At 63.4% G+C, this 56191-nt stretch carries 53 protein-coding genes, 1 tRNA gene and 1 other RNA gene (1 of these 55 cut by a window edge); 22 read left to right on the forward strand and 33 right to left on the reverse strand.

Annotation, left to right across the window (positions count from 1 at the left end):
• Positions 1-191: 191 nt before the first annotated feature.
• The 4 genes from ASD12_RS09535 to ASD12_RS09550 form a co-directional block, all read right to left on the reverse strand.
• The gene (locus tag ASD12_RS09535) at positions 192-1466 is read right to left on the reverse strand and encodes a cysteine desulfurase-like protein (protein WP_056584683.1); all 1275 of its coding nucleotides are present in this window, start codon (positions 1464-1466) and stop codon (positions 192-194) included.
• Positions 1467-1512: 46 nt separating this feature from the next.
• Entirely contained in the window at positions 1513-2187 is a 675-nt protein-coding gene (locus ASD12_RS09540) for an amino acid ABC transporter permease (protein WP_056584686.1), read from the reverse strand.
• A gap of 152 nt (positions 2188-2339) precedes the next feature.
• A complete protein-coding gene (locus tag ASD12_RS09545) occupies positions 2340-3137 on the reverse strand; it encodes an ABC transporter substrate-binding protein (protein WP_056584689.1) in 798 nt (265 codons plus the stop codon).
• Between the two features lie 73 nt (positions 3138-3210).
• Positions 3211-4410 carry a pyridoxal phosphate-dependent aminotransferase gene (locus tag ASD12_RS09550; RefSeq protein ID WP_056584691.1) on the reverse strand — a complete coding sequence of 400 codons (1200 nt, stop codon included), beginning with the start codon at positions 4408-4410 and terminating at the stop codon, positions 3211-3213.
• Positions 4411-4442: 32 nt separating this feature from the next.
• On the opposite strand from ASD12_RS09550, the gene ASD12_RS34040 reads away from it, so the two are divergent.
• Entirely contained in the window at positions 4443-4589 is a 147-nt protein-coding gene (locus tag ASD12_RS34040; RefSeq protein WP_156398562.1) for a hypothetical protein, read from the forward strand.
• Between the two features lie 11 nt (positions 4590-4600).
• On the opposite strand, the gene ASD12_RS09555 is transcribed toward ASD12_RS34040, so the two are convergent.
• Positions 4601-5362, reverse strand: a complete 762-nt coding sequence (locus ASD12_RS09555) for an HpcH/HpaI aldolase/citrate lyase family protein (RefSeq protein ID WP_056584937.1) — start codon at positions 5360-5362, stop codon at positions 4601-4603.
• A 122-nt stretch (positions 5363-5484) separates the two neighbouring features.
• Between ASD12_RS09555 and ASD12_RS09560 the strand changes: the two genes are divergently transcribed.
• Positions 5485-6576 (forward strand): LLM class flavin-dependent oxidoreductase, encoded by a 1092-nt coding sequence (locus ASD12_RS09560; protein WP_056584694.1) that lies wholly within the window; start codon positions 5485-5487, stop codon positions 6574-6576.
• 24 nt (positions 6577-6600) lie between these two features.
• Here ASD12_RS09560 and ASD12_RS09565 read toward each other — a convergent pair whose 3' ends face one another.
• The 13 genes from ASD12_RS09565 to ASD12_RS09625 all read right to left on the reverse strand — a co-directional run bounded on the left by ASD12_RS09565 (position 6601) and on the right by ASD12_RS09625 (position 20352).
• Positions 6601-6996 carry a RidA family protein gene (locus ASD12_RS09565; protein WP_056584697.1) on the reverse strand — a complete coding sequence of 132 codons (396 nt, stop codon included), beginning with the start codon at positions 6994-6996 and terminating at the stop codon, positions 6601-6603.
• Positions 6997-7059: 63 nt separating this feature from the next.
• Entirely contained in the window at positions 7060-8208 is a 1149-nt protein-coding gene (locus ASD12_RS09570) for an acyl-CoA dehydrogenase family protein (protein ID WP_056584700.1), read from the reverse strand.
• Positions 8208-9020 carry an enoyl-CoA hydratase family protein gene (locus ASD12_RS09575; RefSeq protein WP_056584703.1) on the reverse strand — a complete coding sequence of 271 codons (813 nt, stop codon included), beginning with the start codon at positions 9018-9020 and terminating at the stop codon, positions 8208-8210. The genes ASD12_RS09570 and ASD12_RS09575 overlap by 1 nt, the downstream gene beginning before the upstream one ends.
• Positions 9017-9487: a MarR family transcriptional regulator gene (locus ASD12_RS09580; RefSeq protein ID WP_056584706.1), complete on the reverse strand. Its 471-nt coding sequence runs from the start codon at positions 9485-9487 to the stop codon at positions 9017-9019. Before ASD12_RS09580 ends, ASD12_RS09575 begins: the two co-directional genes overlap by 4 nt.
• Positions 9481-10254, reverse strand: a complete 774-nt coding sequence (locus ASD12_RS09585; RefSeq protein WP_056584710.1) for an SDR family NAD(P)-dependent oxidoreductase — start codon at positions 10252-10254, stop codon at positions 9481-9483. Before ASD12_RS09585 ends, ASD12_RS09580 begins: the two co-directional genes overlap by 7 nt.
• On the reverse strand, positions 10251-12545 hold the full coding sequence (locus tag ASD12_RS09590; protein WP_056584713.1) for a bifunctional salicylyl-CoA 5-hydroxylase/oxidoreductase: 2295 nt from the start codon (positions 12543-12545) through the stop codon (positions 10251-10253). The genes ASD12_RS09585 and ASD12_RS09590 overlap by 4 nt, the downstream gene beginning before the upstream one ends.
• A gap of 143 nt (positions 12546-12688) precedes the next feature.
• On the reverse strand, positions 12689-13288 hold the full coding sequence (locus ASD12_RS09595; RefSeq protein ID WP_056584716.1) for a VOC family protein: 600 nt from the start codon (positions 13286-13288) through the stop codon (positions 12689-12691).
• A gap of 80 nt (positions 13289-13368) precedes the next feature.
• Entirely contained in the window at positions 13369-14205 is an 837-nt protein-coding gene (locus tag ASD12_RS09600) for an ATP-binding cassette domain-containing protein (RefSeq protein WP_056584718.1), read from the reverse strand.
• Complete coding sequence (locus ASD12_RS09605) at positions 14198-15079, reverse strand: ABC transporter ATP-binding protein (protein ID WP_056584721.1); 882 nt, start codon at positions 15077-15079, stop codon at positions 14198-14200. Before ASD12_RS09605 ends, ASD12_RS09600 begins: the two co-directional genes overlap by 8 nt.
• Complete coding sequence (locus ASD12_RS09610) at positions 15076-15924, reverse strand: ABC transporter permease (RefSeq protein ID WP_056584724.1); 849 nt, start codon at positions 15922-15924, stop codon at positions 15076-15078. Before ASD12_RS09610 ends, ASD12_RS09605 begins: the two co-directional genes overlap by 4 nt.
• Positions 15917-16924, reverse strand: a complete 1008-nt coding sequence (locus tag ASD12_RS09615; RefSeq protein ID WP_056584727.1) for an ABC transporter permease — start codon at positions 16922-16924, stop codon at positions 15917-15919. The genes ASD12_RS09610 and ASD12_RS09615 overlap by 8 nt, the downstream gene beginning before the upstream one ends.
• Before the next feature lie 213 nt (positions 16925-17137).
• Entirely contained in the window at positions 17138-18667 is a 1530-nt protein-coding gene (locus tag ASD12_RS09620) for an ABC transporter substrate-binding protein (RefSeq protein WP_056584730.1), read from the reverse strand.
• Between the two features lie 110 nt (positions 18668-18777).
• Complete coding sequence (locus tag ASD12_RS09625; protein ID WP_056584733.1) at positions 18778-20352, reverse strand: NAD(P)/FAD-dependent oxidoreductase; 1575 nt, start codon at positions 20350-20352, stop codon at positions 18778-18780.
• A gap of 119 nt (positions 20353-20471) precedes the next feature.
• Here ASD12_RS09625 and ASD12_RS09630 point away from each other — a divergent pair, with 119 nt between their 5' ends.
• The 5 genes from ASD12_RS09630 to ASD12_RS09650 are packed head-to-tail and all read left to right on the forward strand — an operon-like array spanning position 20472 to position 27119.
• Positions 20472-21263 (forward strand): cyclase family protein, encoded by a 792-nt coding sequence (locus tag ASD12_RS09630; protein WP_056584939.1) that lies wholly within the window; start codon positions 20472-20474, stop codon positions 21261-21263.
• Between the two features lie 16 nt (positions 21264-21279).
• Positions 21280-22851 carry an NAD(P)/FAD-dependent oxidoreductase gene (locus tag ASD12_RS09635; RefSeq protein WP_056584736.1) on the forward strand — a complete coding sequence of 524 codons (1572 nt, stop codon included), beginning with the start codon at positions 21280-21282 and terminating at the stop codon, positions 22849-22851.
• Entirely contained in the window at positions 22851-23333 is a 483-nt protein-coding gene (locus ASD12_RS09640) for a MarR family transcriptional regulator (RefSeq protein WP_056584739.1), read from the forward strand. Before ASD12_RS09635 ends, ASD12_RS09640 begins: the two co-directional genes overlap by 1 nt.
• Positions 23334-23392: 59 nt before the next feature.
• The gene (locus ASD12_RS09645; protein ID WP_056584742.1) at positions 23393-25546 is read left to right on the forward strand and encodes an indolepyruvate ferredoxin oxidoreductase subunit alpha; all 2154 of its coding nucleotides are present in this window, start codon (positions 23393-23395) and stop codon (positions 25544-25546) included.
• Entirely contained in the window at positions 25539-27119 is a 1581-nt protein-coding gene (locus tag ASD12_RS09650) for an indolepyruvate oxidoreductase subunit beta family protein (protein ID WP_056584745.1), read from the forward strand. Before ASD12_RS09645 ends, ASD12_RS09650 begins: the two co-directional genes overlap by 8 nt.
• Before the next feature lie 124 nt (positions 27120-27243).
• Here the strand turns inward: ASD12_RS09650 and ASD12_RS09655 are convergent, their stop codons facing one another.
• The gene (locus ASD12_RS09655) at positions 27244-27432 is read right to left on the reverse strand and encodes a DUF2158 domain-containing protein (protein ID WP_056584748.1); all 189 of its coding nucleotides are present in this window, start codon (positions 27430-27432) and stop codon (positions 27244-27246) included.
• Between the two features lie 371 nt (positions 27433-27803).
• On the opposite strand from ASD12_RS09655, the gene ASD12_RS09660 reads away from it, so the two are divergent.
• The gene (locus tag ASD12_RS09660) at positions 27804-28409 is read left to right on the forward strand and encodes an alpha-ketoglutarate-dependent dioxygenase AlkB (RefSeq protein ID WP_056584751.1); all 606 of its coding nucleotides are present in this window, start codon (positions 27804-27806) and stop codon (positions 28407-28409) included.
• A gap of 43 nt (positions 28410-28452) precedes the next feature.
• Here the strand turns inward: ASD12_RS09660 and ASD12_RS09665 are convergent, their stop codons facing one another.
• Positions 28453-29523, reverse strand: coding sequence for a YihY/virulence factor BrkB family protein (locus ASD12_RS09665; RefSeq protein ID WP_056584755.1), 1071 nt, complete (start codon positions 29521-29523; stop codon positions 28453-28455).
• Between the two features lie 326 nt (positions 29524-29849).
• On the opposite strand from ASD12_RS09665, the gene ASD12_RS09670 reads away from it, so the two are divergent.
• Complete coding sequence (locus tag ASD12_RS09670) at positions 29850-30230, forward strand: DUF768 domain-containing protein (RefSeq protein ID WP_056584759.1); 381 nt, start codon at positions 29850-29852, stop codon at positions 30228-30230.
• Positions 30231-30236: 6 nt separating this feature from the next.
• On the opposite strand, the gene ASD12_RS09675 is transcribed toward ASD12_RS09670, so the two are convergent.
• Positions 30237-30312: transfer RNA gene (locus ASD12_RS09675), tRNA-Thr, on the reverse strand.
• Positions 30313-30643: 331 nt separating this feature from the next.
• Between ASD12_RS09675 and ASD12_RS09680 the strand changes: the two genes are divergently transcribed.
• Positions 30644-31777: a hypothetical protein gene (locus ASD12_RS09680; protein ID WP_056584762.1), complete on the forward strand. Its 1134-nt coding sequence runs from the start codon at positions 30644-30646 to the stop codon at positions 31775-31777.
• Positions 31778-31792: 15 nt separating this feature from the next.
• Here ASD12_RS09680 and ASD12_RS09685 read toward each other — a convergent pair whose 3' ends face one another.
• Both ASD12_RS09685 and ASD12_RS09690 read right to left on the reverse strand, forming a co-directional pair.
• Positions 31793-33394 carry a cisplatin damage response ATP-dependent DNA ligase gene (locus tag ASD12_RS09685; protein WP_056584764.1) on the reverse strand — a complete coding sequence of 534 codons (1602 nt, stop codon included), beginning with the start codon at positions 33392-33394 and terminating at the stop codon, positions 31793-31795.
• 4 nt (positions 33395-33398) lie between these two features.
• On the reverse strand, positions 33399-34406 hold the full coding sequence (locus ASD12_RS09690) for a ligase-associated DNA damage response exonuclease (RefSeq protein ID WP_056584766.1): 1008 nt from the start codon (positions 34404-34406) through the stop codon (positions 33399-33401).
• A gap of 106 nt (positions 34407-34512) precedes the next feature.
• On the opposite strand from ASD12_RS09690, the gene ASD12_RS09695 reads away from it, so the two are divergent.
• Both ASD12_RS09695 and ASD12_RS09700 read left to right on the forward strand, forming a co-directional pair.
• Positions 34513-35430, forward strand: a complete 918-nt coding sequence (locus tag ASD12_RS09695) for a methyltransferase domain-containing protein (RefSeq protein WP_056584769.1) — start codon at positions 34513-34515, stop codon at positions 35428-35430.
• Between the two features lie 103 nt (positions 35431-35533).
• Positions 35534-35896: a hypothetical protein gene (locus tag ASD12_RS09700; RefSeq protein ID WP_056584771.1), complete on the forward strand. Its 363-nt coding sequence runs from the start codon at positions 35534-35536 to the stop codon at positions 35894-35896.
• On the opposite strand, the gene ASD12_RS09705 is transcribed toward ASD12_RS09700, so the two are convergent.
• The 7 genes from ASD12_RS09705 to ASD12_RS09735 all read right to left on the reverse strand — a co-directional run bounded on the left by ASD12_RS09705 (position 35893) and on the right by ASD12_RS09735 (position 45475).
• The gene (locus ASD12_RS09705) at positions 35893-36834 is read right to left on the reverse strand and encodes a glyoxylate/hydroxypyruvate reductase A (protein WP_056584773.1); all 942 of its coding nucleotides are present in this window, start codon (positions 36832-36834) and stop codon (positions 35893-35895) included. The genes ASD12_RS09700 and ASD12_RS09705 overlap by 4 nt on opposite strands.
• 146 nt (positions 36835-36980) lie before the next feature.
• Positions 36981-38612, reverse strand: a complete 1632-nt coding sequence (locus tag ASD12_RS09710) for an ABC transporter ATP-binding protein (RefSeq protein ID WP_056584776.1) — start codon at positions 38610-38612, stop codon at positions 36981-36983.
• Positions 38609-39754, reverse strand: a complete 1146-nt coding sequence (locus ASD12_RS09715; RefSeq protein ID WP_056584777.1) for an ABC transporter permease — start codon at positions 39752-39754, stop codon at positions 38609-38611. The genes ASD12_RS09710 and ASD12_RS09715 overlap by 4 nt, the downstream gene beginning before the upstream one ends.
• On the reverse strand, positions 39754-40851 hold the full coding sequence (locus tag ASD12_RS09720; protein WP_056584780.1) for a microcin C ABC transporter permease YejB: 1098 nt from the start codon (positions 40849-40851) through the stop codon (positions 39754-39756). Before ASD12_RS09720 ends, ASD12_RS09715 begins: the two co-directional genes overlap by 1 nt.
• Before the next feature lie 30 nt (positions 40852-40881).
• On the reverse strand, positions 40882-42750 hold the full coding sequence (locus ASD12_RS09725) for an extracellular solute-binding protein (protein ID WP_056584781.1): 1869 nt from the start codon (positions 42748-42750) through the stop codon (positions 40882-40884).
• Positions 42750-44627 carry an extracellular solute-binding protein gene (locus tag ASD12_RS09730; protein ID WP_056584783.1) on the reverse strand — a complete coding sequence of 626 codons (1878 nt, stop codon included), beginning with the start codon at positions 44625-44627 and terminating at the stop codon, positions 42750-42752. Before ASD12_RS09730 ends, ASD12_RS09725 begins: the two co-directional genes overlap by 1 nt.
• Positions 44628-44782: 155 nt before the next feature.
• On the reverse strand, positions 44783-45475 hold the full coding sequence (locus ASD12_RS09735) for a cytochrome c family protein (protein ID WP_056584785.1): 693 nt from the start codon (positions 45473-45475) through the stop codon (positions 44783-44785).
• Between the two features lie 192 nt (positions 45476-45667).
• Here ASD12_RS09735 and ASD12_RS09740 point away from each other — a divergent pair, with 192 nt between their 5' ends.
• Positions 45668-46396 (forward strand): 3-deoxy-manno-octulosonate cytidylyltransferase, encoded by a 729-nt coding sequence (locus ASD12_RS09740; protein WP_056584787.1) that lies wholly within the window; start codon positions 45668-45670, stop codon positions 46394-46396.
• A gap of 44 nt (positions 46397-46440) precedes the next feature.
• Positions 46441-47304 carry a prephenate dehydratase gene (locus ASD12_RS09745; protein WP_056584789.1) on the forward strand — a complete coding sequence of 288 codons (864 nt, stop codon included), beginning with the start codon at positions 46441-46443 and terminating at the stop codon, positions 47302-47304.
• A gap of 1 nt (position 47305) precedes the next feature.
• Here the strand turns inward: ASD12_RS09745 and ASD12_RS09750 are convergent, their stop codons facing one another.
• From ASD12_RS09750 to ASD12_RS09760, 3 genes are read right to left on the reverse strand one after another with little or no spacing between them, the layout of a single operon-like run.
• Complete coding sequence (locus tag ASD12_RS09750; RefSeq protein ID WP_056584791.1) at positions 47306-47608, reverse strand: Dabb family protein; 303 nt, start codon at positions 47606-47608, stop codon at positions 47306-47308.
• A gap of 37 nt (positions 47609-47645) precedes the next feature.
• Complete coding sequence (nudC, locus tag ASD12_RS09755; protein ID WP_056584798.1) at positions 47646-48590, reverse strand: NAD(+) diphosphatase; 945 nt, start codon at positions 48588-48590, stop codon at positions 47646-47648.
• Between the two features lie 41 nt (positions 48591-48631).
• Complete coding sequence (locus tag ASD12_RS09760) at positions 48632-49051, reverse strand: HIT family protein (RefSeq protein WP_056584800.1); 420 nt, start codon at positions 49049-49051, stop codon at positions 48632-48634.
• Positions 49052-49223: 172 nt separating this feature from the next.
• On the opposite strand from ASD12_RS09760, the gene ffs reads away from it, so the two are divergent.
• The 8 genes from ffs to ASD12_RS09795 all read left to right on the forward strand — a co-directional run.
• An RNA gene (gene ffs, locus ASD12_RS32965) (signal recognition particle sRNA small type) lies at positions 49224-49320 on the forward strand.
• Between the two features lie 105 nt (positions 49321-49425).
• Positions 49426-51228 carry a DNA polymerase III subunit gamma/tau gene (locus ASD12_RS09765; protein ID WP_056584801.1) on the forward strand — a complete coding sequence of 601 codons (1803 nt, stop codon included), beginning with the start codon at positions 49426-49428 and terminating at the stop codon, positions 51226-51228.
• A gap of 30 nt (positions 51229-51258) precedes the next feature.
• Positions 51259-51582 (forward strand): YbaB/EbfC family nucleoid-associated protein, encoded by a 324-nt coding sequence (locus ASD12_RS09770; RefSeq protein ID WP_056584804.1) that lies wholly within the window; start codon positions 51259-51261, stop codon positions 51580-51582.
• Between the two features lie 12 nt (positions 51583-51594).
• A complete protein-coding gene (locus tag ASD12_RS09775; RefSeq protein ID WP_056584806.1) occupies positions 51595-52002 on the forward strand; it encodes a hypothetical protein in 408 nt (135 codons plus the stop codon).
• Positions 52003-52257: 255 nt separating this feature from the next.
• Positions 52258-53190: a cell wall hydrolase gene (locus ASD12_RS09780; protein ID WP_056584808.1), complete on the forward strand. Its 933-nt coding sequence runs from the start codon at positions 52258-52260 to the stop codon at positions 53188-53190.
• A gap of 97 nt (positions 53191-53287) precedes the next feature.
• Positions 53288-53893 carry a recombination mediator RecR gene (recR, locus tag ASD12_RS09785; RefSeq protein WP_027039603.1) on the forward strand — a complete coding sequence of 202 codons (606 nt, stop codon included), beginning with the start codon at positions 53288-53290 and terminating at the stop codon, positions 53891-53893.
• Between the two features lie 82 nt (positions 53894-53975).
• Positions 53976-55169: a lytic murein transglycosylase gene (locus ASD12_RS09790; protein ID WP_156398563.1), complete on the forward strand. Its 1194-nt coding sequence runs from the start codon at positions 53976-53978 to the stop codon at positions 55167-55169.
• A 254-nt stretch (positions 55170-55423) separates the two neighbouring features.
• A protein-coding gene (locus ASD12_RS09795; RefSeq protein ID WP_056584813.1) for an ABC transporter substrate-binding protein crosses the window boundary here: on the forward strand, positions 55424-56191 show its beginning. 876 nt of this gene lie beyond the right edge of the window; the window shows 768 of its 1644 coding nt (coding positions 1-768); the start codon lies at positions 55424-55426; its stop codon lies beyond the right edge, outside the window.

Raw genomic sequence — 56191 nt, forward strand, 5'->3', positions numbered from 1 at the left:
TGGCGATTCACATCGACCACGTTCTCACATCCCGACAGGAGCAGCCGCCCTCAGTTAGGCTCGACCGAGACCCCAATCACCCCATCTGTTGAAAAACTGCTTTGTTCACAGAACGTATCGGAATCAAACCCGGCACGGATCAGAGTCAAAACGGGTATCTCTGAGTTCTTCAACAACCTGCTAGACGCCGATCACGACAGCTTGGCGATGATGGTGCGCAGCGCCGCGCCGAAACGATGGACTTCCTCGATCGTGTTGTAGTGGACCAGCGAGGCGCGGATGGCGCCGCTGTCCATCGAGAGGTTGAGACGCTTCATCAGCCGCGGCGCGTACATGTGGCCGTCGCGGATGCCGATCTGCATCTCGGCCATTTCCTCGACGATACGCTGCGGCGGCAGTGTGCCGATGTTGAAGCAGAAGGTCGGCACGCGCTCATTGATGCGCGCCTCGTCGGCAACGCCATAGATGGTCGCGCCGCAGTCCTTGAGCACGGCGAGCATCTCGCGCGCCAGTACCAGCTCATAATCGCGGATAGCACCCATGCCGGCAACGATATTGTCGCGCCGCGAGCGGTTGTTGGAGGGCGCCAGATTGCGGCCGATCAATTCGAGATACTGCACGGCGGCATCCATGCCGGTGACGTTCTCGTAGATGAAGGTGCCGGCCTCGACCTTGTAGGGCGGCTCGTCGGGGATGAAATCCTCGCGGAAGGTCGGCAGCCGCTTCAGCGTTTCGAAGCGGCCCCACAGGAAGCCCATATGCGGCGAGAAATTCTTGTAGCCGGAGCAGACGAGATAGTCGCAGTCCCAGGCCTGGACGTCGATCAGCCCGTGCGGTCCGTAATGCACGCAATCGAGGAACACTTCGGCGCCGGCCGCGTGCGCGATACCAGCCACGGAAGCGACATCGACGATCGAGCCGATCGAATGCGCGGTGACCGTGCAGGCAACGAGACGGGTGCGGTCGGAAACCAGCGGGCGCAGATCGTCGACATGCAGATTGCCGTCCTCGCGCATGCGCCACCATTTGAACTTGGCGCCGGCGGACTCCAGCGCCAGCCATGTCGCGATGTTGGCGTCGTGGTCCATGTCGGTGATGACGATCTCGTCGCGTTCCCCGAGCATCTGTCCGATGCCGAGGCTGACCAGGCGAATGAACGAGGTGGCGTTCATGCCGAAGCATATTTCGGCCGGGCTATAGGCGTTGATGAGCAGCGCTACGCTTGTCCGAGCGTCGGCGACCGACTGGTCGACGGTGACGCTGCGCCCATAGCGGCCGCCACGCTGCACATTGTGCGAAACCAGATGGTTGGTCACCGCGTCGAGCACGCTCTGCGGGATCTGCGCGCCGGCCGCATTGTCCAAAAAGATGAAGTCGCCAGCCCGCTGCAAGGCTGGAAACATGGAGCGGATGGTGTCGACGGGGAAAGCGGTGGCGTCCGCATTGTCGGTCTGATGCTTGTTCACGGGTAGTCTCCTGCGAAGTGCTTGGCGGGGGGATCAGTTGGCGAGGTCAGCGCTTCTTTTCGGTCTTGAAGCGGTCTTCAAGCAGGCTGACGAGGCGGACCATCGGCCAGAGGAAGATGAGATAGACAAGGGCCGCGCCGATCAGCGGCGAGGGGTTGGCGTAGAGCGACTGCGCGTTGGTCGCTTCCTTCAAGAGTTCCGGCAGCGCCACGGTGGAGGCGAGCGAGGTGTCCTTGAACATCGAGACGCAGTTGCTGGTCATCGGCGGGATGACGACGCGGATCGCCTGCGGCAGCACCACCTTGCGCAAGGTCAAGAGGAACGGCAGGCCAAGCGCCTGCGACGCCTCGAACTGGCCGCGCGGAATGCTCTCGATGCCGGAGCGGAAGACCTCGGCCGAGTAGGCCGACATGATGAAGGCGAAGGCAGTCACGGCGGAGGCCCAGGACGACAGGCGGATGCCGAGGAAGGGCAGCGCGTAGTAGATCAGGATCAGCACGACCAGCACCGGCAGGGCGCGGAAGATGTCGGTGTAGCCGACCGCAAGCCACCGCAGCTGCTTCGGCGCATAGAGCCGCACCAGGCTGATCACCAGGCCGATGGGGATGCCGATGCCGATGCTCAAAATGCCGAGCAGCAGCGTGTTCAGGAAGCCGCGCAGCAGCGCCGGCAGGCTGGACATGATGACATCGGGGTTGAAGAAGGTATCCAGCAGCGACATGGGAGCGTTCCCGAACCCGAGAGCAAGGATGCTCAGGTTAAAACCAATCGACCTCGCCAGTGGCGAGATGGTCTGCGCGGAAGCCGGCGCTGGCGCATGAAATGAATCGTGCCGGCCTGGAAAGCCGGCACGATGTCAGCGCAGCTTTCAGCTCAGGCCTTCGGCAGCGGCATTTCCTTCATGGTCGAAGAGTCGGCGGGTGCGTCGCTGCCGAACCACTTCTTGTGGATGGCGGCCAGCGTGCCGTCCTTCTTCATCGCGCTCAGCGCGTCGTTCAGCTTGCCGAGCAGCGGATGATCCTTGGTCATCATCAGGCCGTACTGTTCGCCGGTCTTGATGCGCTCCTTGACCACCAGATCCTTCATCTTGGTGAAGGAATATTCCATGCCCGGAATGTCGCTGACGGCGGCATCGACGCGGCCGGCGCTGAGGTCGAGCAGCAGGTTCTGCTGCGTGTCATAACCCTTCACGTCGCTGAAGCCGTCGGCTTCCTGATGCGCCTTGACCCAAGTCTCGCCGGTCGAGCCCGACAGCACACCGACGATCTTGCCCTTGAGGTCGGCTTCGGCCTTGATTGGGCTTTCGGTCTTGGTGGCGATGCCCATGTCGGAATCATAGTAGGGCTGGGTGAACGACTGCGACTTCAGCCGCTCCGGCGTGATGGTGATCGACGAGATGGCGACGTCGATGCGCTTTGACGTGGTGGCGGCGAACAGCGCCTGGAAGCCGAGATCGGCGATGTCGGTGGTCATGCCGATGCGCTTTGCCGCTTCGTTGACGATGTCGACTTCGAAACCCTCGAAGGTGCCGCTCTCGTTCTTGAATTCGAAGGGCGGATTGGTCGGATAGGCGCCGACATTCAGCACATCGGCGGCATAGGCCGTGGCGGGGCCGGCCGCGATGCCGATGGCGGCGGCGAGAAGAAGCAATTTGCGACGAGTGAAGCTCATTTGTGTTCCCTCTGTTGTTGATCGGGCGGGTTGCTCCCGCACGGTTTCTTGCCGTCCCGCTTCGGGCAGGGCGTCAATTCATGGCAGCGACCATGCGGTCGAGCGCGGTCGCTATCTGGTCACGTTCACGACAGACGCACATCCGCAGGAAGGCCGTTGCCGAACTCCCGAAGAGATGGCCGGGCGCCAGCCCGACGCGCGCCGTCTCCAGGATTTTGGCGCAGGCAAGACGTGCGTCGCTTTCGCCGTCCATGGCGAAGAAGGCATACATGCCGCCACGCGGTTTCGTCGGCAGAATGACGCCCGGAATCTGCGCCAACCTGTCATAGGCAAGATCGAGGCCGGTCCTGATCCTTTGCCTGATCTCCTCGACCAGCGGTTCGCCCTGGCGGATGGCCGCGACAGCGCCGGCCTGAATCGGAGCTGCCGTGCCGCTGTTGACATATTGCGTCATGGCGCCGAACTGGTCGGCCACCCCTGATGGATGTGTCAGCCAGCCGATCCGCCAGCCGGTCATCGCCCAGGCCTTGGAGAAGCTGTTGACCGACAGCACCCGGTCGCCGTCCTCGGCGATCTGCAGGATGGAGGGAGCAACGTCGCCGTCGAAGTAGAGCCGGCCATAGACCTCGTCGGAGATGATCCAGATGCCGGTGCGCCGGCTGAAATCGAGCAGTGCCTGCATCTCCTCGCGCGATGCGGTCCAGCCGGTCGGGTTGGACGGCGTCGACAGGAAGATCGCCCGCGTGCGTGCATCGCAGGTCGCAAACAGCCGGTCGAGGTCGAGATGCCAGTCGCCCTTGAAATCGAGCGAGAACGGCCGCGGCTCACCGCCGATCAGGTGGATGGCGTTGTGGATGTTGGGCCATTGCGGCGCGACATAGACGACGTTGCTGCCGGTATCGACCAGCAGTTCCAGCGCCAGATACAGTGCCTGCATGCCGCCAGGCGTGACGGTGGTGCGCGCGATCGGGATCGGCCGGCCGTGCACGCGCGTCTGGTACTCCGACAGCGCCTCGTTCAACGGTCCATGGCCGCGCATGTTGGGAACGTAGAAGGTCAGGCCTTCATCGAAGGCTGCCTTGGCGGCGTCGCGGATGAAAGCCGGCGTCACCATGTCGCCTTCGCCGTACCAGAGCGCGATCACATCGCCCAGTTCGCGCGCGCGCACGGCAAGGTTGGCGATGTTTTCTGTGTGCAGATCGCGAATCTGGGCGCGCACGCCGTCGAAAGCATAGCGCGCGCTGGACGATGACTGGGGCAGTACGAACGACAAGGACTGAAACCCCTCCCACCCGGAGCATAACGATGGACTGGCCGGGAAGCCCGTCCGGTACGGCCGTCACCACCGATCCTGGAATGCTTATCCAAAGTGCGGCACTTTTCAAGGTGAAAGTTTTAAGCTTAAAAAGTTTGACCGGCCTGTTGCCGTACCGATACGCCTTTTTGCGCTAGCCGCGCCCGTCTCATGCCAGTTCGTCGCGTGCGGCGGCACAGTTGGCCGCGGCGCCGGCGCCGAGAAACATCGTGTCACTGGCCAGGATGAAGAAGCTGGCGCCGATGGCCGTCCATTGGCCGACCGGCTGCGGGCTGGTGCAAAATATGCCGGCGGCCTTGCCGTGTGCGATCGTCACGCCGACGATCGTGCGGATCGCCGCATTGAGCCTGTCGGCGCCTTTCGGCCCGAGCGCATCGATAGAAATCGAAAGATCGCCGGGGCCGACGAAGATCACATCGATGCCGTCGATGGCCGCGATCGCCCCGATGTTGGCCAGCCCTTCTGATGTCTCGACCTGGATCGCGACGACGATCCTGTCATTGGCGCCGGCAAGATATTCGGGAATGCGATAGCCGTAGCCGGCGGCCCGGCCGGGACCGACGCCGCGCTCGCCTTTTGGCGGATAGCGCGAGGCTTTGACGGCCATCGCGGCCTGGGCGGCGGTCGATATGCGCGGCACCAGCACACCTTGCGCGCCACTGTCCAAGGCCGCCTGGATGGCTTCAGGGGCATGGCCCGGAACGCGCACCATGGCCGGCACGCGATGCACGTCGGCCGCACGCACCATGGTCTCGATCATGTCGCGCGAGATCTGCGCATGTTCCCAGTCGATGCAGAGGAAATCGAGGCCGGACTGCGCCATCACTTCGACCGCGACGGGATGGGGAATGGCGACAAAGGAACCGACGGGGCTCGTCTTGCCGATGCATTTCTGACGGAACTCGCTCATGCCGATCCCCTTTTTCGCCGTGCTGGAATCCATATCCGCAAACCATCGCAAGGCGAAGCTATTTCATGCTTGAAATATTTTTGCGGGGCCGTAGCGTGCGATCTTCGCCGGGAGGTCGCCACATGAACAAACCACACCCCTTGCACGGCCCGAACAGACTGAAGCTCGGCGTCTTTTCGACCAATGCCGACGGCGGGCTTGCCATCACCGACGTGCCGGAACGCTGGACGGCGAGTTGGCAGGACAATCTGACCGCGGCGCAGATCGCCGATCGTGCCGGGCTGGAGTTCTTGTTGCCGATCGCGCGCTGGCGCGGCTTTGGCGGCCGCAACAAGGTGCGCGAATGGTCGTTCGAGACCTTCACCTGGGCGGCGGCACTTGCCATGGCCACCGAGCAGATCGGCCTGTTCATGACCGTGCATGTGCCGCTGGTCCATCCGCTCTACGCCGCCAAGGCGCTGGCGACGGTCGACCATATCAGCCAGGGCCGCGCGGGCTTGAACATCGTTTGCGGCTGGAACCCGAAGGAATTCGGCATGTTCGGCACGCCCCTGGTCGAAAAGGGCTACGACCAGGCGGCGGAATGGATCGAAATTCTCGAAAAGCTCTATACCTCGGCCGAGCCGCTCGACTATGAGGGCACTTATTACCGTCTCAAGGAAGCCGTCAGCCGGCCGGCCAGCCTGCAGGTTCCACGTCCGGTGACCATGAACGCCGCTTTCGGCGGGCCGGGACGAGATTTTGCCGCCGCAAGATGCGATTATCTGTTCACGACCTTTTCCGAAATGTCTGACGCCGGCAAGCACGTCGCCGACATCGGCGAGCGGGCCGACAAGGCGGGCCGCGACGTCGGAGTCTACACCGTGGCGCATGTCGTCTGCCGCCCGACGATGGAGGAGGCGCAGACCTACTATACCCGTTACGCCGTTGATATGGCCGACCATGACGCGGTCGATGCCCATATGGCGGGCAAGAAGGAATTCTCGCAATCGCACGACCCGCATGCCTATGACCGCTATCGGCAACGTTTCGCCGGCGGCGCCGGCACCTACCCGCTGATCGGAACGCCGGAAACGATCGCCGCCGACATGGCCGCCATTGCCGGGCACGGCTATCAGGGCATCGCGCTATCCTTCGTCAATTACACGCAGGAACTGCCCTATTTCTGCGATCACGTGCTGCCGATTTTGAGACAGGCGGGACTGCGCGAATAATTCATTCCTGGGAGAATCAATAGTTTATTCCGGGATGACGGCGGTAGCCTGGATCTCCACCTTGGCGCGGTCCTCGACCAGCGCCACCACCTGCATGGCGGCCATCGCCGGAAAATGCCGGCCGATCACCTCGCGATAGGCCTCGCCGATGCCCCTGAGGTTGGCGAGGTATTCGGCCTTGTCGGTGAAATACCAGGTCATCGAGGTGATGTGCTGCGGCCCCGCACCAGCTTCCGCGAGCACCGCGACGACGTTCTCGAGTGTCTGCCGCACCTGGCCAACAAAATCGTCGGTCTCGAACTGGCATTGCCCGTTCCAGCCGACCTGTCCGCCTACGAAGACGAGCTGCCCGCGTGCCGCGACGCCATTGGCGTAGCCGACAGGTTTTGCCCAGCCTTCCGGCTGCAGAATCGTGTGCATTCAAAACCTCCCGGTATTCAAAAAACCAATTTCCAAAATCGAATGCGCGTCAAATTTCTGCCATCACGCAGCGCCCATCACCTGCCGCGCAATCACCACTTTCTGCACGTCGGAAGCGCCCTCGTAGATGCGCAGCGCGCGGATCTCGCGATACAGGCTTTCGACGATGTGGCCTTTGCGGACACCGTCGCCGCCATGCAGCTGCACGGCCCTGTCGATCACCTCTTGCGCCTTGTCGGTGGCAAACAGCTTGGCCATCGCCGCCTCGCGGGTGACGCGGGGCGCGCCCTTGTCCTTGGTCCAGGCGGCGCGGTAGACCAGCAGGGCCGCCGCATCGACGTCCAGCGCCATGTCGGCGATATGGCCCTGCACCATCTGCAGTTCGCCCATCGGCGCGCCGAACAGTTTGCGCTCGGCCACGCGTTTGATGCTCTCGTCCAATGCACGGCGGGCAAAGCCAAGTGCCGCCGCACCGACCGTCGAGCGGAACACGTCGAGCACCGACATGGCGATGCGGAAGCCGTCGCCGGGCTTGCCGATCAGCGCCGCGGCGGGCAGGCGGACCTTGTCGAACGACAGCCGCGCCAGCGGATGCGGCGCGATCACTTCCAGGCGTTCGGCAATGCCAAGGCCCTTGGCGTCGCCAGGCACGAGGAAGGCGGAGAGCCCCCTGGCGCCCGGCGCCTCGCCGGTGCGGGCAAAGACGACATAGAGGTCCGCGATGCCGCCATTGGAGATCCAGGTTTTCTCACCGGACAGAATGTAGCTGTCGCCGTCGCGAGTCGCCGTCATCTCGGTGTTGGCGACGTCCGATCCCGAGCGCGGTTCCGACAGGGCAAAGGCGGAAATCGCCTTGCCGGCACGTGTCTTCGCAAGCCATTGCTGCTGTTGCGGCGTGCCGAACAGGCTGAGCGCGCCGGTGCCCAGCCCTTGCATGGCGAAGGCGAAATCGGCCAACCCGTCATGGCGGGCAAGCGTCTCGCGCGTGATGCACAAAGTTCGGACGTCGAGTGGCGCCGGATTGTCGGTGTCGAGCGCCGTCGGCTTCAGCCAGCCGTCCCGGCCGAGCTTCGCTACCAGCTCGCGGCAGGCGGCATCGACGTCATGGTGATCGACAGGGAGGTTTTTCGCGCACCATGCGTCCAGGCGTTCGGCCCACTCGCGATGGCGGTCTTCGAAGAACGGCCAGTTGAGGAAACTCTTGTCAGCCATCAATTCCCCTCGAACACCGGCTTTTCCTTGGCCACGAACGCTTTGTAGGCGCGCTCGAAGTCGCGGGTCTGCATGCAGATAGCTTGCGCCTGCGCTTCCGCTTCGATCGCCTGGTCGAGACCCATCGACCATTCCTGGTTGAGCTGTGTCTTGGTGATGCCATGGGCGAAGGTTGGGCCGGAGACGATACGCGCCGCCATGTCGAGTGCGTCGGCCTCCAGCGATGCGGCATCGACCAGCCGGTTGTAGAACCCCCAGCGCTCGCCTTCCGCCGCCGTCATGGTGCGGCCGGTGTAGAGAAGTTCGGCGGCGCGGCCCTGGCCGATGATGCGCGGCAGGATCGCGCAGGCGCCCATGTCGCAGCCGGCGAGGCCGACGCGGGTGAACAGGAATGCGGTCCTCGCTTCCGGCGTGGCGATGCGGATGTCGGAGCTCATCGCAATGATGGCGCCGGCACCGACCGCGACGCCGTCGACCGCCGCAATGATCGGCTTGCCGCAATTCAGCATCGCCTTGACGAAATCGCCGGTCATGCGGGTGAAGGCGAGAAGCTCTTTCATGTCCATCTTGACCAGCGGCCCGATGATGTCGTGGACATCGCCGCCGGAGCAGAAATTGCCGCCATTGGAGAGGAACACCACGGCGTCGACGTCGTCGGCGTAGACAAGGTCGCGGAATGTGTCGCGCAGCTCGGCATAGCTATCGAAGGTCAGCGGGTTCTTTCGCTCCGGCCGGTCGAGCCGGACCTTTGCGATCCTGCCTTCGACCTCCCAGAGGAAATGCTTCGGCTTGCGCCCGGCCATCCCGGTCATTCGCGTCCCTCCCAGTTGCTGCGGAACGAGGTCAGCATGCCGGTCAGCCGGCGCGCGTCGTCCTCGCTGACCTTGCCCAGCAATTCACCGATCCAGCCTTCATGCGCCGAGGCGATGGTGGCGAAGGCCTGCGTGCCTTCCTCGGTCAGCCGCACCATCGATGTGCGGCGGTCGCCATTGCGCCTCGCACGTGCCACCAGCCCTTCCGAGACGAGCCGGTCGACAATGCCCGTGACATTGCCGTTGGACACCAGCAGGAAGCGCGACAGGTCGCTCATCAGCATGCCCTCCGGCACCCGATAAAGGGCTGCCATCACATCGAAGCGCGGCAGCGTCGTATTGAAGTCCTTCTTCAGGCGCTCGCGCAGCTCGGCCTCGATCGTGCGCGAGGCACGCAGCAGCCTGATCCACAGACGCAAGCGGTCCTTGCCGAGTCCCGACGGCGCGGGCAGCGGGCCGGCTACCATGTTTCGCCTCCTGAGATGGAAATCGCCTGTCCGGTGATTGATTGGGCGGCGTCGCCACAGAGCCACAGCACGGCGGCGGCGACCTCCTGCGGCTGGATGAAGCGGCCCTGCGGATTGGTCGAGGCCAGGCTCGACCGCGCCTGCTCGACCGAGCGGCCGGTCTTCTCGATGATGCGCTGGATGGACTCTTCCAGCATTTCGGTCTCGACGAAGCCCGGGCACACGGCGTTGACGGTGACGCCCGATTTCGCGGTTTCGGCCGCCAGCGCCCGCATCAGGCCGACGACGCCATGCTTGGCTGCGACGTAAGGCGCGACATAGGCGTAGCCTTTCAGCCCTGCCGTGGAGGCGACGAACACGATCCGCCCCATCTTGCGCGCGGCCATCCCGGCCAGCGCCGGCTTCACCGTCAGGAAGGCGCCGGTCAAATTGACGTCGAGCGTCCGCTGCCAGTCGGCAAGCGTGGTCTTGTGCGCCGGCGTGCTGCCGGCCATGCCGGCATTGGCAACGACGATGTCGAACGGCCCGCGCGCGGCTTGTGCCCTCTCGTAAAGCGACGCCATCGCCGCCTCATCGGTGACGTCGGCGGCGATGCCGAAGATGCGGTCGTTTTCACCGGCCACCTTGGCGAGTTCCGCTTCCCGGCGGCCGCAGATGGTGACGTCGATGCCGGCACCGGCCAGCGCCAGCGAGATTGCCCGGCCAACGCCGGAACCGCCACCGGTGACGAGCGCGTGCTTGCCGGGGATCATCGTGGCGGCCGTCATACTTTCAGCCCCGCCGCCGCATCCCGCTCTGCCAGCCGGTAGAGCTGGTCGCGTCCCGGCAGATAGGGATCAGGCCATTTGACACCGCGGTCGCCGAGCGTGACCGCCGCATGCAGCGTCCAGTAGGGGTCGGCGAGATGCGGCCGGGCCAGCGCCACAAGATCGGCGCGGCCGGCCATCAGGATCGAGTTGACATGGTCCGGCTCGTAGATGTTGCCGACCGCCATCGTCGCCATGCCGACCTCGTTGCGGATGCGATCGGAAAACGGCGTCTGGAACATGCGGCCGTAGACCGGCTTCCCCAATGCCGAGGTCTGGCCGGCCGAGACGTCGCAAATGTCGACGCCGGCTTCGTGCAGCAGCCGCGCGATCTCGACCGCATCGGCCGGCGTCACGCCTTCGATGCCGACCCAGTCATTGGCCGAAATGCGCATCGAGATCGGCTTCTCCGCCGGCCAGGCGGCGCGCACCGCGCGGAAGATTTCCAGGGGATAGCGCATGCGGTTTTCCAGCGAACCGCCATACGCATCCGTGCGCCGGTTGGTAACCGGTGTGATGAAGGACGACAGGAGATAGCCGTGCGCGGCATGGATCTCGAGCATGTCGAAGCCGCAGCGATCTGCCATCTCAGCCGAGGCGACGAATTCGTCGCGCACTTTGTCCATGTCGGCGCGGTCCATCGCCTTCGGCACCTGATTCTGCGGCGACCACGCGACAGCCGAGGCCGCCATCACAGGCCAGTTGCCCGACACCAACGGCACGTCGGTGCCTTCCCAGCCGAGCCGGGTCGAACCCTTGGCGCCGGAATGGCCGATCTGGGCGCAGATCTTGGCCTCGGTCTCGATGTGGACGAAATCGACCAGCCGCCTCCACGCCACTTCATGTTCGGGCGCATAGAAGCCGGGACAGCCGGGCGTGATGCGCCCTTCCGGGCTGACGCAGGTCATCTCGATATAGATGAGCCCGGCGCCGCCCTTGGCCCGCTCGGCATAATGGGTGAAATGCCAGTCGGTAGGGCAGCCGTCGACGGCCTTGTACTGCGCCATCGGCGACACGACGACGCGGTTTTGCAGCCTCATGTCGCGCAGCTTGAACGGCGCGAACATCGGCGCGCGGCGCAGGCTGTTGCCGCCAGCGCCTGCCTGGCGCTGGAACCATTCTTCGGCGCCGCCCAGCCATTCCGCATCACGCAGCCGCAAATTCTCGTGGCTGATGCGCTGCGAGCGGGTCAAAAGCGAATAGTTGAACTGCACCGGATCGAGGCCAAGGTAGCGCTCGACCTCCTCGAACCATTCTAGCGAATTGCGCGCCGCCGATTGCAGCTTGAGCACCTCGGTGCGGCGTGCATCCTCGTATTTGCGGAACGCGGCGTCGAGGTCCGGCTCGGTTTCGACATACTCGGCCAGAGCCACGGCACTTTCCAGTGCGAGTTTGGTGCCAGAGCCGATCGAGAAATGGGCGGACGCCGCCGCATCGCCCATCAGGGCGAGATTCTTGTAGGACCAGCGCTCGCACAGTACGCGCGGGAAGTTGATCCATGCCGAGCCGCGGATGTGGTTGGCATTGGTCATCAGCGCGTGGCCGCCGAGATGTTTTTCGAAGATCCGCTCACAAACGGCGATCGATTCCTGCTGCGACATCGCACCGAAGCCGAAGGCAGCCCAGGTCTGTTCGCTGCACTCGACGATGAACGTCGCGGTGTCGCTGTCGAACTGGTAGGCGTGCGCCCACACCCAGCCATGCTCGGTCTTCTCGAAGATGAAGGTGAAGGCGTCGTCGAACTTCTGGTTGGTGCCGAGCCAGACGAACTTGCATTTGCGGGTGTCGATGTCGGGCTTGAAGATATCGACGAAAGTGTTGCGCGCCCTGGAGTTCAGGCCGTCGGCCGCGACGACCAGATCATGCGTTTCCATGTACGGTTTGGGATCGGCGATATCAGTCTCGAACATCAGCTTGACGCCGAGTTCTCGGGCGCGGCGCTGCAGCAAGACCAGCAGCCGCTTGCGGCCTATGCCGCAGAAACCGTGTCCGGTCGAAACGGTGCGCACGCCATCATGGATGACGGCGATGTCGTCCCAGTAGGCGAAATGCTTCTTGATCCAGACTGCGCTCACCGGATCGTTTTTCGACAGATTGTCGAGCGTCTCGGCCGACAGCACGACGCCCCAGCCGAACGTGTCGTCGGCGCGGTTGCGCTCGAACACCGTCACGTCGTGCGCGGCATCCCTGAGCTTCATCGAAATGGCAAAGTAGAGGCCGGCTGGTCCACCGCCGAGAACCGCAACCTTCATCTGTGCGATCTCCTCTTCGCTTGCTGTCTCGTGAGTATCGCGCCGGCGGCAAGATATTTCAAGCTTAAAGTTTTATGTCGAAATCATTGTGCGAACATCGGGCGGCGCGCTTGCGTGTCGTCCCGCAAGCGCGCAGCCGGCGGTCACTTTTCCGGATTCTTCGGGCTCCACAAAACGGTCTCGGCGCCCTTCTCATAGGCCATGCCATCGGGATAGCTGATCGCTTCCAGCTGCAGCCCCCACGGCGCCTGGAAATAGAGAATGGTCTGGCCAGCGGCCGGCCCTTCGGAAACCGGCAACGGCCCCATCCGCGTCTTGACGCCCTTGCCGTCGAGATAGGCTTTGGCGGCGGCGACATCGTCGACATAGAAGGCGATATGGAAGCCGCCTATGTCGCTGTTCTTCGGCGTCAGGTCTTTCTGGTCGGGCGCGGTGTATTTGAACAGCTCGATGTTCGACCCATAGCCGCAGCGGACCATGGTGATCTCTTCGATCACCGCCTTCGGATCGACGCCCAGCACGTCCTGCATGAACGTGCCCTTGTCGTCGGCGAACGGGCCGAACGACATCGCCTTCTTGCAGCCGACCACCTCGGTGAAGAAGTCGACCGCCTGCTTCATGTCGGGAACCGTGATGCCGGTGTGATCGTGCCCGCGCATGCCGGGGATCGAGCTGGCGGGGGCCATGCCGGCGCTGCCAAGGACAGCGGCGGCGAGCGTTGCGTTTCGAAGTATCCTCTTCATGTCAGTCCTCCTCCATTGGCGGGACTTGGGTCATTTGCCGGTCGCACGACCGAGGCCCGCTTTTCGGCGTGCGTGTGCATTCATGTCGGGGCTTTGATGGCGGCAGGGATGTCCAGCCAGCCCGCATCGATTTCAGGCAGCGGAATGGCTGCGATGAGGTCGCGCGTGTAGGCCTGCCGCGGGTTGTCGAACAAGGCGTCGGTGGCGCTCGCTTCGACGATCACGCCTTCGCGCATGACAATCACCTGCTTGCACAGCCGCCGGATGACCGACAAATCGTGGCTAATGAAAGCAACGGTCAGGCCCATCTCCGCCGCCAGCTTTTCCAGCAGGGTCAGGATCTGCGCCTGTGTCGACACGTCGAGGCCGGAGACGATCTCGTCGGCCAGCACGAATTTCGGTGACAGCGCCAGCGCGCGCGCGATGCCGACGCGCTGGCGCTGGCCTCCGGACAGTTCGTGGCGGTAGCGGCTGGCGAAGCTCTGCGGCAGGCCGACACGCTGCAGCGCTTCGGCGACGCGGGCTTTCAGGTTGTCGCCAAGGCCGTTCTGCTTCAGCGGTGCGGCGATGATGCTGGCAATGGTGCGGCGCGGGTTGAGCGACGACATCGGATCCTGGAAGATCATCTGCAAATTGCGGCGCAGTGGCCTGAGCTCCGCCTCAGGCAGATGGGTGATATCCAGGCCGTCGAAGCTGATGCTGCCGGCGCTGGGCTCCAAGAGGCGCACCAAAGCGCGGCCGAGCGTCGACTTGCCCGATCCGGATTCGCCGACGATGCCGGTAACCGAACCCCTCGGAAGATCGAAATCCAGGCCTTTGAGGATATCGGCCAGCGGCGCGCGGCCGATCAGCGGCTTGCGCGTCATGTCGGGCAAGGCTACGTTTAGCCCACGCACGGAAAACAGCGGCTCAGCCATGGGGTCGCTTCCAGGCCTGGTCGGCGGCAGCGATCTCTGAAGCAAGTCCGGCTAGCACCGCCTCGTCCACCGGCTTCAGCGAGGCGAAGGGGTCGGTGTAACGCGGCGTCGCGGCCATCAGCGCGCGTGTGTAGGGGTGCTGCGGGGCGGCGAAGAGAGCGGCCGTGTCTGCCTCCTCAACCACCTTGCCGGCATAGAGCACCGACACCTTCTGGCTGATTTTGGCGACGACGCCGAGATCATGAGTGACGAACAGGATCGCCGTGCCGTGTTCGCGCTGCAATTGCACGATCAGCCGCAGGATCTGCTTCTGCACGGTGACGTCGAGCGCCGTCGTCGGCTCGTCGGCGACGATCAGCCGCGGCTCGGCGGCGAAAGCGGCGGCGATCAGCACGCGCTGGCGCATGCCGCCGGACAACTCGTGCGGATAGCTTTTGAGCACGCGTTCGGGGTCGCGGATCTGCACCTCGTCGAGCAACTGGCGAATGCGGGTGTCGGCCTTTTGCCCGTTCCAGCCGAGGATGCGCACCAGCCGGTCGGTCATCTGCGAGCCGATGCGCCGTGACGGGTTGAGGGCGGTTAGCGGATCCTGCGGTATCAGTGCCGTGCGCGCGCCGATCAGCGTACGCCGTGCCTTGGGCGGAAGCTTGCCGAGGTCTTCGCCTTCAAGCCTTATGTCGCCCGCGACAACGCGCACGCTCGACGGCAGGACACCGAGCACCGCCTTGCCGATCATCGTCTTGCCGGCACCGCTCTCGCCGACCAGGGCGCGGACCTCGCCGGGCTGGACGGCAAGCGACACCGAGCGCAGCACGCGCTGGCCGTTCGGCAGCACGGCGCTTAGATCGCTGATGTCCAGACAGATGGCGCTCATCGCAGCACCGGATCGAAGCGCGTCTTCAGCGCCTCGCCGAACTGGCTGAACGACAGCACGGTGAGGATTAGCGTGATCAGCGGAAACACCAGCACCCACCAGGCCTGGTGGATAGACAGCCGGCCCTCGGCGATGATGCCGCCCCAGGTTGGATCGTCGGTCGAGATCGACAGATTGACGAAGGAGAGGATCGCCTCGACGATAACGGCGATGCCCATTTCCAGCGACAGCAGCGCGACGATCGACGGCACGACATTGGGCAGCACTTCGCGCAGCATGATGCCGATGCGGCCATAGCCGGCGATGCGGGCATTCTCGACATAGTCCATGCGTGACTGGCCCATGGTCTCGGCACGGATCACCCGGCAGAAACGCGTCCAGTCGATGATGGCGATGGCGAGGATGACGGAACTGAGACCAGTGCCGAGCACGGCAACCAGAAGGATGGCGAACAGCACCGGCGGAAACGCCATCCAGACATCGACGATGCGCGAGATGATGCGGTCGGCCCAGCCGCCGAAATAGCCAGCGACCAGCCCAAGCGTCGAGCCGACCATGCATGCGGCGATGGCCGCGGCGAAAGCGACGATGAAGGCGATGCGGCCGCCGAAGATCAGCCGGGACAGAAGATCGCGGCCGAGGCTGTCGGTGCCGAGCCAATAGCCGGGCTCGGCACCATTCATCCAGAACGGCGGCAGCCGCTCCAGCATCAGATCCTGCGCCAGCGGGTCTTGCGGCGCGACCAGCGGCGCAAAGATTGCTGCCAGAAGCGCCAGCATCAGCCAGCCGCCGGCCAACCACAAGCGCGGGGAGATACCACGCCTTGGAGTACGGCCCTCATCCATGGCGCAGCCTCGGATTAAGCAGGGCGTACATCATGTCGACGGCGAGGTTGATCAGCACGAACAGCAGCGCGAAGACCAGCACGATGCCCTGGATCAGCGGCAGGTCGCGGTTGATGACGGCATCGATCGCCATATTGCCGAGGCCTTCATAGGAAAACAGCCGTTCGACGATGACCGTGCCACCGATGAGGAAAGTGAACTGCACGCCGACCAGCGTCAGCGTCGGCAGGGCGGCATTCTTGAGCGCCTCGCGCAGGATGACCTGCGTTTCCGAAAACCCCTTCACCCGCGCCAGCACGACATAGTCGAGGTCGAGCACTTCCTTGAGCGACTGTTTCAACAGCTGCGAGATGATCGCCGCCAGGGGCAGCGCCAGCGCCACCGCCGGCATCAGCATGTGCTTCAGGAGATCCCAGGTGAGGTCGAGGCGCAGGCGAAGCAAGCTCTCGAACAGATAGAACTGGGTGACGAAGGGTAGGTCGAGCTGCGGCGACACCCGGCCGGAAATGTCGAAGATCGGCACCAGCACGCCGAACAGAAGGATTAGCACCAGGCCCCATAGGAAATCGGGAATGGAGAGTGCCGCGCCGCTGGCGATGTCGATGCCGGCCTCGACCGCCGTGCCGCGTTCGCGTGCGCCGATGACCGCCGTCGTGCCGCCGAGCGCCACCGCCATGATGAGCGCGACGATGGCGAGTTCCAGCGTCGCCGGCAGCCGGTTAAAGACAAGGCCGAGTACGTCTTGCCGCAGCGAGATCGAGGTGCCGAAATCGCCCCTGGCCACGCCGGACAGCCAGATGAAGAATTGCTGCACGATGGTCTTGTCGAGCCCATAGAGCGCGCGCAGCCGGGCGATGTCGGCATCCGTCGCGCCGGGCGGCAGCATCATGGCGATCGGATCGCCGGGCGCGACGCGGATCACGACAAAGACGACGACGGCCACGCCGAACAGCGTGATCAGCATCGTCAGAAGACGGATCAGGAATCTTTGCAGGAGCATTCTGGCGTAGGCCTAATGCGTTTCAGTGACTGGAACGAACAGCCCCCTCATCCGGCCGCTTCGCGGCCACCTTCTCCCCGAGGGGAGAAGAGGTCGCTGACGGCTGAGCCAGCTCTTCTCCCAGCGGGGAGAAGGTGGCCCGAAGGGCCGGATGAGGGGGCCTGCGCAAATTGGAAGGCACGCCGTCTTGCGACAGCGTGCCTCTCGCCTGTCTCAGGCCGGGGTCATCAGGGCCGGCAGCAGCGCGCCGGACACATGCTGCACCACATTGACGCTCTTGGCATGCACGATCGGCTGCGCATACTGCATCAGCGGCAGCACATAGGCCTGCTCGGCGATGTATTTGTCGACGGCCTTCCATCCGGCGATGCGCTTGGCCTCGTCCTTTTCGCCCCACAGCGGGTTGATCATGTCGATCAGGTCCTGGCTGTCCCACACCGAATGCGGGCTCGGGCCGTACATGGCAAAGCCGGTCGAGGTGGTCGGATCGCCGATGGCATTGCCCCAGTTGTAGAAGGCGGCCGGCGCCAGCTTGTCGGCGGCGCGCAGCTCATAGTGCTTGGCGATCTCGTAGACCTCGATCGTCGCCTCGATGCCGACCTTGCGCCACATGCCGACGATCGCCTGGATCATCTCATAGTCCTTGGGCTTGAAGCCCTTGGTCGTCTGGATGGTGAACTTGACCGGCTTTTCCGGCGAATAGCCGGAGGCAGCGAGCAGTTCCTTCGCCTTTTCCGGATTGTGCTCGACCTTGATCGACGCATCGTAGGCCGCGTATTCCGGCGTTTCCAGCGTGTCGATCGGCTGGCCGTAGCCGCGCAGCAGGCGGTCGACCAGCAGCTTCTTGTCGATCGACATGACGGCTGCCTGGCGGACGTTCTTGTCCAGCATCGCCTCGATGTCGTTGAAGAAGATCATGCCGATGTCGGAGACGTTCTTGCACGAGCCGGCCAGCCCGTCCTTGGCGATCAGCCGGTCATACTCCTCATAGGGAATCTCCAGCGTCACCTGCGAGGAGCCGGATTCGATCTCAGCGACGCGGCTCGCCGCATCGGCGACGAACTTGATCGTCACATTCTCGAAGGCCGGCTTGCCGCCCCAATAGTTCGGGTTGGCCTTCAGCCGCAGGAAGGCGTTGCGCTCGAATTTCTCGACCATGTAGGGGCCAGTGCCGATCGGCGCCTTCTCGAAACCTTCGGCGCCGACCTTCTCGTAGTAGGCTTTCGGCATGATGTAGCCGGTCAGAAACGACATCCACTTGAAATAAACCGGGTCGAACTGCACCACGTCGCCGGTGATCTTGTTGCCGTCGATCTTGAAGTTGTTGACGTTCTTCCAGACGAACTGGATCGGGTTGCCGGTCTTCTCGTCACCCGCCCGCTGCAGCGACCAGACCACGTCCTCGGCAGTGAACGGCGAGCCGTCGTGCCAGGTCACGCCTTCGCGCACCGTCATCATGATCTTGGTGCGGTCGTCGTTCCAGCCCCATTCGGTGAGCAGGCCGTGGGCGAAGGACAGGTCGGGCTTCTGCGGGATGAACTGGTCGAACACCGACTGGTAGAGGCCCTGGATGGTCGGGTTGACAGCCGAAGGCCCGGTGGTCGGATCCCAGGACGGCAGGTTGACGTTGTAGGCGATGGTCAGTTCCCCGGCGGCCGCCTTGGCGATCTGCGGCAGGCCGACGGCGGCCACCCCGAGTGCCGCGGCACTGTATCCCAGCAATTCGCGTCTGTTGATTGTCATGGTCGTTCCCCTTGTTGGTTTTCTGTTTTCTGCGCGCGGCTTCGTCAGTTCATTGTTCAGGCTCTTGGGCAGCAGCGCCTTGCCCTCTTTCGCCTGCGTGAAATCTGGCTCTACCTCCCGCCAAGCTGTTGCGCGAGCATGTATCCGGAAGCCGCACCGGTGCCGGCGCCCGGCCATGTCGCGGCCCCCGTGAGATGAAGGTTACCGACCGGCGTGATCCAGCCGGCGTATCCGCGTGCCGGCCGGAACAAAAAGTTCTGCGTCAGATGATGGCTGCCGCAGACCTGGTCGCCACCGACGAGGTTCGGGTTTTCACGCTCGAGATCGATGGGTGAGAACACCGCCTGGCCGAGGATCTTCCTTCGCAGGCCGGGCGCATAGGTCTCGATGATGTCGAGGGCGCGGTCGGCGTAGAGCTCCTTGACCTTGTCCCAATGCCCTGGGGCGATCTTGCCAGTGGCATCGCCTGTGATTTCGGCGGGCAGCATGCGCACCTGCACCCACAGCACATGCTTGCCTGCGGGCGCCCGCGACGGGTCGATCGCTGTCGGCTGGCCGACGACCAGCACCGGCTCGTCCGGCAACATCCCCGCCATCGCTTGCTGATAGGTGCGCGACATGGCATCGAGCGACGGCGACAGATGCACATAGGCGAATTGTCGAAGCTCCGCTCCGGCGCGCCAGTCGGGCAGATCATCCAGCGCCAGATGGATCATCATCGTGCCGGGCGCGTGGCGGAATTTTTGCATCGCCGTGTCGAAGCCGGCGTCACCCGAACCATTGGGCAGCAGTTTGCCGGTCAGCGCCTTGGGCGCGACGCCGGCAATGACCGCCCTGGTGGCGGTATGCGTCTCACCGGAAGCAAGCCGCACGCCGGTCGCCTTGCCGGCGGAAACGATGATCTCGGCCACTTCGGCATCGGTGACGATCTTGCCGCCGGCTGACGTGACCATGCCCGACAGGGCGCGGATGATGGTGTCGGCGCCCCCCTTGCCCAGCACCATGCCGAAACTCTGGTTGGCCATCGATTCCAGATAGGGGAACACGGCACCGCCGGCGATGTCGGGGGCGAAGTCGAGATGCATGCCCCAGGTAGCGAGCGTTGCCCGCACATGCGGCGACTCGAAAGTTTGCTCCAGCCAGACGCGGGGTGAGGACAGCAGCAGTTGGCCGGTATCGAGCGCGCCGGCAATACCCTTCTTGCGCCACAGGTTCCACGCGATGCCGGCAAGCGCGCGGGCGCTCATCGGCGAACCCAGCAGCCGGAACAGATGCTCGGCCTCCGCCGGAAAGGCGGCGACCAGTCCGCGCCATGTCGCGGCGTCAGTGGCGGAGAAGGCGGCCATGCGCGCGGCGGTCTTTTCCAGATCGTTGCTGACGCCGAACCAGCGCCCGTCCGGAAAGGCGCTGGCGAAACAGTCGGCGACCGGGGCGAATTCCAGTCCCTGTGCTTTCAATTCATTTGCATATTTCTGGTGGAAGGCCGAGCCGGCAAACAGGCTCAGATTCATCGCGCCGAAATCGTGGCGGAAGCCGGGAAGGGTGAATTCGCGCGTCTGGACGGCGCCGCCGACTGTTGCGCTGCGCTCGAAAATCCCGGTTTTCCAACCTTTGAGCGCCAAATGCGCGGCGCATGCCAGACTGTTGTGGCCCGCCCCGACAAAGATGGCGTCGAACTCGCTCACGCCCCGTTCCCATTTCCTTTATGCTTAAAGATAATTGCAGATGCATATGTTTTCGTCTAGTAGGATATTAAGGGCCGAGACGAGCCTTGATCATCATCACGAAAGAGGGAACAGAGACCATGGACACGCAAAAACTCCTCGGCGAAGTCGCCGGCCAGCTTCTTTCCGGCGCCATCAAGGTGGTCGACCTGTCGGCGCCGCTCGGGCCTGACACGCCACTGATCAAGCTGCCGCCAGAGCTTGCCGTCGACACGCCCAAGGTCGAGATCCATAACATCTCCCGTTACGACAAGAACGGTCCGTGGTGGGCTTGGAACTGGCTGAAGCTCGGCGAGCATTCGGGCACGCATTTCGATGCGCCGCAGCACTGGATCAGCGGCAAGGATTATCCGGACGGCGCCACCGACACCATTCCGGCGCAAAACTTCGTCGGCCCGGTCAATGTCATCGACTGCTCGAAGGAAGCCGCCGCGGATCCCGATTTCCTGCTCACCGTCGACCACATCAAGGCATGGGAAGCCAAGCACGGCGCCATCAATGCCGGCGAGTGGGTGGTGATGCGCACCGACTGGTACAAGCGCAACGGTTCGGAAGCCGAGTTCCTCAATGCCAACGAGACCGGCCCGCACACCCCTGGACCGACGGCCGAAGCCATCCAGTTCCTGATCAGCAAGGATATCAAGGGCTGGGGCAGCGAGACGATCGGCACCGATGCCGGCAAGGCAGGCGGCATGGAGCCGCCATTCCCGGCGCACACGCTGATGCACAAGGCCAACCGCTACGGTCTTGCCAGCCTCTGCAACCTCGACCAGTTGCCGCCAAAGGGCGCCATCCTGATCGCGGCGCCGCTCAAGATCGAACACGGCACCGGCAGCCCGATCCGCGCGCTGGCGCTGGTTTCGAAGGGCTAGGCGAAAGCACGCTGAAGTGAGCCAAACGGATCACATCATCGTCGGCAGCGGCATCAACGCGCTGGTCTGCGCGGCGATGCTCGGCGGCAAGGGCGCCAAGGTGCTCGTCCTCGAGCGCAACGACCGCATCGGCGGTTGCATGCGCACCGAGGAGATCACCGCGCCCGGCTTCATCCATGATGTGATGGCCACGACCTTCGTGCTGTTCATCACCTCGCCGGCCTTTGCGGCGCTGGGCGCCGACCTGGCGCGGCATGGGCTGGAGTTCTGCCACACCGGCACGCCGACCGGCGTGCTGCGGCCGGACGGTAGCCATGCAGTGCTCAGCACCGACCGCGCCGCAAACGTCGCGGCGCTCAATGCGATCGCGGCAGGCGACGGCGACCGGCACGCGGAGGATGTCGGCGGCATCGAGCGCAATGCCGGCCTGCTGTTCGGCCTTCTCGGCGGCAGCCTGTGGTCGTATCCGACGGCGAAGCTGCTGGGCGGTGATGCCTGGCGGCGCGGCCCGCGTGGCCTTGCCGCCTTTCTCGGCGAGGCACTGGTGCCGGCGCGCGGCTGGCTGGAAAACACCTACCAGTCCGAAACCATCCGTGCGCTGTGGGCGCCCTGGGTGCTGCATGCCGGCCTTGGGCCGGAAGATGCTTTCTCCGGCCAGATCGCCAAGGTCATCGCTTTCGCGCTCGAGGCGGCCGGCGCACCGATCGTCAAGGGCGGGGCGAAGAACCTGCTGGCAGCCTTCGAGGCGCTCATCACCGAGCGCGGCGGTGTTATCTCCACCGAAGCGGACGTTGCCTCCATCATCCTGACTGGGGGCCGCGCCACCGGCGTGCGGCTGGCCTCGGGCGAAACGGTCCATGCCAAGAAGAGCGTCATCTGCTCGGTGACGCCGACGCAGCTCTACGGCCGGTTGCTCGGTAGCGAGGCTCCCAAAGCCGACGTTGAGGCAACGCAGAAATACCGTTACGGCAAAGGCAATTTCCAGATCCACTACGCCTTGGACAAGCCGCCGGCATGGCGCGGCGAAGGCCTGGATAAGGTGGCACTGCTACACCTGACGCCCGGGCTCGACGGCGTATCGAAAGCCTGCAACGAAGCGGCGCGCGGCATGCTGCCGGAGGTGCCGACCATCTGCGTCGGCCAGCCGCATGCGCTCGATCCGTCGCGCTGCCCTGAAGGCAAGGCGATCCTGTGGCTGCAACTGCCCGAGGCACCTCGCCACATCAAGGGCGATGCCGCCGGCACGCTGCAGGCGCCGGCTGACGGGCAATGGACAGACACGCTGCGCGAAGCCTATGCGGATCGTGTCGAGGCCATCCTTGCCGGCCATATCGATGGTTTCAAGGACAGCGTCATCGCACGCCGCGCCTATTCCCCGGCCGATCTGGAGGCAATGAACATCAATCTGGTCGGCGGTGACCCCTACGGCGGTTCCTCGACCATCGACCAGTCGTTCCTGTGGCGGCCGCTCAAGACCAGCCGCAACCACCAGACTGGTATCAAGAACCTCTACCATATCGGCGCCTCGACCCATCCGGGTGCGGGCCTTGGCGGCGGCTCCGGCTTTCTCCTGGCGGGGAGACTGTGATGGAGCAGAAGGTTGCCGAAAAGCGCCAGCGCATTTCGACCCTGGGGCAGATCGGCCTGCAGCAATTCGCGCCCTATCTGATGAACCGCATCATGGGCCGCTACAACGCCACCTTGCGCGATGATTTCCGCAAGCAGGGCCTGACCATCCCGCAGGTTCGCACGCTGGCCGTCCTGTCGGTCACCGACGGCATCACCGTCAACGACCTCTCGGTCTATACGGTCATCGAGCAGTCGACCTTGAGCCGGACGCTCGACTCGCTGGAGGGCCAGGGTCTTGTGCGGCGCGAGCAAGGTGTCACCGACAGCCGCATCCGCCACGTGTTCCTGACCGATGACGGCCGCGCCGAGTTCACCCGCGCCTGGCCAGCCATGCATGACGCGTTCGAGGCGATGTTCGACGACGTCGACGATGCCGAATACGTGGCGCTGATCGCGACACTGCAGAAGATGCTCAAGAACATTCGCAAGCACGACATCTAGACCTACGCGCCGCCAGTGCCAGGCGACAATAGGCCGGCGGCAACGGAAGGATTGAAGAAATGGCCGAACGTTCTTTTGCCAAGGAAGTCGAAAAGCTCAGGCTCGGCGCCGGCGAGGAATTTGCCGGCGAAGGCATCCTCGCCATCACCAAGGCGCTGCTGCAATGCGGCGTCGGCTATGTCGGCGGCTATCAGGGCGCGCCGATCAGCCACCTGATGGACGTGCTGGCCGACGCGCAGGACATTCTGGGCGAGCTCGGCGTGCATTTCGAGGCCAGTGCCTCGGAAGCCACCGCCACCGCCATGCTGGCCGCTTCGGTGCATTACCCGATCCGTGGTGCGGCGACCTTCAAGTCGACCGTCGGCACCAATGTCGCCTCCGATGCGTTGGCCAATCTCGCTTCCGGCGGCGTCACCGGCGGTGCGCTGATCATCGTCGGCGAGGACTATGGCGAGGGCTCCTCGATCATGCAGGAGCGCAGCCATGCCTTCGCCATGAAAAGCCAGGTCTGGCTGCTCGATCCGCGCCCCAATCTGCCCTCGATCGTCAAGGCGGTGGAGGACGGCTTCGAGCTGTCGGAGATTTCCAACACGCCGGTCATGCTCCAGGTCCGCATCCGCTGCTGCCACGTTCACGGCCATTTCATCGCCAAGGACAACAAGCGGCCGCCCATGACGGTCGCCGATGCGCTTGACGCGCCGCGCCGCGACACCGGCCGCATCGTGCTGCCACCCGCCTCCTTCCTGCACGAGAAGGAGAAGGTGCAGAAGCGCTGGCCGGCGGCGGTGGACTTCATCCGCAAGAACAAGATCAATGAGTTCTTCGGATCGGATCATGGTTCGGTCGGCATCGTCATGCAGGGCGGCATGTACAATTCGGTCATCCGCGCGCTGCAGCGGCTCGGCCTTGCCGACACCTATGGCGACACCGACGTGCCGCTCTATGTACTCAACGCCGTCTATCCCTTGATCGATGACGAGTTCCTGTCTTTCTGCGAGGGCAAGCAGTCGGTGCTCGTCGTCGAGGAAGGCCAGCCCAACTACATCGAGCAGGCGTTCGCTTCGATGCTGCACAAGGCCGGGCGTGGCACCAGGCTGGTCGGCAAGGAGCATTTGCCCATGGCCGGCGAATACACCGGCCAGGTCATGCTCGACGGCATCGGCGCCTTCCTGCGCGCCGAGGCGCCGCATCTGCTGCCGGGCGAGGTGCGTGCCCCCAACAAGATCGGCGACGGCGTCGACGCAGCCGACCTGATCAATGTCGTGCCGGGCCGTCCGCCGGGCTTCTGCATCGGCTGCCCGGAACGGCCGATCTTTGCCGCGACAAAACTGGTCGAACAGGAGCTCGGCAAGCATCACATCGCCTCCGACATCGGCTGCCATCTGTTCTCGATCATGCCGCCTTTCGAACTCGGCGCCACCACCATGGGCTACGGGCTAGGGCCGGCTTCGGCCTCAGCGTTCAATTCGCCCGACGCCAAACGCCGCTCGATCTCCTTTGTCGGCGACGGCGGCTTCTGGCACAACGGCCTGACCTCTTCGATTGGCAATGCGGTGTTCAACAAGAACGACGGCGTTATTGTCATCGTCGACAATTTCTATTCGGCAGCGACCGGCGGACAGGACATCCTGTCGTCCCGCGCCGGCAACAAGACCAAGTCGACGAAGCATCCGATCACCGAGGCGGTCAAAGGCATGGGCGTCAAATGGCTGCGCCATGTCGACCGCACCTATGACGTCACCAAGATGCAGGACACGTTGCGCGAGGCGCTGACGACGGAAGAAAAGGGGCCGAAGGTCATCGTCGCATCCTCCGAATGCATGCTCAACCGGCAGCGCCGCGAAAAGCCGTTGGTCGACAAGGCAATCAAGGGCGGCGAGCGCGTGGTGAAACCGAAGTTCGGTGTCGACGAGGACATCTGCACCGGCGACCATGCCTGCATGCGTCTCTCCGGCTGCCCATCGCTGTCGGTGAAGTCAACAGACGATCCGCTGCGCGACGATCCGGTGGCGCATATCGACCAGAGCTGCGTCGGCTGCGGCAATTGCGGCGAGGTTGCCGATGCGGCGGTGCTGTGTCCGTCCTTCTACCGCGCCGATGTCGTGCACAATCCGAGCCGCTGGGACCGTTTCCTGGAATCCACGCGCCGCGCCGCCATCAGCCTGTTGCAGCGCCGCCGCGAAAGCCGGCGCCTGACCTTCGCCGATGCTTGACGCTGTCCCGCCATTTCGCCCGGGGGCCGGGGCCGAGGGTGACGAGCGCGTCATCAAGCTTGCCGTGCTGGCGGTCGGCGGCCAGGGCGGCGGCGTGCTGGCCGACTGGATCACCGATGTCGCCGAGCGCAACGGCTTTGTCGCGCAATCGACCTCGGTCGCCGGCGTCGCCCAGCGCACCGGCGCTACCATCTACTATGTCGAGATGGCCCGCGACACCGGCCGGCTGCCGGTCTTCGCATTGTCGCCCTCGCAGGGCGATGTCGACATCCTGATCGCCGCTGAACTGATGGAAGCCGGCCGCGCCATCATCCGCGGCTTCGTCACGCCTGAGCGCACCACGCTGATCGCCTCGTCGCACCGCATCGCCGCCGTGTCGGAAAAAATCGAACCGGGCGATGGCCGGGCCTCGTCGTCCAAGGTGCATGCTACGGCGGAGGCCGCTTCGAAGCGATTCATCGCCTTCGACATGGAAAAGATCGCCGCCGACAACGGCTCGATGATCTCGGCCAGCCTGCTTGGCGCACTGGCGGGGTCCGACGCGCTGCCGTTCACCCGCGAGAGCTATGAGCAGGCGATCGGTGCCGGCGGCCGGGGCGTCAAGGCCAGCCTCGCCGCCTTCGGCGCTGCGTTTGACCGCGCGCGCGGCACGGCAGCACCGGCGCTGAAGCCGGCCGAGCCCGTGATTGTCGAATCTGCCTTGGGCACAGGAAAAGTGAGTGGCCCGCAAAACCTGCTGCAAGGCTGGCAGGCTTTGGTCGCCCGCATCGACCTGTTGCCAATGGCTGTGCGCGACATGGCGCTCAGGGGCCTGAGAAAGGTCGTCGACTATCAGGATATCGCCTACGGGCGCGAGTATTTCGACCGGCTGGACAAGGCGGTCGCGCTGGACGAGCCGGATCGCGACTATAACCTGTCGATCGCCGCCGCAAAGCATCTGGCCAACGCGCTGTGCTACGACGATATGATCCGCGTCGCCGATCTCAAGACACGCTCGACGCGTGACAAACGCGTGCGCCGCGAGGTCGGCGTCAGGGAAGGCTCGATCCTGCAGGTGACCGAATATTTCCATCCGCGCATCGAGGAATTCTGCGGCACGCTGCCGGCGGGTCTGGGCAGCTACATCGAAAGCCGGCCGAAGCTCGCCGCCTTTCTCGACCGCCGCATCAACCACGGCCGCCGCATCCGCACCGACAGTTTTGCCGGCTTTGCAGCACTCTGGTTCATCGGCGGCCTGCGCCGCTGGCGCCGCAGCCTGCTGCGCCACAAGGTCGAGATCGCGCATCTCGATCGCTGGTACGCGCTGGCTCTCGACCATGTGCCCCAGGATTATGCGCTGGCTGTCGAGATCCTCAATTGCCGACGGCTGATCAAGGGCTACAGCGACACCCATGTTCGTGCGCAGTCCAAATTCGACCGCGTGCTGTCGGCGCTCGATCTGGTCAAGGGCCGCGCCGACGCCGCCGACTGGATCCGCCGCCTGCGCGAGATGGCGCTGAAGGACGAGAACGGCGACATGCTCGACGGCGCGCTGAAGACTGTGGCGACGCTGGGGCCGGATCCACTCGGCTGAGATATCTAGCGGCGGCAACGGATTGAAGCGCCGCAAGCGCATGCAGCGGCCCGGCTTTAGGGAACAGATGCAGCAGGCCTGAATCGACGCGCCGGCGCAGATGTGCGCCGAGTCGGCCCGGCCGCTAGTCGGATTGGTCGGCCGCAACCAGTTGTTCAGGCTTGAACCCGGCATGTTGCGGGGTCCACACCTCGCCCTCGCGATTGAACCAGTGGCACAGATACATGCCCGAGGCCGCGCCATCGCTGACCGTCATCCTGGGGCCTCCGGATTTCAGCTTGACGACGTCTCCGGTCTTGAAATTGTTGGGCATTTTTGACCTCCCATGCTGAGCCACGAGTTTCACATCAAACCGGGGTCCCGACAATGGCAGATGTGCTTCGCCGGCATCGCAATCCTTTGCACCAGCAGTGCATCCCTCGAGCGCATCGCGGCGGTCCGTTCTATCTCTTCGGTCTTAACCTTTCCGTAAATATTTGGCCTCTACTTGGACAGCGATGGCCTCGTGGCGGAGCGGCTACGCTGGAGACGGCAAATCTCTGAAGCCTCGGTTCGATCCCGAGGCGAGGCCTCCACTCAATCCCCCTGCACATTCTATGCGTTCCGGAAATTTGGAAGTGACGGCCGCAGGCGCAAGGTTCAGGCACGCCTTGTCCAATATGCCTTTTGGACCATCTATGACCCATGGTCTCAGGCGTCGCAAATTTTCAGCATGATCTGTTCGGCTTAACCACGGCGTTTCCGGACGGTTTCCGTTACCTGTCGGACCTTATTACGCGCGATGACGAGTCCTTTCTGGTCGGCGAGCTTCAGGAACTAACATTCGAACCGTTCGATTTCCACGGTCATCTCGCCAATCGCCACGTCGCCAGCTTCGGAGCGCGTTACGACTATCAGCAACGCCAAGTGGTCGAGGCGCCCCCAATACCGGATTTTCTGCTGCCGCTTCGACAAAAGGTCGCTGCGTTTGCAGGCATTCCGGAACAGGACTTCGCCCAGGTCCTGATCAATGAATATCGACCTGGCGCCGGCATTGGCTGGCATCGCGACAAACCGCACTATGAGTCGATTGCGGGCGTTTCGCTCTTGGCGCCATGCGATTTCAGGCTGCGCCGCAAGAATGGCGAGAAGTGGGATCGCCAGACCATTACGGTCGAGCCGCGATCGGCCTATCTCATATCAGGTCCGGCGCGCAGCGAATGGGAACACAGCATTCCGCCTTTGGCCGAGCATCGCTACTCAATCACGCTCCGGACATTGCGGGTATGGGGCGGTGAGACTGGGCGTTGAGGTCGGCAAGCGTTACCGAATGGTTGATCGGCGATGTGCCGTGTCAATCGGCAATCTTGCCCAATGTGTCGGCGACGACCGCGCCGCGCTTTCCCATGGGCAGCGCCGCGCCTGTGGTCGAGTCGATGGCCGTCTGATGCTCCATTTCGGCGTTGATGGCGGCGCCGGCGATGAGGATGATGACTGAAATCCATGTCCACATCATCAAGCCGACAACCGCGCCAAGCGACCCGTAGGTGGCGTTGTAGTTGGCGAAATGCTGAAGATAGAACGAGAACAGCCACGATGCCACGATCCACACCGCTGTCGCAATCAAAGCTCCCCAACTCAGCCATCGCCATTTCGCATGCTCCCGGCTTGGCCCGAAGCGATAGAGCAGGGAAATGCCGGTCAGCATGGCACCTATCAGGACCGGCCAGCGAGAGACCGCAACCAACGTTTCCATCCAGGCATCAAGGTAGAAATAGCGCAACAATGTCGGGACAACGCCGACCGTCAGCAACAGCACAATGCCGATCAGCAAGGCGCCCACCGTGAACAGGATCGACATCAGGTTGAGGGTGATGAAGCTGCGTTTCTCGCGCTCCTCATAGGCGATGTTCATCGCATCGAAGAGCGCCTTCATGCCGCTGTTGGCGCTCCAAAGCGCGATGCCGAGGCCGATGAAGAAGCCTGTTCCGAGAGCGCCCGGTTTCTGTCTGGCCAGGGCCTGCAACTGGTCTCGAATGAGATCCAATCCACCTGACGGCAGCAATCCGCCTAGATAGGCGACGTGGTCCGCGACTGTGACCGGGTCCGCGACAAAACCATAGATTGAAATGAATGCGGCCAGCGCCGGAAACAGTGCCAGCAAAAGGTAGAAGGACGCGCCGGCCGCCACCAGCAGAACCCGGTCCTTGTTGAATTCTTCCCACAAGCGCCAGAAGATATCCTTCCAGCCGAGCGCCGGGATCTGCGACGGCCAGGCTGCTTCGCGCCCGCGATCTCCACGCTCAGACCGAAGACTGGCCTTGCTGCCTTCTGTCGTCGATGCCGCGCGATTGGCCGCTTCTGCATCGATCAATGAGGATGGCTTGCCGCTCGCCTGCTGGCTTCGTTCCGCTTTCGACGCCATCGGGCGCGCCTTACTCAGCGCCACGTTCGGCCAGGATGCCCGCTTCATGGGTCGAACCAATCTGCCGGATCTTGGCGCCTTTGCGTAGACGCACTTTGACCGGTGTGTCGAACACTAAGTCTTCCATAGCCCGCCTCCATGTCCCCGAACCGATGTCCGAAGCGTGCCCGATAACGCGGGGGCAGGGCACCCTGTTCCCGCGATCCCGCATCAAGGGTCGCCGACGGTTGAACAGCATGCGGAGTGAGAAAGATTTCTCGCCGAACTCGTGCATCTTTTGGCAATGAAGGGCGTTGGAAGGTGATCCCCATCAAACGGTGAGTCCCATGAAGGCGTTGACCAAGGACGATCTGAAAGCAGAAGCGGAACTGTCGGAGGATGCAGACCTCATCGTCAATCGAGCCGCCCATTTTGTTGGAGATTGGATTGAGGAGCATGTGATCGAGAAACCGACCATCGTGCCGGTTGGTGTCGACGCCGCTGAAGAACTCGCCAGCCAGTGCATCGCGGATGCGGAAGAAGAAGGCATTGCCGCGGAAGATATTCAGGATGAAGTCGGCGACCTCACGGAATATATCGCCGAAGCAATCGTCGAGGAAGGCGGTTCGATGGCGCCTATAGATGTCCAAAAGGGCAGGGGGCGTGACAGCAGGCACTACTCGGAGCGCGGCATGCTCAACGCTAAGGACGGTCGAAGACACAGGTGAAGTTGTTGGTGCCGCTTGCGTGACTCGAACACGCGACCCCCGCATTACGAATGCGGTGCTCTACCAACTGAGCTAAAGCGGCCCGGGAGGCCGAGGCCTCCAAGATGCGGGGGTGATAGACGCAACCGGCCGCGAATTCAAGATGCGACTTGGCAATTCATGCGAGGATGTCGTGCCGCCGTCGAAAGCCGGCCTCCGCGTTGTTTGCCAATCGGTCGCGACGTGACATCACGGCGTGGCGTGCACCTTCCTGCGCGCGAAAATCGATGAAAATGCTGATTTTGTTGCCGGAACGGCGCCGGCATGGACTTTGGACACCTCTCCAAGGCAGAATGCGCCGCTCGCCCGTTGATTGATTGGCCGCCTGCGGCTAACGATCACGGCAAGGTTGGCGAACGGACAGAGGGACCCGCTTGGACGCGATCGAAAAAGCGATCCGGAACGCCTTGGAGAGAGGCAATGCCGAGGACCGCGCGTTCCGCGAACGGGTCTATCGATCGGCGTTTGCCGCGCTCGACCGCGCGCTCCAGGCCAATCCCGGCGTGACCGTGGAAGTCGCCATCAAGCGCCGCAAGGCGATCCAGGCGAAAATCACCGAAATCGAATCCGAGTTCCTGCCGGCGGTGCCGGATGTCGGCCCGCAAGGCGATGCACCGGCGGTCGAGCTTGGGGCTGGCGCGGCGCCCGCGGTCGAGACCGGCCAAAAGGCACCGTCACCCGCCGTCGATGGCCCCGCGCAATCCGCTTCCGATGCGCCACGCTCGCGCGTGCTGCCCGTCGTTCCCGACATCATGCCGGACGCCGCTCTTCCCGACGCTCCGGCCATCGACATGTCGGCTCCGGCCTCGGCCGGCGCGGCGACGGAAGTGGCGCCCGATCGCGATGAACGGCGCATTCGAGGGCGTCGCTTGCCGCTGACCGCCATCTTCCTGACCGTGACGCTGCTTGCCGCTGTCGGCATTGGCCTGTTCTTCGCCGTGCAGACGGGCGTGTTCAAGACACAGGCGCAGCTCGATACCGCCCCGCCGCAAGCGCCACCGACCGTCGACGACGACGATTTCGCACCGGCCGACGGGGGCCCGGCAAAGCCCGGTGCCGCGGACCAGGCGCGCGACTGGATCAACGTGTTTTCGCCGGCCGATGCGTCGCATGTCAGCGCCCCGTCGGACGCCAAGGCTGAGGTGATGAAGGACGATACCGGTTCGTTCCTGCGCATCCGTTCCGGCGCCTCCGGTTCGGCGATCAGCTTCGATGTCGGACAAGGCGTGCTGGAGAAGCTCGCCGGCAAACATGCCGTGTTCGACATCATCGCCCGCTCCGAAGAAGGCAAGGAGACGCAGATTTCCGTCGACTGCAATTTCGGCGAACTGGGCGACTGCGGCCGCAAGCGCTATGCGGTCGGCCAGCAGCAGAACGAATATCTGTTCGACGTCCAGTTTCCCGACAAGCGTCCGGGTTCGGCCGGCACGATCGCGATCAATTCCGACTTCGACAAGCAGGGTAAGGCCGCCGACATCTACGAGATTCGCGTCTCCGTAGAGCCTTAAGAGCGCCGGACAGGACTAGCGGTCGAGCAGCGCCTGCAGCGTCTCGATGCGGTCGGCCTCGTTGGCCGGCTTGTCCCAGCGCAGCCGCGAAATGCGGGGAAAGCGCATGGCGACGCCTGATTTGTGCCGGGTCGAGCGGTTGAGCCCTTCGAAGGCCACTTCCAGCACCAGGCCGTTGTCGCGGTCGGCCCGTACCGAGCGCACCGGGCCGAAGCGCTCGACGGTGTTGTCGCGGACATATTTGTCGATCTGCTTCAGCTCCTCGTCGGTGAAGCCGAAATAGGCCTTGCCGACCGGCACCAGTTCCTCCTCGCCTTCCCCGCCCGACCAGACGCCGAACGTGTAATCCGAATAGAAGCTGGAGCGCTTGCCATGGCCGCGCTGCGCATACATCAGCACCGCGTCCACCGTGTGCGGATCGCGTTTCCACTTGAACCACGGGCCCTTCGGCCGGCCGGCGACATAAGCTGAGTCCCAGCGCTTCAGCATCACACCTTCGATGATCGGGTGCGGCGGTGCCCGCCGCAGCTCCTCCAGCGCCTGCCAGTCTGTGAAATCGACGAAGGGCGACAGATCGAAACGACTCGGGTCGAGCGTCCCGGCGAAGCTTTCGAGGCGGCCGCGCCGCTCGCGAAACGGCAGCGCGCGCAAATCCTCGTCGCCGATCTGCAGCAGATCGTAGCAGCGCATGAAGGCCGGATACCGCTGCTGCATCTTCGGCGTCACCGTCTTGCGGTTCAGTCGCTGCTGCAGATCCGAGAACGTTCCCGTTGCCTCCTGGGGATCGCCGACCAGCAACTCGCCGTCCAGTGTCGCGGAAAAATGCATGGCGTCGGCGAGGTCCGGAAAGGCGCCGGAGACATCGTCGCCGGTGCGCGAATAGAGCCGGCGGATACCGCCTTCGGCCACCGCCTGGACGCGGATGCCGTCCCATTTCCATTCGGCCGCATAATCCGCCGGATCGAGCTTTTCGAGATCACCGTCACCGACCGGGTTCGACAGCATCACCGGGCGAAACAACGCCATCGCCGTATTCCTGGGCTTTTCGGCCTTGCCTTCCAGCCACGCGAACAGTGTCGTGTAGGGCGGCGACAGCCCGTGCCAGAGCTCCTCGATCTCGCTGACATCGACGGCGCCGAAATCCGCCAGCGCCTGTTTGGCCAGCCGCGCCGACACGCCGATGCGCAGGCCGCCGGTGACCAGCTTGATGATGGCAAAGCGCGCCGAGATGCCGGCGCTGTCGAGCAGCCCTGCCAGCACCTTGGGGCCGTCGGACCGGCTAGCCGCCTGCAGTTTGGCGACGACCTCGCCAAGCGTGGGCTCGCGGTTCGGGATGTTTCCGGGCGTTTGCGGCCAGACCAGCGACACCGTTTCGGCAAGATCGCCGACATAGTCGTAGGAATAGCCGAACAGCACCGGATCCATGCGCTCGGTGACCAGCGTGCGCAGCATCGCGGGCTTGACCGCGGCGATGTTGAGATCGCCGGTGATGGCGGCCAGCGCCAGCCCGCGGTCGGGATCCTCCACAGTGCGGAAATAGTCGGTCAGCAAGGTCAGCTTGCCGTTGCGCGACGGCGTCAGGACAAGACGGTCGAGAAGTTCGGCGAAGCGGTTCATGCCCTCAATCGCCCTCGTCCTCGTAGCCGACCAGGTGCAGCGGTCGCGCCGCGATGCCTTCGAGTTCGCACCAGCGAACCAGCGCTTCCTCGCGGCCATGCGTCACCCAGATTTCCTCGGCTCCGGTCTCCTTGATGGTGGCGGTCAGCTCGTCCCAGTCGGCATGGTCCGAGATGATCAGCGGCAATTCGACACCGCCTTGCTTGGCGCGCTGGCGAATGCGCATCCAGCCGGAGGCAAAGCACGAGATCGGATCGGGAAAGCGGCGCGCCCAGCGGTCGGCGAAGGCCGATGGCGGGCCGACGACGATGGCGCCCGCGAAATCTTGGTCGCCGCCCTCCACCGTTGCCGGTTCGAGAGTGCCCAGGTCGATGCCCTGGCTCTGGTAATACTCGCTAAGTTTGGCCAGCGCGCCATGGATGTAGAGCGGCCGGTCGTAGCCGGCGTCGCGCAACAGCCGCATCACCCGCTGTGCCTTGCCCAGCGCATAGGCGCCGACCAGATGCGAGCGTTCGGGAAACTGCGCCGCCGATTTCAGCAGGCGGGCGATCTCGTCGGTATCGGGTGGATGGCGAAACACCGGCAGGCCAAAGGTCGCTTCGGTGATGAACACATCGCACTGGATCGGCTCGAATGGCGCGCAAGTCGCGTCCCTCTGCCGCTTGTAGTCGCCGGAAGCGACGATGCGCGTGCCCTGATGCTCGACGGATATCTGTGCCGAGCCCAGCACATGGCCGGCTGGATGGAAGCTGACGCTGACACCGTTGAGGGCAATCGTCTCGCCGAGCTGTGCCGCTTGCGTTGTTCCCGCGAAGTCCTCGCCATAGCGCAGACCCATGATGTCGAGCGTCTGTTGCGTCGCCAGCACCGAGCGGTGGCCGGAGCGTGCATGGTCGGAATGGCCATGCGTGATCAGCGCCCGGTCGACTGGCCGCACCGGGTCGATGAAGAAATCGCCCGGCGGGCAATAGAGGCCCTCGGGCCGGGGATGAAGCAGGTCGCTGGCGCGCATGATCCCCAAGATAGGATATAATTCCGCTGCGGGAAGCCTGTTGTAAGTGACTGCTGACTCCCGCATACAGCACCGCCGGCTCGATCCGCCGACAGGACCCATCGCCATGAAACCGCTTCAGGCCTCGTCCGGCGACTTGAACGCCGATCGCCGTGCCGACTATGCCGAGATGCTTCATGCGGATGGCGATCATGCGGCGGCGGCGGAATTGCTGCTCGGTGCGCTGGAAATGACGCCGCTATGGGCGATGGGCTGGTTTCGCCTCGGCGAAATACAGCTTGCGGCGGGCGCACCGGATCTGGCTGCGCAGGCCTGGACGATGTCGCTGCAACTCGATCCATCCGATCATCAAGGCGCTGCGCTGAACCTGCAATTGATCGGCAAGGCGCCGGCGGTCGATGCACTCCCCAGTGCCTTCGTGGAGACCTTGTTCGACCATTATGCCGAGAGTTTCGATGAATCATTGGTCGACAGACTGGGCTACCGGCTGCCTGAGTTGCTCGATCAGGCCATTCGAACGGCAAGGCCGGGGCGCCTCCCGCTGGCGCTGGATCTCGGCTGCGGCACCGGCCTGATGGGGCAGAAGCTGCGGCCGATCGCCGATCGGCTGGAGGGCTATGACATCTCGGCCAGGATGCTGAAGCAGGCGCGGGCCAAGGGCGCCTATGATTTCCTCGGCAAGGCCGATCTGCGGGATTTTTCCTATGCCGGTCCGAAAGCCGATCTGGTGACGGTGGCCGATGTCTTCATCTATGTCGGCGCGCTGGGCGGCGTTGTGAAGACGATTGCCGGCTTGCTGGCCAGCGATGGCCTTTTCGCGTTTTCCGTCGAGAGGCTGGCCGGCAGTGGCGATTTTGTCTTGCAGCCATCACGCCGCTACGCGCATGCGCAACACTATGTGCGGGACATCCTGGCTGCCAACGGATTTTCGGTCCTGTCGCTGGAAACAACCGTGATCCGGCAGGACCGGCGGGAACCCGTCAATGGGCTGGTCGTTGTGGCAGGCAGGTTGCCAGCGGGTTGAGGCTGCAATCTCTCGTCGGATTCGCGAAAAAGTCCGATTTGCATGCGCGACTGATATTTGCGATCTGGTCGCGTCAGGGCGGGATATCAGAGGAGCATAGTCGATGCGCTGGAACATGATGATCTTGGCATCTTGCCTGCTGACTGCCGGCTGCGTCGGCGGCACTTCGATGTCGGAACGCCAGGACGCCAACATCCAGTCTTCCCTGCAGTACGACAGGGTGCCGTGCGACCAGTTGCTGGCGCAGCGCAACGGTTTGGCGCAACAATACAACCTTCCGACCAAGGCCAAGCCGACCTTCTCCAATCCGGCGATGGGCTTCGGCCCGTTCACGCCGGACATGCGCTCCAAGGCCAAGCGCGACACCGACAAGGCGAGCGGCGAGATCGATGCCATGAACCGGTCGATCGATCGTCGCGAATGCGGCCAGCCGGACAAGCAGAAGAAGTTCGCCCTGCCAGGTTAGTACCCCGCCTTGCGGTCCACGAGATTGTCGAGCTTTTCGCCGCGCTCGAAGGCGTCCATCTGGCGCAGCATGATTGGCGCCAAATGGACAGGGTCGGAGGTCGCCGCCGCGTGAGGCGTCACGAACACTTTTGGATGTCCCCACAGCGGACTGGTCTTCGGCAACGGTTCAACCTCGAACACATCCAGGCTCGCCTCCTTCAGCGTGCCGTCGCCCAGCGCCCGCAAAATATCGGCGTCCTTCTGCAGGCGGCCGCGCCCGGCATTGATCAGCACCGAGCCGCCGAGGCCGTTGCGCTTCCTCAATTCCTTCAGCACGCCATAGTTGATGATGCCCTTTGTGTCCGGCGTCAGCGGCAAAAGCACCACCAGGATGTCGGTTGCCTTGAGGAAGGGAATGAGTCCGGCCTCGCCGGAATAGGTCGCGACGCCTTGCATCGGCCGCTCGCCTCGCGACCAGCCATTGACGGCAAAGCCGAGCGATAGCAGCACCGAGGCCGCGGCGCGGCCGAGACTGCCGAGCCCCATGATACCGACCGAAATGTCAGCGGCCGGCCTTTGCGGTGGCTCGTGCCAGATCTTCTTCGACTGCTGCGACCGGTAGAGCAGGCCCTGGCGGTGATGGTCGAGAACCCGCCAGACAACATATTCGGTCATGTACTGGGTGAGGTTGTCGGCGACGACCTTGACGATCGGCACGTCGGGCAGGCCGGGGTCGGCGAAGATATGGTCGACGCCGGCGCCGATCGAGAAGATGGCGCGCAGATTGGGCAGCGACGCCAGGATGTTCGGCTTCTGCTTCCACACCACGGCATAGGTGATCGACGGGTCGCTGGCGCCGTTTGGCTCCAGCACCACCTCGCGTTCGGCCGACAGGAGTTCGCGCCAGCGCTGCGGATGAAAGCCGGTGACGGCAAGCAGGATGCGGCCTTTTTCCATTGCAGTCTTCTCGTCCCTGTTTACGCTACCGTTCATCATTTCCGGGAAACGCTGAACCGCTCTCTTTTGTTTGGAGCAGTTCCCAACGGAAAGCACTATGCGCTTTTCCCGGGAAAACCGTTTCACACTTCCCGGAATTGCTCTCGTCACTCGCTGACGATGCCGACCGGCGCCGTCTCTATCTTGAAGGCGGCCGAAATCAGCGCCCGAGTATAGTCTGTTTGCGGGTTTTCAAAAATCTGCTGGGAAGAACCGGCTTCTACAATCCTGCCATTGCGCATGACGATGACGTCGTTGGCCAGCGCGCGGATGACCTTCAGGTCATGGCTGATGAAAAGATAGGCGAGGTCGTGCTTGGCCTGCAGGCTGCGCAACAGGTCGACGACCTGCGCCTGCACGCTCATGTCGAGCGCCGATGTCGGCTCGTCCAGCATGACGAAGCGAGGGTTGAGCACCATGGCGCGTGCGATGGCAACGCGCTGGCGCTGGCCGCCGGAGAACTCGTGCGGATAGCGGTTGCGTGTCGCCGGGTCGAGCCCGACCTCCTTCAGCACATCGGCCACTTTGTCGTCGCGCTGGTCGGGCGACAGCTTCGGCTCGTGGATCTTCAGGCCTTCCTCGATGATCTCGGCGATCGACATGCGCGGGCTGAGCGAGCCGAACGGATCCTGGAAGACGATCTGCAATTCGCGCCTGAGCGGCCGCATGGCGTTGAAGGACAGCTGGTTGATGTCGCGGCCGTTGAACTGGATGCTCCCGGTCGACGAGATCATGCGTGCCAGCGCCAGGCCGAGCGTTGTCTTGCCCGAGCCGGATTCGCCGACCACACCCAGCGTCTGGCCGGCGCGCACGGTGACATCGATCCCGTCGACCGCCTTTACATTGTCGACGGTGCGGCGGAAGAAGCCCTGCTTGATCGGGAACCAGACCTTTATGTCCTTGCCGGTCATCACAGGCTTGGCGGCGGCATTGGCCGCCGGCGGTTTGCCTTTCGGCTCGGCCGCCAGCAGATGCCTTGTATAGGCATGCTGCGGATTGGCGAAGATCTCCTTGGTCGGGCCGGTCTCGACGATCTTGCCCTTGGTCATCACGCAGACCCGGTCGGCAATCTTGCGCACGATGCCGAGATCATGGGTGATGAACAGCATCGACATGCCCTTGCGGCTCTTCAAGCCGGCCAGCAATTCGAGGATCTGCGCCTGCACGGTGACATCGAGCGCCGTCGTCGGTTCGTCGGCGATCAAAAGTTCTGGCTCGTTGGCCAGCGCCATGGCGATCATCACACGCTGGCGCTGGCCACCGGACAACTGGTGCGGATAGGCATCGAGGCGCTTGTGCGGATCGCGAATTCCGACCTCGTTGAGCAAGGCCAGCGTGCGCTCCCTGGCCGGGCGGTCGGCCATGCCTTGATGCAGCTTCAGGATCTCGACGATCTGATGCTCGATCGTGTGCAGCGGATTGAGCGAGGTCATCGGCTCCTGGAAGATCATGGTGATCTTGTTGCCGCGCACCTGCCGCAACTGCTTCTCGCTCATCGCAAGCAGGTCGGCGCCCTGGAACAGGATCCTTCCCGAGGGGTGGCTGGCGCTGGGATAGGGCAACAGCTTCAGCACCGACAGTGCCGAGACCGATTTGCCGGAGCCGGATTCGCCGACCAGCGCCACCGTCTCGCCCTTGGCGATATCGAACGAGATGTGGTCGACCGCCAACGACTGGCCGCCGCCCTGGCCGAAGGCGACGCTGAGGTCCTGTACGCTGAGCAGGGGGGCTTCGCTCATCGGAACGTCTTGCGCGGATCGAAGGCATCGCGCGTCGCCTCGCCGACGAAGACCAGCAGCGACAGCATCAGCGAGATGACGACGAATCCGGAAATGCCGAGCCACGGCGCGTTGAGGTTGCGCTGCGCCTGCTTGAGTAGCTCGCCAAGCGAGGCGGAGCCGGGCGGCAGGCCGAAGCCGAGATAGTCGAGCGAGGTCAGCGTCGAGATCGAGCCTGAGAGCAGGAAGGGCATGAAGGTCAATGTCGCCACCATGGCGTTGGGCAACAGGTGCCGGAACATGATGGTGCGGTTGGGCACGCCGAGAGCGCGCGCCGCGTTGACATATTCGAAATTGCGGGCGCGCAGGAACTCGGCCCGCACCACGCCGACCAGCGCCACCCAGGAGAACAAGAGCATCAGGCCGAGCAGGATGAAGAAGCCCGGCGGCAGGATGGCGGCGACGATGAGCAGGAGATAGAGCACCGGGATGGCCGACCAGATTTCGATGAAACGCTGGAACAGCAGATCCGTCCAACCGCCGAAATAGCCTTGCACGGCGCCGGCCGCGACGCCGATCAGTGCCGAGCCGGCAGTCAGGATCAGGCCGAACAACACCGAAATGCGGAAGCCGTAGATGACGCGCGCCAGCACGTCGCGCGCCTGGTCGTCGGTGCCGAGCCAGTTCCAGTTGCCGACGATGCAGGCAGGGTCGGCAGCGCCTTGCGGATACTGGTTGCAGCGCGTCTTGGCGTCATACTGCCAGGACGGCTTGGCAGGGGCCGCTTCCGGAATGGCGTTGTTGACGGTCTGGTAGGAGTAGCGCACCGGAGGCCAGATCATCCAGCCATTGGCGTTGATCTCGTCCTGGATGACCGGGTCGCGATAGTCGGTCACGGCATAGAAACCGCCGAATTTTTCTTCGGGGTAGGCGACCAGAACCGGAAACAGGATCTCGCCCTTGTAGGAAGCGATGATCGGCTTGTCGTTGGCGATGAATTCGGCAAACAGCGACAGCACGAACAGGACGAGGAAGATCCACAACGACCAGAAGCCGCGCCGGTTGGCTTTGAAATTCTGTATGCGGCGCTTGTTGAGCGGCGACAGAAACGGCCGCTTGATCCGCGCGGGTACCGCCTCCGCGGTGGCAGTAGTCTCCGACATCAGACGTCTCTCCGCTCGAAATCGATGCGCGGATCGACCCAGGTGTAGAGCAGGTCGGACAACAGCCCGACGAACAGCCCCAGAAGCGAGAAGATGTAGAGATTGGCGAACACCACCGGATAGTCGCGCTCGACCACCGACCTGAAGCCGAGCAGGCCGAGGCCATCGAGGGAAAAGATGTTCTCGATCAGCAGCGAGCCGGTGAAGAAGGCCGAGATGAAGGCGCCGGGAAAGCCGGCAATGACGATCAGCATGGCATTGCGGAAGACGTGGCCGTAGAGCACCTGTCGTTCCGACAGGCCCTTGGCCCGCGCCGTCACCACATACTGCTTGCGGATTTCTTCGAGGAACGAGTTCTTGGTCAACAGCGTCGTGGTGGCGAAGGCCGACAGCACCAGCGCGGTCAGTGGCAAGGTCATGTGCCAGAAATAGTCGACGATCTTGCCCCACCAGGATAATTGATCCCAATTGTCTGAGGTGAGGCCGCGCAACGGAAACCAGTCCCAGAAGGACCCGCCGGCAAACAGCACCATCAGCATGATGCCGAACAGGAAGCCCGGGATGGCATAGCCGACAATGACGATGCCGCTGGTCCAGACGTCGAATGGAGTGCCGTCCTTGACCGCCTTGCGGATGCCGAGCGGGATCGAGATCAGGTAGGACAGCAGTGTGATCCACAGCCCGATCGAGATCGACACCGGCATTTTTTCCAGGATCAGGTCGAGCACGGAAATGTCGCGGAAATAGCTGTCGCCGAAATCGAAGCGGGCATAGTTCCACAGCATCATGCCGAAGCGTTCGAGCGGCGGCTTGTCGAAGCCGAACTGCTTTTCCAGCTTCTTGATGAACTCCGGGTCGAGCCCTTGTGCCCCGCGATATTTCGAACTGACGTCGCCAGCGACATCGAAGTTGCCGCCAGCACCCGCGTCGCCGCCACCGCCGCCGAGGCGGTCGCTGCCGCCCTGGTTGGTCAGTCGGGCGATGACCTGTTCGACCGGGCCGCCGGGCGCGAACTGGATGACGGCGAAGGATATCGCCATGATGCCGAACAGGGTCGGGATCATCAAAAGGATGCGGCGCAGGATATAGGCGCCCATCAGGCCTTCTGCCCTCGTTGAGCGAACATTTCAGCCTTTGCCAATTTTTGCCGCCTTGCCTTTATCGAACCACCACAGCGTCTCGACCGGAAAGCCGAAATCGGGTTTCTGCTCGACAAAGCCGAACATGTCCCAATAGGCGACGCGGTGATTCGCCAGATAGTATGTTGGAATCCAGTCCAGCCGCGCGCGCAAGACCCGGTCGAGCGCTCTGAGCGCCGTGACGAGTTCGATTCGGCTTTTCGCCTTGCCGGCTGCCACGATCAGCGCATCGATGGCCCTGCTTTCGGTGCCGGGATAGTTGCGCTGCCCCGGCGTTTTCGCCATTCGAGAGTCATAGAGAATCTCCAGGCCGTCGTCGGTCGGCGTCGCCCCGATCGACCATGCGAGCACGGTGAGATCGAAGTCGAAGTCGCTGTGCCGCTGTTCATATTGCGTCGAATCGACCTGCCGGATCGAGGTGTCGATCCCGATCGCCTTCATATTCTCGGACCATGGGGTGAAGATGCGAACGATGCCGTCATCCTCCGCCAGCATTTCCACACGCAGCCGCTCGCCCTTGTCGTTGACGACGAAACTGCCCGCGCGCTTCCAGCCGGCTTGCGCGAGCAGTCTCGAAGCCTCGCCCAGCAGCTTGCGGTCGTGGCCAGAACCGTCGGAGGCAGGCTGCACCACCGCTTCGCCGAAGGCCTCCGGCGGCAATTCGGCCCGGAACGGCTCCAGCAGCGCCAATTCCCCGGGCGAGGGCATGCCTTCGGCCTTGTAATCCGACCGTTCGAAGTTCGATTGCGAGCGCTCGTAGGAGCCAAAAAACAAAGCCCGCTTCATCCATTCGAAATCGAAACACCTGGCTATCGCCTGCCGCACCCGCTCGTCGCGGAACTGCGGACGCCGCTGGTTCAGCGCGGCAGCCTGCATGGAGGGCGTTTTCTCACCGGGAAATTCGCGTTTGACCACCTTGCCGCCTTTCAGCGCCGGAAAGTCATAGCCTGTCGCCCATACCCGCGCGGTGAATTCCTCGCGAAAATGCGTGTCACCTTTCTTGAAGGCTTCGAAGGCGGCCTGCCGATCGAGATAGAAGTCGATGCGGATGCGGTCGAAATTGTAGAGGCCTCGGTTCACTGGGAGGTCGCGGCCCCAATAGTCGGCCACGCGGTCATATTCGACAGTCTGTCCGGCCGCCACGCGCCCAATCTTGTAGGGTCCCGAGCCAAGTGGCGGTGTCATCGTCGAGGCATCGAAATCATTGGCCGTATAAAAGGCCTTGGAGACGATCGGCATTCCCACGATCTTGAGGATATTTTGCGCCGACTGTTCGCCATTGAAGGTGAGATCGAGGGTGGCGGGATCGGCCGCAACCGCGTCGGTCATGTACCGCAACGCCTGGGAAAGGTTCGGATGGCCCTTGTCCTTATAAAGCTTCAGCGCGAAGACAACGTCTTCCGCGGTCAGCGGCGAGCCGTCGTGGAAACGCGCTTGCGGTCGCAGCGCGAAGCGGAAACCGTTGCGGTCTGGCGACAGGGTAACGGTTTCGGCAAGCAGGCCATAGACAGCATCCGGCTCATCGAGCGCGCTAGTCATCAGCGAATCGAAACAGAGTTCGGTGCGCGGCGGCGCCTCCCCCTTCAACACCAGTGAATTCAATGTGTTGAAGGTCAGGAAGCTCTGATTGAGGGTCGAGTTCGGCGGCGCGAAATTCATCTGGCCGCCCTTGGGGGCATCCGGATTGACGTAGTCGAAATGTGTGAAATCCGGCTTGTATTTGAGGTCGCCGAAGGCCGACAGGCCATGCAGCTTGGTGCCGGTCGCAATTTCGGCAAAAGCCTTGCCGGGCAGCAGAGTTGCCGCAGCTGCTGCCGTGCCGAGGGCGAGAAAGTCGCGACGAGGCAGGACCGCCATCAATCGCCGCCCCTGTACTTGGCCGCCAGCGCTTTTTCCTTGTCGGGAATGACCCACCAGGAATCGATGTCGGCACCGACATAGGCGGGTTGCTTGTCTGGAAAGCCGAACTTGTTCCAGTAGGCCAGCCAGACCGCGGACCGGTAATATTGCGGCACGACGTAGAAATTCCACAGCAGGATGCGATCGAGCGCGTGGGTGGCGGCGACGAGATCGTCGCGATCGGTGGCGAAGATGATGCGGTCGACCAGTGCGTCGACGATCGGATTCTTGATGCCCATCAGATTGCGCGAACCTGGCGAGTCGGCGGCTTTAGAGCTCCAGAAGTCGCGTTGCTCGTTGCCCGGCGAATCCGACTGCTGCAGAATCCCGGTGACGACATCGAAATCGAAATTGTTGACGCGGTTGATGTACTGGGTCTGGTCGATGATGCGCAAAGTGGCGTCCACACCGATCTTGCGCAGATTGGCGATGTAGGGGCTGGCGATCACTTGATCGGTGTCGTTCCAGCCGAGGATTTCGAACTTGAACGGCACGCCGGTCTTGGCATTGACCATCTTGCCGCCCTTGATCATCCAGCCCGCCTTGGCGAAAAGATCGACCGCCTGTTTCAGGTACTTCCGTTCCGCTTGCGGCGAATCGTAGACCGGCAGCTTGAATTCCTGGGTGAAAAGTTCGGGCGGCAGCTTGTCGCGGTATTTTTCCAGGATCTCCAGTTCCTGGCCTTGCGGCAATCCGCTCGACGCAAGTTCGGTGCCCTGGAAATAGCTCGATGTGCGGGTGTTGAAGCCGAAGAACAGGGTGCGGTTCATGCTCTCGAAATCAAACGGGATGGTCAGCGCCTCACGCACCAGCCGGTCCTGGAACAGCGCCCGCCGCTGATTGAGGACGAAGCCCTGCATCGGTTCCGGCGCCTTGGTCTGGAAGTCCTTCTTCACGACGTCGCCGGCCTGGAATGCCGGAAAATTGTAGGCCGTCGCCCATTTGCGCGAGCTGTATTCGCGGTTGATGTCCTCCAGCCCGCCCTTGGTGAAGGCCAGCCACGCGGCGTTGTCGTCGAGGATATAGGTGTAGCGTCGCGTGTCGAAGTTCTCGCGCCCGATCTTCACCGGTAGCTTGGCCGCCCAGTAGTCCGGCACACGCTGCCAGATGATTTCCGAGCCCGGCTTGAAGCTGGCGATCTTGTATGCGGCGGACCCAAGCGGAATTTCCAGCGTCGGCTTGGTGACGTCGCGCTTCTTGCCGTTGGCGTCGGTGCCTTCCCACCAATGTTTCGGCAGCACGGCAAGGTCGCCGATGATCTTGGGCAGTTCGCGGTTGCCCTTCTGGTTGAAATGGAACTCGACCTCGCGGTCGGAGATTGCCACCGCATCGGTGACGTTTTCGAAATAGCGGCTGTATTGCGGGCTGTTGGCCTTGAGCACCTGGAATGACCAGATTACGTCGTCTACGGTGATCGGCTGGCCGTCATGCCATTTGGCGCGCGGGTCGAGCCGGTAGGTCGCGGAGGAATAGTCGACCGGATATTTGTAAGCGTCGGCGATCAGCGGATGGCTGGTGCTGCCCTCATCGGTCGCCTGCTCCATCAGCGTGTCGTAAAGCAGTCCGCCACCGAACCCGACGAGGCCGGCGGCCGGCGACCCCTGCACAATATAGGGATTGAAGCTGTCATAGGTGCCGGGCACCACCGAATTCAGCGTGCCGCCCTTGGGCGCGTCCGGGTTGACGTAGTCGTAGTGCTGAAAATTGTCGCCGTATTTGGATTCGCCGATCAACGATGAGGTGGTGCGCCATTCATCGGCGCGGGCAGCCTGCAATCCCGCCGCCAGAAGCGCTGCCGCCAGCATCGACTTGAGAAGCGTTCGGCCAACCGTCATGCACTATCCTCTTAGCAATGCCCGTTATGGGCAATCTAGATGATTTGGCGCTCGTGAAAACCGCCATGCGCGGCTTTGTCGCCGCATATGCGCTATTCCTAACAAAAAAGCCGGGCTGAACCCGGCTTTTTCAAGGTCGTCGAGATGATATCTGGTTATTGGGCAGGCGCCGGTGCTGGAGCGGCAGGAGCTGGTGCGGCGGGCGCTGCTGGCTTGGCTGGCGCGGCCCCTTCAGCCGGCTTGGCCGGGGCTGTTGCATCGGCAGGCTTGGCGGGCGCGGTTGCGTCGGCGGCAGCGCCCGGCGCCGGCAGCGGCTTGGGGTTGTCGGACAGCGTGCGCAGATAGGCAATGACGTTGGCGCGGTCCTCGTCCTTGGGCAGGCCGGCGAAGCCCATCGCGGTGCCCTTCACGAATTTCTTAGGCGAGGTGATGAAGTGGTTGAGGTTGTCGTAGGTCCACTTCTCGGTGCCGCCCTTGGAAAATTCCTTCATGCCGGCCGAATAGGCGAAGCCTGCATGCTCGGCCACCGGGCGGTCGACGAGGTCCCACAGATCGGGGCCGACCTTGTTGGGGCCGCCCTTTTCGCCGGAATGGCAGGCCTGGCATTTCTTGAAGACGGCGGCGCCCTGCTCGACATTGGCGGTCGCCAGCAGGTCGGCGATCGGCTTGGCTTCGGCAGCCGGCGCGGCCGGGCCGCCTTCGGCTGGCTCGGCGGCCTCGATAGCGAAGCCGGGCTTTTCCGGCGGCGGTGATGCAAACAGCGCATCGGACACAAGGCCGACCGAGAAGACGACGAAAACGGTTCCGAGCAATCCGGCGAGCAGTTTGTTGACTTCGTTGGAATCCATACGCCCCTTGCTCCCTTTTCCGGCGGACCGAACCGTCCACTCCGTCCGTCGGTATCGTGACCCACCCTGCCAGGGCGGTCAAATCGGGCGGAAACTAGGTCTTTTGCTGCGGCGTTGCAACACCTATAAGGGCGCTTCCAGTGAGACCTTTTGCCACTTTCCTTGTCCTCTTTGAGACGCCTTGCACCCGAGATGTCCACGCTGATCCTGATCCCGGCCCGCATGGCCTCGACCCGCCTGCCGGGCAAGCCGTTGGCCGACATCGCCGGCGCGCCGATGATCGTCCATGTCGCCCGCCGCGCCGCCGAGGCCGGCCTTGGCCGGGTGGTGGTGGCGACCGACACGCAAAGCGTGGCCGAAGCGGTGCGCGCACATGGTTTCGAGGCCGTGATGACGCGCACGGACCACGAATCCGGCTCCGACCGCATCCATGAGGCGCTGGTCGCGCTTGATCCTGAGCGCAAGGTCGAAACCATCGTCAATGTGCAGGGTGACCTGCCGACCATCGATCCCCAGATCATCGCCGCGTCGCTCAGGCCGTTCGATGATAGCGCGGTGGACATCGCCACGCTCGGCGTCGAGATCGTCCGTGACGAGGAAAAGACCAATCCCAATGTCGTCAAGATCGTCGGTTCGCCGCTCTCCGGCACCAGGCTGAGGGCGCTCTATTTCACCCGTGCCACGGCACCCTGGGGCGAGGGACCGCTCTATCACCATGTCGGCCTCTATGCCTATCGTCGCGCCGCGCTCGAGCGTTTTGTCGCGCTGAAGCCGTCGCCGCTGGAACGCCGCGAGCGGTTGGAACAGCTGCGGGCGCTGGAGGCCGGCATGCGCATCGACGCCGAGATAGTCCAGTCGCTGCCGCTTGGCGTCGACACGCCGGAAGACCTCGAACGCGCCAGAACCATCCTTGCAAACTGAAAAATCCCTTCGAAGCTGAGACCCCTTGAATCGAGAATTGGCCCATGCCTGAAAAGACCAACAGAATATCCTTCCAGGGCGAGCCGGGCGCCAATTCCGACACCGCTTCCCGCAACGTCTATCCCTCGATGAAGCCGTTGCCGTGTCCGACCTTCGAAGACGCGTTCAACGCGGTCGAGACGGGCAAGGCCGACCTCGCCATGATCCCGATCGAGAACACCATTGCCGGGCGCGTCGCCGATATCCATCATCTGTTGCCGGAATCGAAGCTGCACATCATCGGCGAATATTTCCTGCCCATTCATTTCCAGCTGATGGTGCTGCCGGGCGTCAAGCGCGACGAGATCAAGACGGTGCATAGCCACATCCATGCGCTTGGCCAGTGCCGCAAATACATCCGCAAGAACGGCTGGAAGGCGATCGTCGCCGGCGACACGGCTGGCGCCGCCAAGATGGTCTCCGAGGTCAAGGACCGCACCATGGCGGCGCTGTCGCCGGCGCTGGCCGCGACGCTCTACGGGCTCGACATCATCGAGCAAAATGTCGAGGACACGGACAGCAACGTCACCCGCTTTGTCGTCCTGACCAAGAACAAGCAATGGGCGGAGCGTCCGTCACCCGACGTCAAGATGATGACGACCTTCATCTTCCGCGTCCGCAACGTGCCGGCCGCGCTCTACAAGGCGATGGGCGGTTTTGCCACCAACGGCATCAACATGACCAAGCTGGAGAGCTATCAGCTGGGCGCGTTCACGGCGACGCTGTTCTACGCCGACATCGAGGGCCATCCCGACGATCCGCTGGTCAAGCTGGCGCTGGAAGAGCTTCGCTTCTTCTCGCGCGAAGTGCGGATTCTCGGCGTCTATCCGGCCAGCGCGTCGCGTGAGCAGTGGAAAGTGGCGGATTAAATCAGCCCCAGCCCAACGGCACGTAGTCGATCTCCATAAACGCCGTGACCTCCGGCACCCAGCGGTCGCGCACGAAGGCGACATGGTCTGGATGGTCGTTGTACCTGGTATAGGCAGCCTGGTCGGCGAACTCCATCGAGAAGCCGAAATGATAGTCGTTCTTGGGGCTGATCTGCCGCAATTGCTCGAAATGCGTGACGCCCCTGATCGCGGTGAGGATTTTCTTGGCGTCGACCAGGAACCTCTTTTCCTCCAGCGAGTGCGGCGGATGCTTCAGCGTGAAAACGACGGTGTGACGGATCATGTCCTGCTCCTGCAATGTCTTTCAATAATCGCTGCCATCATTCCGAGTCGACCCAGGCGCGGATGAGGTGGTGCGCGATGGCGCCTTTCGGTGGCGTGATCAAATTGCCGGGATGCTCCCTGGTCAGCATCAGATGGACCTCGTCGCGGGCAAACCAGCGGCAGTCCTCCAACTCGTTGAGGTCGGCCTGGATATCGTCGTTGAGCGGCTCGCCAAAGCAGCCGATCATCAGCGAATAGGGAAACGGCCAGGGCTGGCTGGCGTGGTAGACGACGCGGCCGAGCCTGATGCCGGCCTCTTCCAGCGTCTCGCGGCGCACCGCCGCCTCGATCGTCTCGCCCGGCTCGATGAAGCCGGCAAGGGCCGAGTACATGCCTGGTGCGAAATGCCGGCCGCGCCCGAGCAGGCACTTCTCCCGCGTCGCCGTCAGCATGATCGCCACCGGGTCGGTGCGTGGAAAATGCTCGGTGCCGCAATTCGGGCAATGCCGCTTGTAGCCGCCGGCCCGCATCTGCGATTCGGTACCGCATTTGCTGCAGAAACGATGGCTGGCGTGCCAGGCAAGCAGGGCCGCCCCTTGAGCCATCGCGCCGGCAGCCGCCTCGTCGATCAGCCCTTGCATGTAGACCGAGCGATAGTCGATGGCCTTGATCGTTTCCGGCAATTGTTCGGCGTCAACGCCGGCCGGCACGGCCAGCACCGGTCCTTTTTCGGAAAAACCGAGCAGGATGCCTTGCGCCAGGGAAACCTTGAAGGGCTCGCTCTCGGCGGCGCCGAACCAGGGGTCGAGACCACTGCCATCCCCGAGCTTCAGATAGAGCCGGCCGCCATTCATCAGAAGCAGCCGTGTCGCCGGATCGGCGAGCGCCTTGTCGACGGAATCGTCGGCGCGGTTCTCGGATTGCCGGTCGATGGTGTTGCCGGCAAAGCCGACGAACTGGCTCGGCTCGCGCAAGGGCGCGTCAAACAGGCGGAAGCTCATGGAGACTCTGGCGTACGTTGCAGGATGGACACGGGGAACGCTTATAGCGCCGCCTTGATCGTTTCGGCAAACCGCCGCAGGTCGGAACGTTGATAGGGCTCACGCAGGCCGTGCCCCCACACCGGGCCCGGCCAGCCGGGGTCGCCTTCCGAACGCCCAATGACATGGATGTGCAGCTGGCGCACGATGTTGCCGAGCGCGCCGGTGTTGATCTTGGTGCAGCCGGTCGCTTTCTTCAGTCCCTGTGCCACCATATTGGTCTCGAAGGTCAGCATCGCCTGGTCGAGCGGCGTCATGTCGTGGATTTCCTCCGCGCCCGGCCGCTGCGGCACCAGGAGCAGCCATGGCCAGCGACGGTCGTTCATCACGCGCAGTTCGCACAGCCCAAGCCACATCAATTGCTCGCTGTCCGCCTCCAGCCGGGTGTCCAGCGTGAATCCGGCCTTCAGGCCCGGCAGCATCGGCGTTTCCCTTGCTTTTCTTGGTTTCCTCAAACGCAGGAACGCTAGAGCGGCGGCAAGGGGGCTGCAAGCGAATCATTGCGCCGCTCACGGTTTGGTGCGCTAATTCCATATTTTTACGATTTCCTCGGCGCACTTGCATTTCGTCGCACAATTGCCGATATGGAAAGCGGGAGGTTGGTGGTGGACGGTCCACTCGCCAACCGGGTCAGGTCCGGAAGGAAGCAGCCCTAACGAGCCCGGAACGGGTCATTGTTCCAGCCTCCCACCTCACCGGCCCCTCTCGCGACATTGACGACGCATTGCAGCGCGGGCGAGACTATGCGCAGGAATTGGCCGCCTTCGTGTGTGGCCATTTGGAGCTTTACGGGCGAATGAGCGAAGCCGGAAATTCGGGAACGGACAAGGCCGTCGCCTATCGCGTTCTGGCGCGCAAGTACCGTCCTTCGAACTTCTCCGAACTGGTCGGCCAGGAGCCGACGGTGCGCACCCTCACCAATGCCTTTGCCACCGGCCGCATCGCCCAGGCCTGGATGCTGACCGGCGTGCGCGGCGTCGGCAAGACCACGACGGCGCGCATACTCGCGCGCGCCCTGAACTATAAAACCGCTGATATCGACCAGCCTTCGGTCGACCTTGCCGTGCTCGGCGAGCATTGCCAGGCGATCATGGAAGGCCGCCATGTCGACGTGATCGAAATGGATGCCGCCTCGCACACCGGCATCGACGATATCAGGGACATCATCGAGCGCGTGCGCTATGCGCCGGTCTCGGCCCGCTACAAGGTCTACATCATCGACGAAGTGCACATGCTGTCGACGCAGGCCTTCAACGGCCTGCTGAAGACGCTGGAAGAGCCGCCGCCGCACGTCAAATTCATCTTCGCCACCACCGAAATCCGCAAGGTTCCGATCACCGTCCTGTCGCGCTGCCAGCGTTTTGACCTGAGGCGAATCGACGCCGGCGCGCTGGTTGCGCATCTGTCCTCGATCTCGGCCAAGGAAGGCATTTCGGTCGACGACGATGCGCTGGCGATGATCGCGCGCGCCGCCGAAGGCTCGGCCCGTGATTCGCTCTCCATTCTCGACCAGGCGATTGCCCATGGCGCCGGCTCCGTCAGTGCCGATGCGGTTCGGGCGATGCTGGGGCTCGCCGACCGCGCCCGCATCGTCGATCTGTTCGAGCATGTCATGAAGGGCGATGTAGCGGCAGCGCTTGGCGAATTCCGTTCGCAGTATGACACCGGCGCCGATCCGGCCGCCGTGCTGACCGATCTTGCCGAATTCAACCACCTCGTCACCAGGCTGCGTTTCGTGCCGACGGCCATCGAGGATGCCTCGCTATCCGAGGACGAGCGGCAGCGCGGCGCGGATTTCGCCAGGACGTTGTCGGTCAGGGTGCTGTCGCGGACATGGCAGATGCTGCTCAAGGGCATCCCCGAGGTGCAGTCCTCCAACCGGCCGGTGAGTGCCGCCGAAATGGTGTTGATCCGGCTCGCTCACGCCGCCGACCTGCCGACGCTGGATGAGGCGCTGAGATCGCTTGAGGGCACGGCGCCGGTGCAAAATGGCGCGCCGCGCCCGAATGGTGCGCCCGCAGGTTCCGGCAATGGCGGTGGCGCCAGCGCGGTGGCGCAGACGCGCATGCCTGCCGGGTCGGGCGGCGCACAGACCATGCGGCTGGTCGAAGCCACGCCTGCCCCCGCCGCCTTCGTCGCTCCGCCGGAACCGGTCGTGGAGACGCAATCGGCGCCGCTGAAATCGCTGGCCGACATCATTGCCCTGGCCGATGCGCAGCGCGACATCGCCTTCAAGGTGCAGGTCAAGAGCTATATCCGCCTTGTGCGCATCGAGCCCGGCCGGATCGATGTCGGCCTGACCAGCGACGCGCCCAAGATGCTGCTCAACGACCTGACGACGAAGCTGCGCGCCTGGACCGGCCGCAGCTGGCTGGTCTCGCTGTCGAAGGAAGAGGGTGGCCAGACGCTTGCCGAAATGGAATCGGCCAAGCGCGAGAACGCCTTCCTCGATGCCAAGAGCGACCCGACGGTGGCCGCCATTCTGGCGCGCTTTCCCGGCGCCAAGATCATCGACGTGCGCATTCCAGACGCGCCGGAAGCCGAAACGGCAGAGGCCGACGTGCCCGTCGAGCCGCCGGGTGACGACGATGAAACCTGATCCAGCCACGAATCCGCAAAGGACCCGACCATGAAAGATCTTCTCGGCCTGATGGGCAAGGCGAAGGAAATGCAGGCCAAGTTCCAGGCCATGCAGGATGAGATCGCCACGCTTGAAGCGTCCGGCCAGGCGGGCGGCGGCCTGGTCAACGTGACGCTGACCGGAAAATTCGAGATGAAGTCGCTGAAGATCGATCCATCCTTGTTCAAGGAGGACGATGTCGAGATCCTCGAGGATCTGGTGCTGGCCGCCCACAATGACGCCAAGACCAAGGTCGAGCAGATCGTGCAGGAAAAGACCAAGGCGCTGACCGCCGGTCTGCCGATCCCGCCGGGAATGAAATTGCCCTTCTAGCGTTCGGCGCCCATGACCGAAGAGCCCTCCGAAAGATTGATCGAGCAGCGTATCCGCAACAGGCTCTACGAGATCCTGGAAATCCTGGCTGACTGCGACGGTGGCGTCGATCTCGTCGGCATCAAGGGTTACTTCAATCTGTTCGAGGATTTCGTCCATCGCCCGTCGATCGAAGCCGGCACGTCGGCGCTTTCGAAGGACGAGCGCGCCATCGTGCTGGAGATCGCCGAATTCCTGGAAGCGGCCAGCGAGACAAATCCGGACTTCACCAGGGCCGAGTTCATCGAAAGCGACTGGCCGGCAAAGATCGCGCCGACGGCCAGGGATGCGCGGACGCTGTTTCTCCGGCGCGGCCTGTTTTCGGAGAAGGTCGAGGAGCTCGAACCTGGCCAGCCGGCCGCGGTTGCGGCCGGGCGATAGGCCCGGTTCCAGGCAAAAACGTGACGCGGTTATCCCTGGAAAAAGAGCTGGCGCTTTCCCCGGGCAATTGCGGCGAAACAAAGAGAGAGCGGTCATCGCTTTTGTGAAATGATGGCTCGATCTATCTGGAAAGCCACGAAATTGTGCCAATTTGGCAACAGTGCGTTGTTAATAACGTTTTGGCCATCATTTTGCCCGAAAGTGTCTCATTCTTGCCGCAGCCTGGGGGCGGGCACGAAGTGAGAGGGTTACCTTTTGATTTCCACGCGATGGAAGACGCCGCTGTTGTTCGGCGCCGTCATTTCACCCCTGTTTTTGGCTGCCTGCAGCCAGACCACTTCACACGGCATGTCCGTCGCCAGCCTGACCGACGCCATCACGCCGAGTTTCCTGAGCTCCCGGGCCTATGGCCATACGCCGAAGGACAAGGAATGCCTGGAACGGGCGATGTTCTTCGAGTCCAACCGTTCAAGCCGTGATGGCATGATCGCTGTCGGCACGGTGGTCATGAACCGGCTGCGCTCCGGCAACCACGGCAGCACCATCTGCGAAGTGGTGGGGGAGCGCGGGCAGTTCGCGCCCGGCGTCATGACACGGCCAATGAATTCGCGGGCGATGCCCGATGTCGAAGAGGCAGCCGACGCCGTCCTCAAGGGCGAGCGCAAGGTGAAGCTGAAGAACACGATGTATTTCCACACTGCCGGGTTGCGCTTCCCCTACAAGAACATGCACTACACCATGGTTGCCGGCGGCAATGCCTTCTATGAGAAGCGCGGCCGCAACTGGCAGCCGCTGCCGGATGAGCCGCAGGTCGCCATTGCCTCGGTTGCGCCCGACAAGTCAGCCGCGCCGGTGACGCTGGTTGCATCCGCCGAGCCGGCACTTCCGGCCAGGATGACAGCCGTTCGATCCGCTCCTGCCCAACAGACCTATGTGACCGCAGCCGCTGCGCCGGCCGCGAAATCCGCGCGTGTCTCGGCGGAGCCGACGGTGGTGGCGATGCAGGAGCCGATGGAGGAACCGGATGCCGCCCGTTTTGGCGGAATCTTGAACACAAGGACAAAGGTTATCTCCTCGGTTGAGGACGCGCCGCAAGAGGCGTCGATGGGGTTCCAGTCGACACCTGACAACACAGACGCCATCGGCGCGATGATTGTCAGCCAGGGCCGGCCGCTCGAAGCCAACTGAACGAATCGCACTCCATAGGGTCCGCCGATTCAACATGGCGGATCCGGTGCCGACGTGGGCTGTTTCAAAGCGCGCTGAAAAATTCTAGATCAGAGCGATGTCCAAGCGAATCGCCGGTCCCGAGATCGAACGCCTGATCCAACTCCTGGCCAAGGTGCCGGGGTTGGGGCCCCGTTCGGCCAGGCGTGCCGCCCTTCATCTGATCAAGAAGAAGGAACAGCTGCTGTCGCCGCTGGCCGCCGCCATGGCCGAGGCGGCCGACAAGGTGCGCATCTGCTCGACCTGCGGCAATGTCGATACATCGGACCCTTGCATGATCTGCACCGATCCGCGCCGTGATGCCGGCACCATCATCGTCGTCGAGGACGTCTCCGACCTGTGGGCGCTGGAGCGTGCGGCGGCGATGAATGTGCGCTACCACGTGCTCGGCGGCACGCTGTCGCCGCTCGACGGCATCGGCCCCGACCAGCTCAACATGCGCTCGCTGGTCGATCGCGTCGCTGGTGGCGAGGTCAAGGAGATCATCCTCGCCGTCAACGCGACGGTCGAGGGCCAGACGACCGCGCATTACCTCACCGACCAGCTATCCGGCTTCGACATCAAGGTGACACGGCTGGCGCATGGCGTGCCGGTCGGCGGCGAACTCGACTATCTCGACGAGGGCACGCTGGCCGCGGCGCTGCGCTCGCGGACGGCGTTTTGACGCAATTGGCGGGCAGGAGAAGCAAATGATTCCTGCTTTCGTGAAATCAGCCTTCATCTTTGTCTGCCTCGTCTTTGTGGCGATGGTTTCGGTCGCTCCCGCCTCTGCCGCAAAGATCAACGACCAGTTCCGCGCATGGCTGCAGAACGACCTCTGGCCGCAGGCCAAGGCCAAAGGCATTTCCAAACAAATCTTCGATGCCGCCTTCGACGGCATCAAGCCCAATCTGAAGCTGCCCGACCTGGTCAAGCCGGGCGAGAAGGCGACCACGCCGCGGAAGCAGCACCAGGCCGAATTCGGCTCACCCGGCGCCTATTTTGCCGAGAAGACGGTGCGCGCGGTGACGGCAGGCGGCCGCGCGCGTGAAGCCACCAATGCCAGGACACTCGCGGCCATAGAAAAGCGCTATGGCGTGCCGGGCGAAGTGCTGCTGGCGATCTGGGGCCGCGAGACCGGCTTCGGCGCGGCCAAGATGCCTTATAACGCTTTCGAAGTGCTGGGCACCAAGGCGTTCATGTCGACCAAGAAGGATTTCTTCCGCACCGAGTTGCTTGCGGCACTCGAGATCGCCGAGCGCGGGCTGGCCCCCGTCGGTGCGATGAAATCGTCCTGGGCTGGCGCGCTCGGCCAGCCGCAATTCATGCCAACATCGTTCCTGAAACATGCCGTCGATTTCGACGGCGACGGCCGCGTCGACATCTGGAACTCGACGCCGGACGTGCTGGCCTCGATCGCCAACTATCTCGTCCATTATGGCTGGGTGAAGGGCCGCGGCTGGGGTTCCGAGGTGACCGTGCCGGAAAGTGTTTCCTGTTCGCTGGAAGGCCCGGACCAGGGCAAGAAGATCTCCGAATGGGCGGCAATGGGCATCAAACGCGTTGGCGGCAAACCGTTTCCGGCGAGTGAGTTGAAGGCCGAGGGGTTTCTGCTGATGCCGGCCGGGCGCAGCGGCCCGGCCTTTATCGCTACCCCAAATTTCTATGTGCTGAAGGAGTACAACACCAGCGACCTCTACGCGCTGTTCATCGGCCATGGCGCCGATCGCATCGCCCATGGCGATCAGAATTTTGCCGGCAACTGGGGCGCGGTCGGCGGGCTGCACCGTTCGGAAATCGCCGCCCTGCAGCGGGCGTTGGAAGCCAAGGGCTATGATGTCGGCAGCGCCGATGGCCTGCCTGGCTTCAAGACCCGCCGTTCGATCGGCACATGGCAAGCCAAGAACGGCCGCGCCGCCACCTGCTTTCCTGATGCCGACCTGGTCGCAGCGCTGAAGTAGCCGCGAAATTAGCAGATTTTTCCCGATTGGCGACATTGAATAGCCCGCGCATGCGTCGACTCGCCATTGGCTGTTCTGGTCCAATACGCCGTCTTGCAAATGCTCGTTGCCGGCTGGCGGGTCGCCGGATATGGTGTTGACCAAATGGACAAAAACCACGACGGTAAGTGGGTAGAGGGCCGTTGTGGCCTCGAAAAGAATACTGCAATCCTGAGCCGGGAACTCAGGGATCAACAAAACAGGGAACAATCACGATGATGATGGAAAAGTTTGCTCTACGCTCCCGCTTCTTGCTCGCGGGTGCAGCCATGTCCGCGCTGCTTCTGGCCGGCGCACCAGCCGACGCGGTCACGCCCGCCGACACGCTGGTCGAAGGTTTCGCGATCGACGACATCATCTCCATGGATCCAGGCGAGGCGTTCGAGCTGTCGACCGCCGAGGTCACCGGCAACACCTATGATCTGCTGGTCCGTCTCGACCTCAGCGACACCTCCAAGGTCAAGGGCGACCTCGCCGAGAGCTGGACTGTCTCCGACGACGGCCTGACCTACACCTTCAAACTCAAGCCCGGCCTCAAATTCGCCTCCGGCAATCCGATCACCGCGGCCGACGTCGCCTGGTCGTTCGAGCGCGCCGTCAAGCTGGACAAGAGCCCGGCCTTCATCATCGGTCAATTCGGCATCAGCGGCGATAACGTCACCGAAAAGGCCAAGGCGGTCGACGACAGCACCTTCCAGTTCACCGTCGATAAGGCCTATGCGCCGAGCTTCGTGCTGAACTGCCTGTCGGCAACGGTCGCTTCGGTGGTCGATGCCAAGCTGGTCAAGGAACATGTCGCGGCGGTCACGCCAAGCGCCGACTACAAATGGGACAATGATTTCGGCAATGCCTGGCTGAAGACCGGCTATGCCGGCTCCGGCGTCTTCAAGCTGCGCGAATGGCGCGCCAACGAGGCTGTCGTTCTCGAGCGCAACGACAATTACCACGGCGAAAAAGCCAAGCTTGCCCGCGTCATCTATCGC

The organism is Mesorhizobium sp. Root102 (assembly GCF_001425625.1).
Taxonomy (GTDB): domain Bacteria; phylum Pseudomonadota; class Alphaproteobacteria; order Rhizobiales; family Rhizobiaceae; genus Mesorhizobium.

Coding starts and splice junctions, on each gene's coding strand:
- ASD12_RS09540 (WP_056584686.1), bottom strand. CDS start 2,187: ATGTCGCTGCTGGATACCTTCTTCAACCCCGATGTCATCATGTCCAGC.
- ASD12_RS09545 (WP_056584689.1), bottom strand. CDS start 3,137: ATGAGCTTCACTCGTCGCAAATTGCTTCTTCTCGCCGCCGCCATCGGC.
- ASD12_RS34040 (WP_156398562.1), top strand. CDS start 4,443: ATGGACTGGCCGGGAAGCCCGTCCGGTACGGCCGTCACCACCGATCCT.
- ASD12_RS09555 (WP_056584937.1), bottom strand. CDS start 5,362: ATGAGCGAGTTCCGTCAGAAATGCATCGGCAAGACGAGCCCCGTCGGT.
- ASD12_RS09560 (WP_056584694.1), top strand. CDS start 5,485: ATGAACAAACCACACCCCTTGCACGGCCCGAACAGACTGAAGCTCGGC.
- ASD12_RS09565 (WP_056584697.1), bottom strand. CDS start 6,996: ATGCACACGATTCTGCAGCCGGAAGGCTGGGCAAAACCTGTCGGCTAC.
- ASD12_RS09570 (WP_056584700.1), bottom strand. CDS start 8,208: ATGGCTGACAAGAGTTTCCTCAACTGGCCGTTCTTCGAAGACCGCCAT.
- ASD12_RS09575 (WP_056584703.1), bottom strand. CDS start 9,020: ATGACCGGGATGGCCGGGCGCAAGCCGAAGCATTTCCTCTGGGAGGTC.
- ASD12_RS09580 (WP_056584706.1), bottom strand. CDS start 9,487: ATGGTAGCCGGCCCGCTGCCCGCGCCGTCGGGACTCGGCAAGGACCGC.
- ASD12_RS09585 (WP_056584710.1), bottom strand. CDS start 10,254: ATGACGGCCGCCACGATGATCCCCGGCAAGCACGCGCTCGTCACCGGT.
- ASD12_RS09590 (WP_056584713.1), bottom strand. CDS start 12,545: ATGAAGGTTGCGGTTCTCGGCGGTGGACCAGCCGGCCTCTACTTTGCC.
- ASD12_RS09595 (WP_056584716.1), bottom strand. CDS start 13,288: ATGAAGAGGATACTTCGAAACGCAACGCTCGCCGCCGCTGTCCTTGGC.
- ASD12_RS09600 (WP_056584718.1), bottom strand. CDS start 14,205: ATGGCTGAGCCGCTGTTTTCCGTGCGTGGGCTAAACGTAGCCTTGCCC.
- ASD12_RS09605 (WP_056584721.1), bottom strand. CDS start 15,079: ATGAGCGCCATCTGTCTGGACATCAGCGATCTAAGCGCCGTGCTGCCG.
- ASD12_RS09610 (WP_056584724.1), bottom strand. CDS start 15,924: ATGGATGAGGGCCGTACTCCAAGGCGTGGTATCTCCCCGCGCTTGTGG.
- ASD12_RS09615 (WP_056584727.1), bottom strand. CDS start 16,924: ATGCTCCTGCAAAGATTCCTGATCCGTCTTCTGACGATGCTGATCACG.
- ASD12_RS09620 (WP_056584730.1), bottom strand. CDS start 18,667: ATGACAATCAACAGACGCGAATTGCTGGGATACAGTGCCGCGGCACTC.
- ASD12_RS09630 (WP_056584939.1), top strand. CDS start 20,472: ATGGACACGCAAAAACTCCTCGGCGAAGTCGCCGGCCAGCTTCTTTCC.
- ASD12_RS09640 (WP_056584739.1), top strand. CDS start 22,851: ATGGAGCAGAAGGTTGCCGAAAAGCGCCAGCGCATTTCGACCCTGGGG.
- ASD12_RS09645 (WP_056584742.1), top strand. CDS start 23,393: ATGGCCGAACGTTCTTTTGCCAAGGAAGTCGAAAAGCTCAGGCTCGGC.
- ASD12_RS09650 (WP_056584745.1), top strand. CDS start 25,539: ATGCTTGACGCTGTCCCGCCATTTCGCCCGGGGGCCGGGGCCGAGGGT.
- ASD12_RS09655 (WP_056584748.1), bottom strand. CDS start 27,432: ATGCCCAACAATTTCAAGACCGGAGACGTCGTCAAGCTGAAATCCGGA.
- ASD12_RS09660 (WP_056584751.1), top strand. CDS start 27,804: ATGGTCTCAGGCGTCGCAAATTTTCAGCATGATCTGTTCGGCTTAACC.
- ASD12_RS09665 (WP_056584755.1), bottom strand. CDS start 29,523: ATGGCGTCGAAAGCGGAACGAAGCCAGCAGGCGAGCGGCAAGCCATCC.
- ASD12_RS09670 (WP_056584759.1), top strand. CDS start 29,850: ATGAAGGCGTTGACCAAGGACGATCTGAAAGCAGAAGCGGAACTGTCG.
- ASD12_RS09685 (WP_056584764.1), bottom strand. CDS start 33,394: ATGAACCGCTTCGCCGAACTTCTCGACCGTCTTGTCCTGACGCCGTCG.
- ASD12_RS09690 (WP_056584766.1), bottom strand. CDS start 34,406: ATGCGCGCCAGCGACCTGCTTCATCCCCGGCCCGAGGGCCTCTATTGC.
- ASD12_RS09695 (WP_056584769.1), top strand. CDS start 34,513: ATGAAACCGCTTCAGGCCTCGTCCGGCGACTTGAACGCCGATCGCCGT.
- ASD12_RS09700 (WP_056584771.1), top strand. CDS start 35,534: ATGCGCTGGAACATGATGATCTTGGCATCTTGCCTGCTGACTGCCGGC.
- ASD12_RS09705 (WP_056584773.1), bottom strand. CDS start 36,834: ATGGAAAAAGGCCGCATCCTGCTTGCCGTCACCGGCTTTCATCCGCAG.
- ASD12_RS09710 (WP_056584776.1), bottom strand. CDS start 38,612: ATGAGCGAAGCCCCCCTGCTCAGCGTACAGGACCTCAGCGTCGCCTTC.
- ASD12_RS09715 (WP_056584777.1), bottom strand. CDS start 39,754: ATGTCGGAGACTACTGCCACCGCGGAGGCGGTACCCGCGCGGATCAAG.
- ASD12_RS09720 (WP_056584780.1), bottom strand. CDS start 40,851: ATGGGCGCCTATATCCTGCGCCGCATCCTTTTGATGATCCCGACCCTG.
- ASD12_RS09725 (WP_056584781.1), bottom strand. CDS start 42,750: ATGGCGGTCCTGCCTCGTCGCGACTTTCTCGCCCTCGGCACGGCAGCA.
- ASD12_RS09730 (WP_056584783.1), bottom strand. CDS start 44,627: ATGACGGTTGGCCGAACGCTTCTCAAGTCGATGCTGGCGGCAGCGCTT.
- ASD12_RS09735 (WP_056584785.1), bottom strand. CDS start 45,475: ATGGATTCCAACGAAGTCAACAAACTGCTCGCCGGATTGCTCGGAACC.
- ASD12_RS09740 (WP_056584787.1), top strand. CDS start 45,668: ATGTCCACGCTGATCCTGATCCCGGCCCGCATGGCCTCGACCCGCCTG.
- ASD12_RS09745 (WP_056584789.1), top strand. CDS start 46,441: ATGCCTGAAAAGACCAACAGAATATCCTTCCAGGGCGAGCCGGGCGCC.
- ASD12_RS09750 (WP_056584791.1), bottom strand. CDS start 47,608: ATGATCCGTCACACCGTCGTTTTCACGCTGAAGCATCCGCCGCACTCG.
- nudC (WP_056584798.1), bottom strand. CDS start 48,590: ATGAGCTTCCGCCTGTTTGACGCGCCCTTGCGCGAGCCGAGCCAGTTC.
- ASD12_RS09760 (WP_056584800.1), bottom strand. CDS start 49,051: ATGCTGCCGGGCCTGAAGGCCGGATTCACGCTGGACACCCGGCTGGAG.
- ASD12_RS09765 (WP_056584801.1), top strand. CDS start 49,426: ATGAGCGAAGCCGGAAATTCGGGAACGGACAAGGCCGTCGCCTATCGC.
- ASD12_RS09770 (WP_056584804.1), top strand. CDS start 51,259: ATGAAAGATCTTCTCGGCCTGATGGGCAAGGCGAAGGAAATGCAGGCC.
- ASD12_RS09775 (WP_056584806.1), top strand. CDS start 51,595: ATGACCGAAGAGCCCTCCGAAAGATTGATCGAGCAGCGTATCCGCAAC.
- recR (WP_027039603.1), top strand. CDS start 53,288: ATGTCCAAGCGAATCGCCGGTCCCGAGATCGAACGCCTGATCCAACTC.
- ASD12_RS09790 (WP_156398563.1), top strand. CDS start 53,976: ATGGTTTCGGTCGCTCCCGCCTCTGCCGCAAAGATCAACGACCAGTTC.